Origin of the sequence: Methylobacterium sp. yr668, from assembly GCF_900116245.1 — a bacterium.
GTDB lineage: Bacteria > Pseudomonadota > Alphaproteobacteria > Rhizobiales > Beijerinckiaceae > Methylobacterium.
The window spans coordinates 1-55541 of the sequence record NZ_FOZY01000006.1 but is presented as its reverse complement, the minus strand read 5'-3'; the positions used below and the strand labels follow the sequence as shown (position 1 = coordinate 55541).

At 73.2% G+C, this 55541-nt stretch carries 48 protein-coding genes, 1 tRNA gene, 2 rRNA genes, 1 pseudogene and 2 riboswitches (1 of these 54 running past the window's edge); of the genes and pseudogenes, 24 read left to right on the top strand and 28 right to left on the bottom strand.

All coding sequences use genetic code 11. The features are described from left to right. Window positions 1-517 carry the end of an MFS transporter gene (locus tag BM419_RS09590; protein ID WP_091926295.1) on the top strand. Its footprint begins 662 nt before the window's first position, so only the last 517 of its 1179 coding nucleotides appear in the window; the start codon falls outside the window, past its left edge; it ends in the stop codon at window positions 515-517. Between the two features lie 4 nt (window positions 518-521). Here the strand turns inward: BM419_RS09590 and BM419_RS09585 are convergent, their stop codons facing one another. Together BM419_RS09585 and BM419_RS09580 are read right to left on the bottom strand one after the other, a co-directional pair. Continuing rightward, window positions 522-947, bottom strand: coding sequence for a cupin domain-containing protein (locus BM419_RS09585; RefSeq protein ID WP_091677311.1), 426 nt, complete (start codon window positions 945-947; stop codon window positions 522-524). Window positions 948-957: 10 nt separating this feature from the next. After that, window positions 958-1977, bottom strand: coding sequence for a zinc-binding alcohol dehydrogenase family protein (locus BM419_RS09580; protein ID WP_091926294.1), 1020 nt, complete (start codon window positions 1975-1977; stop codon window positions 958-960). Between the two features lie 109 nt (window positions 1978-2086). Here BM419_RS09580 and BM419_RS09575 point away from each other — a divergent pair, with 109 nt between their 5' ends. Together BM419_RS09575 and BM419_RS09570 are read left to right on the top strand one after the other, a co-directional pair. Continuing rightward, window positions 2087-2446: a winged helix-turn-helix transcriptional regulator gene (locus tag BM419_RS09575; RefSeq protein ID WP_020095505.1), complete on the top strand. Its 360-nt coding sequence runs from the start codon at window positions 2087-2089 to the stop codon at window positions 2444-2446. Window positions 2447-2548: 102 nt separating this feature from the next. Next, entirely contained in the window at window positions 2549-4597 is a 2049-nt protein-coding gene (locus BM419_RS09570) for a methyl-accepting chemotaxis protein (RefSeq protein WP_091926293.1), read from the top strand. A 286-nt stretch (window positions 4598-4883) separates the two neighbouring features. Here BM419_RS09570 and BM419_RS09565 read toward each other — a convergent pair whose 3' ends face one another. Then, window positions 4884-5138, bottom strand: coding sequence for a hypothetical protein (locus BM419_RS09565; protein WP_026605300.1), 255 nt, complete (start codon window positions 5136-5138; stop codon window positions 4884-4886). A 198-nt stretch (window positions 5139-5336) separates the two neighbouring features. Beyond that, complete coding sequence (locus BM419_RS09560; protein WP_091926292.1) at window positions 5337-6182, bottom strand: TrmH family RNA methyltransferase; 846 nt, start codon at window positions 6180-6182, stop codon at window positions 5337-5339. Between the two features lie 890 nt (window positions 6183-7072). Here BM419_RS09560 and BM419_RS09555 point away from each other — a divergent pair. The 3 genes from BM419_RS09555 to BM419_RS09545 all read left to right on the top strand — a co-directional run bounded on the left by BM419_RS09555 (window position 7073) and on the right by BM419_RS09545 (window position 9364). Beyond that, complete coding sequence (locus tag BM419_RS09555) at window positions 7073-8167, top strand: replication protein RepA (RefSeq protein WP_091677303.1); 1095 nt, start codon at window positions 7073-7075, stop codon at window positions 8165-8167. Window positions 8168-8289: 122 nt separating this feature from the next. Then, window positions 8290-8973, top strand: a complete 684-nt coding sequence (locus BM419_RS09550; protein ID WP_091926291.1) for a hypothetical protein — start codon at window positions 8290-8292, stop codon at window positions 8971-8973. A gap of 175 nt (window positions 8974-9148) precedes the next feature. Further along, a complete protein-coding gene (locus BM419_RS09545; RefSeq protein ID WP_091677296.1) occupies window positions 9149-9364 on the top strand; it encodes a hypothetical protein in 216 nt (71 codons plus the stop codon). A gap of 28 nt (window positions 9365-9392) precedes the next feature. Here BM419_RS09545 and BM419_RS09540 read toward each other — a convergent pair whose 3' ends face one another. The 7 genes from BM419_RS09540 to BM419_RS09510 form a co-directional block, all read right to left on the bottom strand. Further along, window positions 9393-9767 carry a hypothetical protein gene (locus tag BM419_RS09540; protein WP_091926290.1) on the bottom strand — a complete coding sequence of 125 codons (375 nt, stop codon included), beginning with the start codon at window positions 9765-9767 and terminating at the stop codon, window positions 9393-9395. 353 nt (window positions 9768-10120) lie between these two features. After that, window positions 10121-11701 (bottom strand): SulP family inorganic anion transporter, encoded by a 1581-nt coding sequence (locus tag BM419_RS09535; protein WP_244540736.1) that lies wholly within the window; start codon window positions 11699-11701, stop codon window positions 10121-10123. A 2-nt stretch (window positions 11702-11703) separates the two neighbouring features. Continuing rightward, entirely contained in the window at window positions 11704-12381 is a 678-nt protein-coding gene (locus BM419_RS09530; protein ID WP_020095513.1) for a carbonic anhydrase, read from the bottom strand. Window positions 12382-12549: 168 nt separating this feature from the next. After that, entirely contained in the window at window positions 12550-12903 is a 354-nt protein-coding gene (locus BM419_RS09525; RefSeq protein ID WP_244540735.1) for a hypothetical protein, read from the bottom strand. Between the two features lie 350 nt (window positions 12904-13253). Continuing rightward, a complete protein-coding gene (locus BM419_RS09520; protein WP_091926289.1) occupies window positions 13254-15179 on the bottom strand; it encodes a sensor histidine kinase in 1926 nt (641 codons plus the stop codon). A 189-nt stretch (window positions 15180-15368) separates the two neighbouring features. Then, window positions 15369-16235, bottom strand: coding sequence for an alpha/beta hydrolase (locus BM419_RS09515; protein WP_020095516.1), 867 nt, complete (start codon window positions 16233-16235; stop codon window positions 15369-15371). 67 nt (window positions 16236-16302) lie between these two features. Then, window positions 16303-16623, bottom strand: coding sequence for a hypothetical protein (locus BM419_RS09510; RefSeq protein WP_091926288.1), 321 nt, complete (start codon window positions 16621-16623; stop codon window positions 16303-16305). A gap of 273 nt (window positions 16624-16896) precedes the next feature. On the opposite strand from BM419_RS09510, the gene argE reads away from it, so the two are divergent. Then, window positions 16897-18129 carry an acetylornithine deacetylase gene (gene argE, locus BM419_RS09505; protein ID WP_091926287.1) on the top strand — a complete coding sequence of 411 codons (1233 nt, stop codon included), beginning with the start codon at window positions 16897-16899 and terminating at the stop codon, window positions 18127-18129. A gap of 77 nt (window positions 18130-18206) precedes the next feature. Here argE and BM419_RS09500 read toward each other — a convergent pair whose 3' ends face one another. Then, entirely contained in the window at window positions 18207-19004 is a 798-nt protein-coding gene (locus tag BM419_RS09500) for a glycosyltransferase family 2 protein (RefSeq protein ID WP_042673316.1), read from the bottom strand. A 471-nt stretch (window positions 19005-19475) separates the two neighbouring features. Here BM419_RS09500 and BM419_RS09495 point away from each other — a divergent pair, with 471 nt between their 5' ends. Beyond that, a complete protein-coding gene (locus BM419_RS09495) occupies window positions 19476-19949 on the top strand; it encodes a DoxX family membrane protein (protein ID WP_042673314.1) in 474 nt (157 codons plus the stop codon). A gap of 130 nt (window positions 19950-20079) precedes the next feature. On the opposite strand, the gene BM419_RS09490 is transcribed toward BM419_RS09495, so the two are convergent. The 3 genes from BM419_RS09490 to BM419_RS09480 all read right to left on the bottom strand — a co-directional run bounded on the left by BM419_RS09490 (window position 20080) and on the right by BM419_RS09480 (window position 21564). After that, window positions 20080-20685, bottom strand: coding sequence for a glutathione S-transferase (locus tag BM419_RS09490; RefSeq protein ID WP_091926286.1), 606 nt, complete (start codon window positions 20683-20685; stop codon window positions 20080-20082). Window positions 20686-20782: 97 nt separating this feature from the next. After that, window positions 20783-21040 (bottom strand): hypothetical protein, encoded by a 258-nt coding sequence (locus tag BM419_RS09485; RefSeq protein WP_026605306.1) that lies wholly within the window; start codon window positions 21038-21040, stop codon window positions 20783-20785. A gap of 188 nt (window positions 21041-21228) precedes the next feature. After that, entirely contained in the window at window positions 21229-21564 is a 336-nt protein-coding gene (locus tag BM419_RS09480) for a hypothetical protein (RefSeq protein WP_056529955.1), read from the bottom strand. A gap of 196 nt (window positions 21565-21760) precedes the next feature. Next, a riboswitch (glycine riboswitch) is annotated at window positions 21761-21863 on the top strand. 3 nt (window positions 21864-21866) lie between these two features. Further along, window positions 21867-21976, top strand: a riboswitch (glycine riboswitch). A gap of 62 nt (window positions 21977-22038) precedes the next feature. Here BM419_RS09480 and BM419_RS09475 point away from each other — a divergent pair. The 6 genes and pseudogenes from BM419_RS09475 to BM419_RS09450 all read left to right on the top strand — a co-directional run. Further along, window positions 22039-23304, top strand: a pseudogene (locus BM419_RS09475) (D-amino acid dehydrogenase); the annotation flags it as partial. Window positions 23305-23458: 154 nt separating this feature from the next. Beyond that, complete coding sequence (locus BM419_RS09470; RefSeq protein WP_091677280.1) at window positions 23459-24598, top strand: pyridoxal-phosphate dependent enzyme; 1140 nt, start codon at window positions 23459-23461, stop codon at window positions 24596-24598. A gap of 43 nt (window positions 24599-24641) precedes the next feature. Then, complete coding sequence (locus tag BM419_RS09465) at window positions 24642-25763, top strand: DSD1 family PLP-dependent enzyme (protein WP_056529946.1); 1122 nt, start codon at window positions 24642-24644, stop codon at window positions 25761-25763. A 125-nt stretch (window positions 25764-25888) separates the two neighbouring features. Then, window positions 25889-26827 carry an ornithine cyclodeaminase family protein gene (locus BM419_RS09460; RefSeq protein ID WP_091926284.1) on the top strand — a complete coding sequence of 313 codons (939 nt, stop codon included), beginning with the start codon at window positions 25889-25891 and terminating at the stop codon, window positions 26825-26827. A 43-nt stretch (window positions 26828-26870) separates the two neighbouring features. Continuing rightward, window positions 26871-27659 (top strand): precorrin-6A synthase (deacetylating), encoded by a 789-nt coding sequence (gene cobF, locus BM419_RS09455; protein WP_091926283.1) that lies wholly within the window; start codon window positions 26871-26873, stop codon window positions 27657-27659. 9 nt (window positions 27660-27668) lie between these two features. Continuing rightward, window positions 27669-29393: a DEAD/DEAH box helicase gene (locus BM419_RS09450; protein WP_091926282.1), complete on the top strand. Its 1725-nt coding sequence runs from the start codon at window positions 27669-27671 to the stop codon at window positions 29391-29393. Window positions 29394-30181: 788 nt separating this feature from the next. Here BM419_RS09450 and BM419_RS09445 read toward each other — a convergent pair. The 3 genes from BM419_RS09445 to BM419_RS09435 form a co-directional block, all read right to left on the bottom strand. After that, entirely contained in the window at window positions 30182-31126 is a 945-nt protein-coding gene (locus BM419_RS09445; RefSeq protein ID WP_020095530.1) for an alpha/beta hydrolase, read from the bottom strand. A gap of 89 nt (window positions 31127-31215) precedes the next feature. Continuing rightward, on the bottom strand, window positions 31216-32349 hold the full coding sequence (locus tag BM419_RS09440; protein ID WP_020095531.1) for a hypothetical protein: 1134 nt from the start codon (window positions 32347-32349) through the stop codon (window positions 31216-31218). A gap of 97 nt (window positions 32350-32446) precedes the next feature. Then, entirely contained in the window at window positions 32447-33703 is a 1257-nt protein-coding gene (locus BM419_RS09435) for a sensor histidine kinase (protein ID WP_026605307.1), read from the bottom strand. A gap of 219 nt (window positions 33704-33922) precedes the next feature. Here BM419_RS09435 and BM419_RS09430 point away from each other — a divergent pair, with 219 nt between their 5' ends. From BM419_RS09430 to BM419_RS09405, 6 genes are all read left to right on the top strand, one after another. Beyond that, complete coding sequence (locus BM419_RS09430) at window positions 33923-34186, top strand: hypothetical protein (RefSeq protein WP_020095533.1); 264 nt, start codon at window positions 33923-33925, stop codon at window positions 34184-34186. A 103-nt stretch (window positions 34187-34289) separates the two neighbouring features. Beyond that, window positions 34290-34520, top strand: a complete 231-nt coding sequence (locus BM419_RS09425) for a hypervirulence associated TUDOR domain-containing protein (RefSeq protein WP_020095534.1) — start codon at window positions 34290-34292, stop codon at window positions 34518-34520. A 116-nt stretch (window positions 34521-34636) separates the two neighbouring features. After that, window positions 34637-35131: a (2Fe-2S)-binding protein gene (locus BM419_RS09420; protein ID WP_020095535.1), complete on the top strand. Its 495-nt coding sequence runs from the start codon at window positions 34637-34639 to the stop codon at window positions 35129-35131. Next, entirely contained in the window at window positions 35128-36171 is a 1044-nt protein-coding gene (locus BM419_RS09415) for an FAD binding domain-containing protein (protein ID WP_020095536.1), read from the top strand. Before BM419_RS09420 ends, BM419_RS09415 begins: the two co-directional genes overlap by 4 nt. Before the next feature lie 172 nt (window positions 36172-36343). Then, window positions 36344-38608: a xanthine dehydrogenase family protein molybdopterin-binding subunit gene (locus tag BM419_RS09410; RefSeq protein ID WP_020095537.1), complete on the top strand. Its 2265-nt coding sequence runs from the start codon at window positions 36344-36346 to the stop codon at window positions 38606-38608. 115 nt (window positions 38609-38723) lie between these two features. Beyond that, complete coding sequence (locus BM419_RS09405) at window positions 38724-39659, top strand: dihydrodipicolinate synthase family protein (RefSeq protein WP_020095538.1); 936 nt, start codon at window positions 38724-38726, stop codon at window positions 39657-39659. 90 nt (window positions 39660-39749) lie between these two features. Here the strand turns inward: BM419_RS09405 and BM419_RS09400 are convergent, their stop codons facing one another. Together BM419_RS09400 and BM419_RS09395 are read right to left on the bottom strand one after the other, a co-directional pair. Beyond that, window positions 39750-42179 carry a membrane-bound PQQ-dependent dehydrogenase, glucose/quinate/shikimate family gene (locus tag BM419_RS09400; RefSeq protein ID WP_020095539.1) on the bottom strand — a complete coding sequence of 810 codons (2430 nt, stop codon included), beginning with the start codon at window positions 42177-42179 and terminating at the stop codon, window positions 39750-39752. A gap of 147 nt (window positions 42180-42326) precedes the next feature. Continuing rightward, the gene (locus BM419_RS09395; RefSeq protein WP_020095540.1) at window positions 42327-43595 is read right to left on the bottom strand and encodes an efflux RND transporter periplasmic adaptor subunit; all 1269 of its coding nucleotides are present in this window, start codon (window positions 43593-43595) and stop codon (window positions 42327-42329) included. A 205-nt stretch (window positions 43596-43800) separates the two neighbouring features. Here BM419_RS09395 and BM419_RS09390 point away from each other — a divergent pair, with 205 nt between their 5' ends. From BM419_RS09390 to purD, 3 genes are all read left to right on the top strand, one after another. Next, complete coding sequence (locus BM419_RS09390) at window positions 43801-45027, top strand: oxalate decarboxylase family bicupin (protein ID WP_020095541.1); 1227 nt, start codon at window positions 43801-43803, stop codon at window positions 45025-45027. 85 nt (window positions 45028-45112) lie between these two features. After that, window positions 45113-45439 carry a hypothetical protein gene (locus BM419_RS09385; RefSeq protein WP_020095542.1) on the top strand — a complete coding sequence of 109 codons (327 nt, stop codon included), beginning with the start codon at window positions 45113-45115 and terminating at the stop codon, window positions 45437-45439. 109 nt (window positions 45440-45548) lie between these two features. Continuing rightward, window positions 45549-46823, top strand: a complete 1275-nt coding sequence (gene purD / locus BM419_RS09380) for a phosphoribosylamine--glycine ligase (RefSeq protein WP_020095543.1) — start codon at window positions 45549-45551, stop codon at window positions 46821-46823. A 107-nt stretch (window positions 46824-46930) separates the two neighbouring features. Here purD and ggt read toward each other — a convergent pair whose 3' ends face one another. Both ggt and BM419_RS09370 read right to left on the bottom strand, forming a co-directional pair. Beyond that, on the bottom strand, window positions 46931-48700 hold the full coding sequence (gene ggt, locus BM419_RS09375; RefSeq protein ID WP_020095544.1) for a gamma-glutamyltransferase: 1770 nt from the start codon (window positions 48698-48700) through the stop codon (window positions 46931-46933). A gap of 382 nt (window positions 48701-49082) precedes the next feature. Continuing rightward, window positions 49083-50093 carry a 1-aminocyclopropane-1-carboxylate deaminase gene (locus BM419_RS09370; RefSeq protein WP_020095545.1) on the bottom strand — a complete coding sequence of 337 codons (1011 nt, stop codon included), beginning with the start codon at window positions 50091-50093 and terminating at the stop codon, window positions 49083-49085. A 249-nt stretch (window positions 50094-50342) separates the two neighbouring features. Here BM419_RS09370 and BM419_RS09365 point away from each other — a divergent pair, with 249 nt between their 5' ends. After that, window positions 50343-50807 (top strand): Lrp/AsnC family transcriptional regulator, encoded by a 465-nt coding sequence (locus tag BM419_RS09365; protein WP_020095546.1) that lies wholly within the window; start codon window positions 50343-50345, stop codon window positions 50805-50807. Window positions 50808-50814: 7 nt separating this feature from the next. On the opposite strand, the gene BM419_RS09360 is transcribed toward BM419_RS09365, so the two are convergent. The 6 genes from BM419_RS09360 to BM419_RS09335 all read right to left on the bottom strand — a co-directional run. Then, window positions 50815-52158, bottom strand: coding sequence for a replication-associated recombination protein A (locus tag BM419_RS09360; protein ID WP_020095547.1), 1344 nt, complete (start codon window positions 52156-52158; stop codon window positions 50815-50817). A gap of 87 nt (window positions 52159-52245) precedes the next feature. Beyond that, entirely contained in the window at window positions 52246-53703 is a 1458-nt protein-coding gene (locus BM419_RS09355; RefSeq protein ID WP_020095548.1) for a Do family serine endopeptidase, read from the bottom strand. Window positions 53704-53834: 131 nt separating this feature from the next. Further along, window positions 53835-54314 (bottom strand): Ros/MucR family transcriptional regulator, encoded by a 480-nt coding sequence (locus BM419_RS09350; RefSeq protein WP_020095549.1) that lies wholly within the window; start codon window positions 54312-54314, stop codon window positions 53835-53837. Between the two features lie 514 nt (window positions 54315-54828). Then, window positions 54829-54905, bottom strand: a tRNA-Met gene (locus BM419_RS09345). 113 nt (window positions 54906-55018) lie between these two features. Then, window positions 55019-55134: ribosomal RNA gene (gene rrf / locus BM419_RS09340) — 5S ribosomal RNA — on the bottom strand. Between the two features lie 170 nt (window positions 55135-55304). After that, window positions 55305-55541, bottom strand: a 23S ribosomal RNA gene (locus BM419_RS09335); the annotation flags it as partial.

The following is a 55541-nucleotide window of genomic DNA, read 5'->3' as shown; positions in this document are numbered from 1 at the left end:
GGGCCTGCTCTGCTTCGTGGTGTTCCTGACCGAGGGCTCGGCCCTCGACTGGAGCGCGGTGTTCCTGATCCAGCAGCGCGGGCTCGATCCGGCCTGGGCGGCGCTCGGCTACGCTTCCTTCTCGATCACCATGACGGCCGGCCGGCTCGGCGGGGATGCGATCGTGGCCCGCCTCGGCCGGCGGCCCGTGGTGATCCTCGGCGGCCTGCTGGCGGCGGCCGGCCTCGCGCTCTCGGTCGTCATCCCGGCCTGGGAGGCGGCGCTCGCCGGCTACGCCCTGGTCGGGGCGGGCTGCGCCAACATCGTCCCGGTCCTGTTCACGGCGGCGGGGCGCCAGACCGCGATGCCCGCGCGCGTGGCGGTGCCCGCGGTGACGACGCTGGGCTATGCCGGGGTGCTGGCGGGGCCCGCGCTGATCGGCTTCGCCGCGCAGGCGCTCGGCCTGCCCGCGTCCCTGCTGATCGTGGCGGCGCTGCTCCTCGGCGTGGCGGCGGCCGGCCGGTCCCTGCGGGTGTGACCCCTCACGCCTCGGCGTTGCGCGCCATGAAGGTGGCGGGCGTCCCGTCCTCCGGGTTCACGAAGACGATGTCGGTCGGCGCCCGCCGGGGCGTGTCGATCGACAGGAATACCACCGGGTCCCCGGGCTCGAGCGCCGGCATCGCGTGGACCGTGCCCTTCTCGAAGAACAGGAGCTGGCCCGGGCCGAACGCCGTCTCGGCGGCCGGATCGCCCAGCCAGACCCGGCCCCGGCCCGAGAGGCAGTAGAGGTACTCGTCGCAGGTGGCGTGATAGTGCGGCGGGGTCGGCCGGTAGACCCGGAACACCCGGGCGCTCGCCGCCTCCCGGTCGGTCAGGTAGGTGTCGACCAGGAGGGTCTCGGCGCTGTCGGGCAGACCCGCCGCCAGCGCCGTCACGTCGAAGAGGCCGGTCCCCGCCGCGTCCGCCATCACGTCCTCCTCAATCGGAAAACCCTTCGAGCACGATCTTCCCCCTGGCGCGCCCGCTCTCGACCAGCGCGTGGGCGCGCCGCAGGTTCGCGGCGTCGATCCGCCCGTAATGCTCCCCCAGGGTGGTGCGCAGGCGCCCGGAATCAACGAGGCGGGATATCTCGTCGAGGAGCGCCCCCTGGGCGGCGATGTCGGCGGTGGCGAACATCGAGCGGGTGAACATGAACTCCCAGTGCAGCGACAGGCTCTTGCGCTTGAGGAGCCCGACGTCGAGGCGCTCCGGATCGTCGATCAGGGCGAGGCGGCCCTGCGGGGCGATCAGCTCCACGATCGCGGCGAGGTGGGCGTCGGTGTTGGTCGTGGAGAAGACGAGGCCCGGCGCGCCGATCCCCAGGGCCGCCACCTCCGCCGCCAGGGATCTGGAATGGTCGACCACGTGGTGGGCGCCGAGGTCCCGGCACCAGGCCGCCGTCTCAGGCCGCGACGCGGTGGCGATCACGGTGAGGTCGGTGAGTTCCCGGGCGAGCTGGATCGCCACCGAGCCGACGCCCCCCGCGCCGCCGACGATCAGGATCGCCGGGGCCGCGCCCGGCACCGGCTTGTCCACGTCGAGCCGGTCGAACAGGGTCTCCCAGGCGGTGATCGCGGTGAGCGGCAGGGCGGCGGCCTGCGCCCAGTCGAGGCTCTCCGGCTTGTGCCCAACGATGCGGGCATCGACGCAATGGTATTCGGCGTTCGTCCCCGGCCGGGTGAGGTCGCCCGCGTAGAACACCGCGTCGCCCGCGGCGAAACCCTGGACCTCCGCGCCGGCGGCGACGACGGTGCCGGCCGCGTCCCAGCCGAGCACCTTAGTGCCGCCTTCCTCCGGCTCGGCCCGCCGCCGGACCTTGGTGTCGACCGGGTTCACCGAGACCGCCTCGACCTTCACCAGCAGGTCGCGCGGGCCGGGCTCGGGCTGGGGCAGGTCGAGGTCGACCAGGGCCTCGGGATCGGTGATCGGCAGGGACTTGCGGTAGCCGACGGCGCGCATGGTGATCTCCTCGGAGTGTCGCCGCAGGAGATGCCGCCCGCCTTCACGGGCCGCAAGTACGCACATAAAACGCCACTAGTGCCGGAAATGATACCGTCGGAGACAGCCCATGCCCCGCACCCGCCGCCACACGGGCGCCTGCAGCCCCGGCTGCGCCGTCGAGGCGACGCTCCGGCTCATCGACGGCAAGTGGAAGGGCGTGATCCTCTACCACCTGCTGGAGGGGACCCTGCGCTTCAACGAGATCCGGCGGCGCCTCGCCAGCGTGACCCAGCGCATGCTCACCAACCAGCTGCGCGAAATGGAAGCCGACGGCCTGATCACCCGGACGGTCTACGCCGAGGTTCCCCCGAAGGTGGAATACAGCCTGACCGAGCGGGGGCGGTCCCTCGACCCGGTCATCCGCGCGCTGAAGACCTGGGGTGATCTGCACGCAGAATTGGCAGATACGACTCAAAACGCCGCCTGATTGGGCAAACCGGTGCCGAATATGGGCGCGACCACATAACCGGATCTTTATGACTTGGCCGGAAGGTGGCGCATCTCCCGCCGGACTGTTCCAGAACTTCCGATGCCGATCCTCGCCTCGCTCCGCGCCCGCATCCTGGCGGTGGCGCTCGCCCCGTGCCTCGCCTTCGCGGGGGCGGCGGGCGTCGCCGTGTCGGACCAGTGGGCGCGCCGCGCCGAGATGGGCCGGGTGGAGGGCCTGGTCGGCCTCGCCTCCCGGATCAGCGCCTTCGTGCACGAGGCCCAGCGGGAGCGCGGCGCCTCGAGCCTGTTCCTGGGCGCGAAGGGCGCGCAGTTCGGCCCGGAACTGGCGACCCAGCGCGAACGCACCGACGCGGCCCTCGCCGGGCTTCCCGAGGCCATGAAGGCCGCGACGGGCTTCGGGCCGGTCTTCCAGGCGCGCGGTGAGGGCTTCGCGCGGGCGCTCACCGGGCTGGCCGCGCAGCGCCGGGCGGTCGATGCCCTGACGGCGGCCCCGCCGCAGGCCGTGGCCTACTACACGGGCCTGATCGGGGAGGGGCTCGGCCTGGTGCGGGCCATGGGCGGCGCGATCGACGAGGCCGGCCTCGCCGCCCGGGCGAACGCCTACGCGGCCTTCCTGGCGCTGAAGGAGGCCGCCGGCCAGGAGCGGGCCGCCGCCTCGGCGGTCTTCGCCTCCGGCACCCTCGACCTCGCGGCCGCCCGCCGCCTCGCGACCCTCGCGGCCGACCAGGCGACCTATGCCGGCCTGTTCCGGGCCGGCGCCGAAGCGGGGCAGGCGAACCTGCTCGACGCCGCGGAGGCGACCGAGCCGTCCCGCGCGGTCGCCCGCCTGCGCGCGGGCGTGCAGGAGACGATGCCGGGGACGCCCCCGGCCTTCCGCGACGCGCCGGGGTGGTTCCGCCTCGCCACGCAGCGGATCGACGCCCTCAAGGGCGTGGAGGATGGGCTCACCGCCGACCTGGTGGCGGCCGCGGGGGCGGCGCACGCCCGCGCCGAGCGGATGCTGGCCCTCTGGGCCGCCGGCGGGCTCGCCCTGTTCGCCCTCTCGGCCGGCCTCGCGGTCTGGCTCGGCACGGCCATCGCCCGGCCGCTCTCCCGGATGGCCGGGGTGCTGACCGCGATCGGCCGGGACGCGGGCACGGCCGACCTGACCATCCCGAGCGGCGGGCCGCGCGAGGTCCGGGCGATCGCCGCGGCCGCCCTGGCGTTCCGCGACAGCGTCGCCGAGCGCCGGGCGGCCCGGGCCGCGCAGGAGCGGCTCGCCGCCGAGACCGCGGCGGCCCAGCGCGCGGCCGCCCTCGGCCTCGCCGACAGCTTCGAGCGCCAGGTCGGCGGGATCGTCGAGGCCGTCTCGGCGGCGGCGGCCCAGCTGGAGGCCTCCGCGCACGGGATGGCGCGGGCCGCCCAGGACACGACCGATCTGAGTCGGGCGGTGGCGGTGTCGGCCGATTCGGCCGCCCGCTCGGCCGACACGGTGGCGGCGGCCACCGAGGAGCTCACCGCCTCGGTCCGGGAGATCGGCGTGCAGGTCGGGTCCTCGGCGGACCTCGCGGCGAACGCCACGCGGAGCGCCGACGGCATGGCCGGGGAAGTCCACCGCCTCGCCCAGGCGGCCGGCAGCATCGGGGAGATCGTCGCGATCATCTCGCAGATCGCCGGCCAGACCAACCTGCTGGCGCTCAACGCCACCATCGAGGCGGCCCGCGCCGGGGAGGCCGGCCGCGGCTTCGCGGTGGTGGCCGCCGAGGTCAAGACGCTCGCGGAGCAGACCGCCAGGGCCACCGAGGAGATCGCCGGCAAGGTCGCGGAGATCACCGGATCGACCGAGGCCTCGGTCCGGTCGATCGGCGGCATCACGGCGGTGATCCGCGACCTCGCGCGGATCGGCGCCGAGATCGCCGCCATGGTCGAGCAGCAGGGGGCGGCCACCGCGGAGATCGCCCGGACCACCGCGCAGACCTCGCAGGACACACGCGGCGTCTCGGGCCACATGGCGGGTGTCGGCGCGGCGGCCGGCACGGCGAGCCAGGGCTCCGCCCAGGTGCTGCGGGCGGCCGCCGACCTGTCCCGGCAGGCGGGCGACCTGCGCGGCGCCGTCGAAGGCTTCCTGGCCCGGGTCCGCGCGGCCTGAAGAGAGGCTTCCGGCGGGTCGAGCCCCCTGGCGGTGTCGGGAACCGTCTCGGCGCCAGGCGGCCCGGGAATCCGATGACGGGCTTGCGGCCGCCACGACACGCCGCGCTCCCTGGGCGGCACGGCGATCCAGGGCTTCGAGGCCGAACGCGCCGACCGCCACGAAGGCTCCGCGCCGGCCGCGAGAGGGCACGGGGACGGTGCACGCCCGGAACCCCGGGGCTTCAGCGCGGGATCCGGGCCCGATCGCCTCCCGGTTTCCGGCTCGGTCGGGAATCAGTCGGGAATCAGTCGGGAATCGCGAAGCCGATCGACAGACACAGGGCCGCGACGGCCGTCAGGGCCATGGCGGCCTGACGGACCTGACGCCAGCGCGCGCTGCGCGCGCGCTCCTCCGGGCTGGCGCCGAGCTGGAGCTCGTCGTCGAAGCCCGTCACGAAGGATTCGAAGCTCGGGAAGGCGCGCCGCGCGAGCCAGATCCACACGCCGACGGCGATCAGGCCGAGGACCCAGCCGCCGTAGGTAAACGCATCGTCCAACATCCGGCGCAGCCCTCGAGACGACGCCCCCCTCGCGACTTATTCTACGGGAAGTTGCGAAGATTGCCTAGGCGGAAGAAGGGCTTCCGGTGGCGGTTCCGTGTTTCCGAACGTGTCTCGCCGGGACCGATCGGGTGCCGGTCCGGCCGCGTCCCCGTCGCGCGTCCGTCACGGCCCCGTCGGGTTCCTGTCGCTCCCCTGTCAGTCTCTCTCGCGGCCGAGGGCGTAGAGGGTGATGGCGGCGGCGTTCGAGACGTTGAGGCTGCGGATCGCGCCCGAGAAGGGGATCCGGGCCAGGACGTCGCAGCAGCCCCGGGTCCGCTCGCGCAGGCCCTTGCCCTCGGCACCCAGCACGATCACCAGCGGCCGCGCGATCGTCAGCGCGTCGAGGCTCTCGGGCGCGTCCGAATCGAGGCCGACCCGGGTGAAGCCGCGCTCGCCCAGGGCGATCAGGGCCTCGGCGAGGTTCCGGACGGTCACGAAGGGCACGTGCTCCAGGCCGCCGGAGGCGGATTTCGCCAGGACTCCGGTGGCGCCCGGCGCGTGGCGCGCCGTGGTGACGATCCCGGCGACCCCGAAGGCCGCGGCGGTGCGCACGATCGCCCCGACATTGTGCGGGTCCGTGATCTGGTCGAGCGCCAGCAGCAGCGCGTCGGCGGGCAGGTCGTCGAGGCCGGGCGCGGGCAGGGGCTCGGCCTCCAGGTACAGGCCCTGGTGGACGGCGTCCGGCCCGAGCAGGCGGCCGATGTCGCTCGGCCGCACCAGCTCCGGGGTGATCCGCACGGCGCCGCCGAACTCGGCCTCCAGCCGCGCGGCCGCGTTCTCGGTGGCGAGCAGCCGGTGCAGGCCGCGCTGGGTGTTGCCCAGGGCCTGCACGACGGGATGCCAGCCGTAGAGCACGGTCGGCCCGTCGCCGCCCTCCTCCCACGGGCGGGACGCCCCGCCCGGGCGACCTCCGGACCGGGGGGCGGGGCGCCGGGGCCCGTGCGGGCGGGGCCGGGCGGGGCGTCCGCCGGGCGGCCGGCCGTCGTCGCGGCGATCCGTCATCGGGCCGCGATCGGCGAAGGGGCCCTGGATCGGGCGAGGCTGGGTCGGGCGAGGCTGGGCCAGACGAATTCGGGCAAGGGGGGCATCGGCGCGCTCTTCTCTGAGGGCCCTGTCGGAAGGAGCCGAGAAACCGGGCGGCATCGCGCGCGTCAAGCCGGCATCACACCGGGAACTGCCGGCAGCCCTCGGGGATCCAGGGCCAGGACGATTGACGGAGCGCGCCGGCACGGCACCGGATTCCGTCGCCGACCCGTCAAGTCGGGACGGTCCTCCCGCGTAGGAATGTGGAAAACCAACTCATATTCCCTTTGTGACCTGTGCATGTGCGGGCGCGACACGGTCGTTCGTCAGAACGAACGGGCTGGTCCGCAGTAGGAAGATTATCTGGGAGAATCTCTCAGAGAGTCAGTTCAGCAAGTTATATGGGGTTGCGAATTCCGCATCTGTGCCAGGGCATTGGCCTGCATTCGCGCATTCGACTCTGCGCCGGCCCGCATCGGACTCTGCGTCGCGGCGTATCCGATTCTGCGCCCGGACGGCCGGTCGGCGTATCGGAATCTGCGCGGCGGCGTATCCGATTCGGCGCGAATCCGGGCCCGGAGCGGTGAATAACGGGGACGGACACCGAGCGGTCCCGCGTATCGGACTCTGCGTGGGATCGCCGGGGGAGCGGGGCCCGTATCGAACTCTGCGCGTGCCGGCCCGGGAGCCGGCCGTGAAGGGAGCAGTGTCGGCCCGCTTTCGGTCGCGTCCCCGCGACCGGGGAAGCGTGGATAGCCGGGACAAGGCCGATCGGACGGGGGCCGCGGCGGGCGAATCGTGGCATGGCAGGATCGGGCCGTCCGTCCGCCTGGCGGATCGACGGCCCGTGTACCGCGGGCCGAGGGGCGATGAGCATCGAGGAGAAGATCGCCGGGATCCACGACCCGGACCTGCGGGCCGAGATCGAGGCGGCGCGCGGCGGCTTCCTGTTCGCGCAGATCGTCGAGCACGTGCTGCACCGTCAGCGCGAGCGCGACGCACAGGCCGCCCTCCTGGGGGAGGAGGAGAGCCGCCGGGCCGGGCTGTCCCGCGACCAGCGCCGCCGCGACGCGGTGCGCCTCGTGATCGAGAACGAGCCGGCCGTCCCGTCGAGCCTCCAGCACATCCACTCGGTCCTGGCGCTGTGCGGCCTGCCCTACCGGGACCCCGGGCCGGTGCGGGAATTCTCCCGCAGCTACGGCCGCAACTCGCTCAACCTGATCGCCGGCCGGATCAAGGACCCGGAGACCGGCGCCTTCGAGCCCCAGGGGCTGCCCTACGGCCCGAAGGCCCGGCTGGTGCTGCTGCACCTCTGCACCGAGGCCGTGCGCCAGCGCAGCCCCACCGTGAAGGTGGCCGAGACCCTGTCGGGCTTCATGCGGGAGATGGGCTTCGCGGTCACGGGGGGCGAGCGGGGCACCATCCGCCAGTTCAAGGAGCAGCTGAACCGGCTGGCCGCCTGCTCCATGCAGATCGGCCTCTGGGACGGGCGCGACAGCGCGACCACCCTCAACGTCCCGCCGTTCCGCAGCCTGGAACTGTGGCGCCCCCGCGCCGGGGAGGGGGACGACGAGGCCGGCCGCACGGTGCGCTTCGATCCCGAATTCTACGAGACCCTGATCCGGCACGCCCTGCCGGTGGACCTGCGGGCGGCCCGGGCCTTCTCGGGCTCGGCGCGCAAGCTCGACCTGCTGTTCTGGACCGGCTACCGCCTGCGGTCCCTGCAGCGGCCGCTCCGCCTGACCTGGGCCAACCTCCACGCGCAGTTCGGGGCCGAGAACGCCTCGATCCGCAGCTTCCGCCAGGCGTTCAAGGCCGATCTCGCGCATCTGCGCGAGGTGTTTCCGCGGCTGCCGCTGGTGCTCGACGACGGCGGGCTGACCCTGCACCCGGCCGATCCCAGCACGCTGCTCGTGCCGCCTCGCCCTGCGGCTAAGGGAATACGAAAACGCCTCAAGGAATAGAACAGGGATCGCTGCCTCTCATTCCCTTAGGGAATGGATGACTGGTGGAATATGTGACGGTGGCTATTCCCTTAATGGCGCGGAATGAGATATGTGTTCCGTCCGCCTGGAAGGAACATCACGTGGCCCTGTCGGATTCCGAGATCGCGGCGCGGCTCGCAGCGCTGCGACGCCAGCGCGAGGCGCTCGATCGGGAGATCGCCGATCTCGTCCTCTACCAGGAGCTCGGCCGCCGGTTGGCGGCCGGCGGAGCGGACGCGCGGCCGGACCCGGCCCCGAAGCCCGAACCGCCGGCAGGGCCACGCCGAGACCCGGCCGACGAGCCGCCGCGGGGGCGGGACGTACGGGACGTCCTAGAGGCCCGGTCCGGATCGCTTGCCGACGCGGCGGGCGCGGCCCCCGGGCACTGGGGCGCGCGGGCCGGTCCGGCGGCGCGGTCCGCGGGGGCGCCCGGTCCCGTCGGCGCCGCCGGACCGATCCCGCCGGCGATCGCCTTCACGGAGGACGCCGCCGGCGCCCGCCGCTACGGCCGGGCCGTGGTGCAGGCGGCCTGCGCGGCGATCGCGCGGGCGGGCCGGCCGCTGCACGCGGCCGAGATCCTGGAGGTGCTCGCCGGGCAGGGCTTCACCCTTCCCGGCCGGGATCCGGTGGCGGCCCTGAACACGCGCCTGTGGAAGCGGTCCGGGCCGGGCGGCCCCCTGAACCGGGTCGCCGAGGCCACCTACGCCCTGGTATCGACCCCCGCATCCACTCCGGGATCCACTCCGGGATCCACTCCGGACTGGCCGGGGCCGGGCCCCGCCTGAGGGGCGTCGGTCACGAAGCGTGTGGCCGGACCCCGCCGCCGTCTCCCCCATATCGGGCGCGCGCGGTGCCCGCCGATCCGCGCGGCTGCGCGCCGGCGGGCCGTGAGACGGCGTCCCGGCCGGGGAGGGCGTGCATGGACAGGACCGGACGTGATCGGATGATCGGGCGGGCGCGATGACGGCGGCGCTCGCCGCGCCGGTCACGCAGGTCTGCGCCTTCGTGCTCGGATGCGCGCTGATCCACGCCGCCCGCGCCCACGCCGATCGGATCACGCGGCTCCTCGCCGTCACGGCGGTCGGCGCGGCCGTGCTGGTGCTTCTCGTCGCGTCCCTCGACGACGCGCCCGAGGGCGGAACCTTCGACGAGGTCACGGTCTACGCGGCCTCCTGATCCCGTCGCCTGGCCCCGCAGGGGCCGCTCAGTTGACCAGGCAGAAGCCCTGACCGGTGCCGATCCGGCGCTCCTGCGCGCACCAGGGCTTGGACGCGCCGGGGCCGGTCGCCGGAACCTTCAGGCTGGCGGTCGTCTGCGCGGGGTCGGCGGCGGTGCCGCGGAGGGTGAGGCTGCCGACGGGCACCCGGCCGGGCGCGGGCCGGAGCGCGACCGGATCGGGGCCGGCCTCCGCTCGCGATCCCGGCGCGACCGCGCCGTCCGGTGCCGGGAGCGCGGGGCTCGCCGCCACCGGTTGCACCGGGTCGGGCGGGCTCAGGGTCGCGAGGCCGGGCATGTCCTGCGCCGCCGCGGCGCCGCACAGGACCAGGCAGGCGGCCGAGGCCGCGAGGAACCTGATCATCGACGAAGCTCCTGACGAGAACCATTCCGCCGGCCGGTCCCGCGGGCCGGACCTGCCGTGAGGCTGAGTCTGGCCTGCCGCTCGTTAAAGGGGCGCGAAGATTCAGGATTAACCGGTTTTGAAGATCGCCGTCTCCCCGGTGGCGGACAGCCTTGACGGCCCGCGCGGCGGGCCGCCGTCGTCCGGGAATGGAGGCCCGGCGACCGGGTGCGGACGCGGCGCGGAGCCGCTCCCGATCGCGCCGGGAACGGCTCCGCGCCGTCGTTTCGGGCCGTGTCGCCGCGAACCGCCCCGGGTGGGCGGCGCGCCCTCCGCCCGACGGGTCTCGCCGCCGGCGGAGGGCGCCAGGGTCCTCAGTGCGCCGGGGCCGCCACCGCGGCGGCGAGCCGGTCGTGCGGGACACCCGACCCGCCCACCACCGCGATCCGGCTGCCGCCGGCGCTGCGCCGGCTCGCCCAGTCGCCGATCATCTCCAGGCAGGTGTGGTCGATGGCCGCGAGGTTGTCGGTGGCGAGGCGGACCTCGCCGCCCGCGGGGGTCCGCTCCAGGGCCGCCGTGAGGCTCGGCAGCTGCAGGAAGGTCGCCGCTCCCGACAGGCGCAGCTCCGGCACGCCGGGCACTTCGGGGGCCGCCGCGTGCTCGATCCGGAGCCGTCCCTTGCGCAGGCTCGGCAGGGCCTGGATCAGGCTCAGGGCGAGGCCGGTGAGCACCCCGGTGAGCAGGTCCACCGCCACCACGGTGGCCATCGTGGCGAGCCAGATCGCCGCGGTCAGCCAGCCGTAGCGGGCCTGCAGGTGCAGGGCGTGGGCCGGGCTCGCCAGCCGCCAGCCGGTGACCACCAGGATGCCGGCGAGGCTCGCGGTCGGCACCAGGGCCAGCAGCCAGGGCAGCGCGAGCAGGAAGGCCAGGATCCAGGTCCCGTGCATCACCGTGGCGGCGCGGCTCACGGCGCCCGCCTGGACGTTGGCCGAGGAGCGCACGATCACCCCGGTCATCGGCAGCGCGCCGGCGAGCCCGCAGATCAGGTTGCCGATGCCCTGCGCGCCGAGTTCGCGGTTGAACTGGGTGCGGGGGCCGTCGTGCATCCGGTCGACGGCGGCCGCCGAGAGCAGGCTCTCGGCGCTGGCGATCACCGCGATCACCAGGGCCATGACCAGGATCTCGGCCTCGGCGAGGCGCGCCCAGGATTCGGCCGCCGGCAGGGCGAGGCCGGAGAACAGGGCCTCCGGCACCGCCACGCGCTTGACGGCGAGATCCCCGAATCCCGCCACGAGGCTGCCCGCCAGCACGCCGACGAGCGCCCCGGGCAGGAGCCGGAGCCGCGCCGGGCGCAGCCGCTCCCAGGCGATCATCGCCGCGATGGTGATCCCGCCGACGATCACGGCCCCGGTGCGGTCGCCCGTGCCGCTGACGAAGTTGAAGAACGCGGCCGGGATCGCCACGAGGTTGTCGAGGCCGCTCGCCCGGGGGAGGGCGTCGGTCAGGACGTGGATCTGGGCCAGCACGATCAGGATCCCGATGCCGGCCAGCATGCCGTGCACCACGGCCGGCGAGATCGCCCGGAACCAGCCGCCGACCCGCAGGGCGCCGGCGACGAGCTGGACGAGGCCCGCCACCACCAGGACGGGACCCAGGGCGTCGAGACCGTGCGCCTGCACGAACCCGTAGACGATCACGGCGAGCCCGGCGGCGGGCCCGCTGACCTGGAGCGGCGAGCCGGCGAGGAGGCCGACCACGATGCCGCCGACGATGCCGGTGATGAGGCCGCGCTCCGGCGGCACGCCGGACGCGATGGCGATGCCCATGCACAGGGGCAGCGCCACCAGGAAGACCACCACGGAGGCGGGCAGGTCCCGGGCGAGGCTCGCCCGGACGGCGCCGTCCGGGGCGAGGGCGGTCTGCAGGCTCGTGGTCAGGCGGCCGGAGGGGCGCATGGTCAGGCCGCCTGCAGGCGGCTGCTGGCGGAGGAATCCTGCGCCACGGGCATGTCGGCCCCGGCGATCGGCCGGAATTGCCCGCTCGCGCCGTCGTAGGCCAGGAGGGCACCGGTCTCGATCTCGAAGAACCAGCCGTGCAGCCGCAGGGAGCCCTTGGCCAGGGCGGCGGCGACGCTCGGATGGGTGCGCAGGTTGGCGAGCTGGACCACCACGTTCTCCAGGGCCAGGGCGTGGTGGCGGGCCTGGGCGTCCATCCCCTCGGGATAGGCCTCGCAGACGATCCGCTCGGCGGCCTCGGCGTGGCGCAGCCAGGCCGCGACGCTGGGCATCCGCTTGAGCAGGTCCCGGTTCATCAGCCCCTTCATGGCGCCGCAATCCGAGTGGCCGCAGACCACGATGTCGCGCACGCCGAGGGCCACCACGGCGTACTCGATCGCCGAGGAGACGCCGCCGACCACGTCGGAGGCCGGGGGCACGATGTTGCCGGCGTTGCGGCAGACGAACAGGTCTCCGGGTCCCGCCTGGGTGATGTGCTCGGGCGAGACCCTGGAATCCGCGCAGGCGATGATCAGCGCGCTCGGGTGCTGACCGTCGCGCACCAGCTGCTGGTACATCTGCCGCTGGCCGGGGAAGACGCTGCCCTGGAAGCTGGCGATGCCCTGGATGAGGTTGTTCATGAAGGGTCCCTGAGGCCGGGAGAACCGGAAGGCGAGAGCGGGGAAGGGCGATGCGCCGGAGCGCGCAGCGGTGTTCGGTCGGCTCCGCCCGGCCGGAGGGGCCGGGCGGCGGGTCTCGGTGTCGGGTGACGTGTCGGGTGTCGCGTCGGAGGCCCGGCCTCCGAAGTCTCAGCGACGGACCCGGCGGCGCTCCGCGGTTCCGGAGGCCCAGTGCGGGTCGACGACCTGGCCGCGCGCCACGGTGGCCCCGGCCCTGTCGTGAACCATCGGCGCCCCGAGGAGCTGCCCGGACCCGGAGCGCTGCGAGTGCAGCGAGCGCGGGTCGTGGTGGGGGTCGTTGATGTAGGAGCTCATGTGGCCGCCGCCGGCGGCCTGCCGGCTCCCGCCGCCGCCTTCGCCCGCCTGCGCCGCCAGGGGCGCTCCGAGGATTCCGACCACGAGGCCGAGGGCGAGGCCGAGGGCGGGACCGGCCGCGTGGCCGCGAACCGGGAGATGTCGAGACTGGGTGCGGGACTGGATCATGACGTTTCCTCGCTGTTCGACTTGTGGCGAGGGACACCGCATCCCTGCCGATAAGTCGACCCTAGTCTACATTTTCGGAATAGCGTGTGCGCATCGGCACATTGTATCGACGAAAGCTTTAATCCGTGGCGTAAGTACTATCGTGTGCGTCCGCGCACGTCTTTGTCCATCTTGAGAGAGGGGCCGGGATTAAGGACAGATCTGGCGCCGACGGCGCGGAGCGTGTCCTTCCGGCGCGTGTCCTTCCGGCGCGGGTCCGCGGCGCGCAGGGCCGCGCGGCCGCCCTCGCACCGCGGACGCGCGCGCTGTCGGGTGCGGTCGGGACGACGGCCGCCCGGGCCGGAGCGGGGTCAGGCCCGTCCGGTGTGGAGACGCGTCACGGGCAGGGGATTGGCCGCCACGTAGACGAGGCCGCCGGCCTCGTAGGTGAGGCTGGCCGTCCTGCCTCCGGCGAGGCCCCGCTCGAGCAGGCGGGTGCCGAACCCCCTCCGCGACGGCGAGACGACCGGCGGGCCGCCGCACTCGCGCCAGGTCAGCCGCAGGGTCTCGGTGTCCGGACCCGCCTCCACCGTCCAGGCCAGCGCGGCCCGCCCGCCCGGAACCGACAGGGCGCCGTGCTTGACCGCGTTGGTGCACAATTCGTGCAGGATCATCGTGAGCGCGAGGGCGCCCTCGGGCGGCAGCCGCAGGTCGGGGCCGTCCAGGGTGATGCGCGGCGTGTTCGCACCCGGAGCGTCCCGGTCCGCAGGGTCACGATCCGAAGTCTCCCGACCGGAGGAATCCCAGTTCGACGGATCGCCGCCCGCGGGGTCCGGACCCAGGAAGGGCCGCACCGCCTGGGCGGCGATGCCGCGCAGATCCGCGCTCGCCCAGCTCTCGCGGGTCAGGATGTCGTGGGCGCGCGACAGGGCGAGGAGCCGCGCCTCGAAGGCGTCGCGCCCGGCCGCCGCGCCGGCGCCCAGATTCTTCAGGCTCTGCGCCGCCATCGCCTGCACGGTGGCGAGGGTATTCTTCACCCGGTGATTGAGTTCGTCGATCAGCAGCCGGTGGGTCTCGGCGCGCCGGGCCCGCTCGTCCGCCGCCGCCGCGAGGGCGTCGGCGATCGTCGCGCCCTCGCGCACGAGGGAGCGGGGCAGCGTCGGCAGGGGCTGGTCGCGGCCCAGGGTCTCGGCGGCGGCCGCCAGATCCAGCAGGGGGCGGGCGATCAGGCCGGCGAGCAGCCACGCGAGCAGCGCCGCCGCGAGGGCCACCGCGCTGCCCGCCGCCAGGATGCCCCCGCGCAGGGCCGCCACCGAGGTGAGGGCCCGGTCGGCCGTCTGCCGCACCACCACCTGCCAGCCGAGGCCCGGATAGTCGCGGTGGCCGGCCGTGGACGCGCGGGCGCTGAGATACGCGGCGCCGTCCGGCCAGGGGCCGACCCGGCTCGTGCCCTCCGGATCGAGGGGCCGGCCGCCCGCCAGGACCGAGCGGGGCAGGGGGGCGCCCTGCAGGGCGGGCGGCCCGAGGAGCACGGTGCCGTCGCGGGACAGGATCAGGATCTCGGCGCCCTGGCGGTGGCCCCGGAGGCCAGCCTCGAGGATGCGGGCCATGTCGCGCGCCCAGGTCCAGTCGAGATGGGCGGCCAGCACCCCGAGGACGCGGCCGTTCGGCGCCCGCACCGGCGCCGCGACGTCGAGGAGCCGCAGGGGCTCGCGCGACGCCGCGCGCGCGGCGGCCTCGTCCGGGGGCATCAGCGCCTCGAGGAGCTTGGCCGGGTGCACGTCGCCCACGTAGGGGCCCGCGCGGCCGCCGCGGAAATAGTCGCGGCCGGAGACGTCGGCGCCCTCCAGGGCGCCGGTGCTGGTGACGGAGAAGCGCCCGTCGGCGTCGATCAGCCCGATGATCGAGTAGGCCGGGTAGGTCGCCTGGAGCCGCTCCATCACGGCGCGCTTGGCGGCCGTTCCGGTCCCGGGATCGCGCAGACTGTCCGAGGCGGCGGCGATCTGGATGTCGCGCCAGCGCTCGAACATCCCGATATCGAGGCCCCGGGCCATCTGACCGGCGATCTCGGCGAGCTGGCCGCCGACCTCCGCCTCGAGCCGTCGGGTCGCCTCGCGGCTCACCAGGGCGGCGAGCGTCAGGGTCGTCAGGAAGCCGAGCGTGCCGAAACCCAGGGCCAGCACGACGCGCAGCCGCGGCGCGCGCCACCGGTCACGCCATCCGCCGCGGCGGCCGGTCCTGTCCGCGGGGCCGGCGCAGGGCGCCGCAAGGGATTCCGATCGCGCGACCGCTTGCATCCGATCTCCCTGGGATCGGCCGGCTCCCGGTGGAGGGAGATCGTGCCCGCGATCCCGTCTCAGCACGCGGGGCAGGCCTCAGCAAGGCGGAAACGGGCCTCGGCGATGCAGAATTTCTATCGGGAGTTGCAAATCTGCACCCCGTCGTCCCCCGGCGTCTGGGTGCGGTCCGGGCTGCCGGCCGGGGCCTCAGTCCTCGAGAAGGGCGTGGGCCGCCCGGACCAGGAGCCCGCCCGGCCGGCGCAGGGCGTCGAGCACCGAGAAGTGCTCGGCCCCGGGGACCGGCAGAAGGGAGCCGGGGGCGTGGGCCGCCGCCCGCAGGGCGTGCAGGTTGCGGGCGTCGTGGATCAGCGCCGGCAGTTCGCGGGAGCCGTAGGCGATGCAGAGCGGCTTCGCGATCACCGGGAGCCGCAGGGGCGACAGGGTCTCGATCTCGCCGTCGGTGAGGCTCAGCTTGGCGTCCAGGGAGGTCTGGCGGATCGGCGCGAGGTCGTAGACGCCGGAGATCGCCAGACCCGCCGCCACCGCCGGATGGCCGAGCTGCATCGCGGTGAGCAGCCCGCCCGCCGACCAGCCCGACAGGATCAGGGGACCGCGGATCCCGCGCGCGGCCCCGTGGGCGGCCAGCCAGTCGAGGGCCGCGCCGATCTCCGCCACGATCCGGGAAAGGCTCGCCTCCGGCGCCAGGGTGTAGCCGACCATCGCCACCGACCAGCCGGCGGCGTTCGGGCCCTCCGCGAAGCAGGCGAACAGCTCCCGGGCGCCCCGCTGCCAGTAGCCCCCGTGGATGAAGACCAGGCAGGGCGCCGCCGCGTCCCGCGCCGGGTAGAGGTCGAGGGCGTTGCGGGCGCCGGGGCCGTAGGGCACGTCGAGGCCGGCCGGATGCGCCGCCCGATAGGCGGCCGAGGCCGCGTCCCGGGCGGCCACCTGGGCGGCGCTGTCGGCCACCGCGCGGGTGTTGTCGTAGCAGGCGTCCCGCGCCTCCTGCGCGAGGGTGTCCCAGCGGCGGCGCGGATCCGCGGGGGTCGGATCGTCCAGGCGGAACTCCAGCACCATCGTGTCCGTCTCGGGCCGCTGCGGTCGCCCGCACCATGGCAGGCGGCCGGGCCCGGGTCGAGGCGGTTCAGAAGCCGGGCGCGGCACCCGGGACGGTGCCGCCGTAGCCCCAGCCCGTGAGCGGCGGCGCCGCGACCCGCTCGCGCGTCGCCGGGGCGACCGTGCGGGCGAGGGGCCGGGGCCGCTGCCAGACCCGCCAGAGCGGACGGTCGCGCGCCGCCATGCGGGCGAGGGTCAGGTCCATGTCGGAGGCCGCGCGGTGATGCGGTCGCCCGGCGGGGGGCGCGGCCTGCCGGCGGGCCTCGGCCGGGGCGGCCAGCAGCAGGGCCGTCGACAAGAGGAGCGTCGACAGGAGGACGGCGAGGATCGGGGCGGGACCGGGACGCATGGTCGGGGCTCCGGGACGAGCGGGCCGAAGGGGCCCTACCCGGCGGCTACGCCCGAACGTCGTCCCGGTTCCGGGTCTGCGCCGCCGGGCGCCGGGCATTGCCCTGGATCCCCGGAAGGCCGAGAACTCCGGCGGACGCCGCGCCCCTCCGAACCCGATTCGGGAGGGGCGGTGTGCCGGCCGCGGCCCGGCCAAGACCTGGCCAAGACCCAGCCAAGACCCAGCCAAGACCCAGCCAAGACCTCCCCACGGCCTCCCCACGACATGGGATCCATGACAGAATCCGCACAGACCGCCACGCCGCGCCCCGGCACGCCCGATCCGGCGGCGCTGCTCGCCGCGCTCGTCGCCTTCGACACGGTGAGCGCCCGCTCGAACCTGCCTCTGATCGACTGGGCGGAGGCCTATTGCCGCGACCTCGGCGCCGCGGTCGAGCGGGTGCCGGATCCGACGGGCCGGAAGGCGGCGCTGCTGGTCAGCGTCGGGCCGTTCGAGACGCGCCCCGGCTACGTGCTCTCCGGCCACAGCGACGTGGTGCCGACCGACGGCCAGCCCTGGTCGTCGGACCCGTTCGTCCTGCGGGAGGAGGGCGGGCGGCTCTACGGGCGCGGCACCTCCGACATGAAGGGGTTCCTCGCGGTCTGCCTCGCGCTCCTGCCCGAGATGGTCGCGGCGGAGCTCGCCACCCCGATCCACATCGCGATCTCGTACGACGAGGAGATCGGGTGCCTCGGCGTGCGCCCGCTGATCGCCCGGATGCTCGAGCGCGTGCCGCGGCCGCTCGGCTGCTTCGTGGGCGAGCCGACCGGGATGGACGTGGTGGTCGGCCACAAGGGCAAATCGGCCGCCCGCCTCACCTTCCGCGGCAAGGCCAGCCACTCGGCCCTGGCGCCCCAGGGGGTCAACGCGGTCGAGTACGCCGCCCGCTTCATCGAGCATGTCCGCCTGTCGGCGGAGGCCATTGCCCGAGACGGCGCCCGCGACGCGCTCTACGACGTGCCCCACACCACCGGCCTGTCGAGCGTGGTCCGGGGCGGATCGGCGCTCAACATCGTGCCCGACAGCTGCAGCGTCGAGTTCGAGTACCGGGCGATCGGCGCGGACGATGCCGCCGCGCTGGCGGCGTCCGCGATCGCCTACGCCACCGGGACGCTGGCGCCGCTGATGCGGGCCGGCGATCCGGCCTGCGGCGTCGCGGTCGAGCCGCTGATCGATTATCCGGGCCTCGACACCGATCCGGAGGCGGCGATCGTGACCCTGGCCAAGCGCCTCGCGGGCCGCAACGGCCACGCCAAGGTCTCGTACGGCACGGAGGGCGGGCTGTTCGAGCGGCTCGGCGGCGTGCCGGCCGTGGTGATCGGGCCGGGCTCGATCGCGCGCGCCCACCGGGCGGACGAGTACGTCACCCGGGACGAACTCGCGGCCTGCGCGGGCTTCGTGCGGCGGCTGATCGGCGCCTGCGTGACCGGCTTCGCGGCGGCGTCCCAGGGTGCGCTCCCGGGCTGAACCGGCCTCCGCGCCGGTCGGGCGCGCCGCCGGTCCGCGGAGCCTCCGCCGCGCGGCGCGATCTCACCAGGGCGATCTCACCAGGGGATGCGACCGAAGCGGTCGACCAGCCGCCGGTACTCGGCCTCGCTCTCGGCCCTCGACGTCCCGCCCTGGCCGACATCCGAGCTTCCGGAGCCCGGATGCACGAGGCGGCACACCAGCGGCAGGACGAAGCCGTGGCGCGCGAGCTGCACGTTGGGGCCGCCGAGCTGGAGGACGTTGGCGAGCCACGGGCGGACCAGGGAAGCGTGCTGCAGCGTGACGGGCGCCGTCGCCTCGACGAGGTGGGCGCGGCGCAGGCCGGTCTCGGCGAGGCGGCCGAGCCACTCGTTGTCGTAGTGCCACTTCGCGGCCGGGCTGATCGCGCCGACCTGCGCGAAGGTCGTCCGCCGCATCAGCCAGCCCGACGGCGTCGCGAAGTCGTTGATCCGCACCACCTCGCCGGCCTCGTCGGTCTCGAGCTGGGTCGAGGAGACGAAATCGAAGCGGTCCAGGGCGCGGACGGCGACGCCCAGATAGGGCGGCAGCCAGCGATCGTCGTCCTCGAGGAAGCCGACGAGGTCCCAGCTGTCGTCGACGGCGGCGATGGCGGCGTTCAGCGCGGGGATCTGGCCCTTGCGCGCGCCGCGCGCGAAGGTGACCTGCGGGTGCGCGGCGAGCCGTGCCGGGATCTCGGTCCCGGGATCGGTCCCGACGAAGAAGTGGATCGTCGCCGGCCGGTCGAGCTCCTGGGCGTTGGCGCTCGCGATCGCGTGCTCCAGGAAGTACGGGCCGGCCTCTCCAGCCAGGGTCGAGGGTTTGAGCCGCGACGGCGTGATGATCGCGATTCGCATGGTCAAGGCTCGACGGTTCTGCGGATACGGTTTGCGGTCCGGTTCCCCCGATCTGCGCGCCGTCACGCGTGATCACCGCGCGTCGACCGAGAGAGACTTGCAGAACTGGAGCCGAGACGGGACCGTGCCTGTCAAGTCTCGGACGATCGGTTCGGGTTGAGTTCAATAATGGTCGAAAAGATTCCGAGCTACTGTATACATCGCGATCGATCGGTCGGCCGAGAATCGATCCGAAATTCTGAAAATTTCCGGTGTTCCATTATTTTCGCGAAACGGCTTGAATCATTGTTGCCGCGATGCCACCCTTCGCTCGAAGAAGCGCGGCATGCCGGGCGGCGGAGCCCCTCCCGGCCGGCACCGGCCCGTCGCCGAGGAAACCTTCGCGCCGCTCGCGGCTTGGATCAGCGCCTTGGATCACCGCCTTGGATCAGCGGTCCGCACCGGGCCGGGTTGAGGGAGACCCTTCAGTGCATGGCCAGCCTCAGCGTCGCGATCGCGTTCGGCGTCCGCCTGCTCCTCGTGCTGCTGTTCCTGCCGTTCAGCGCCCTCGACAAGATCCTGAACTTCAGGGGCGCGGTCGGGCAGGCGCGGCAGGCCGTGCACGCCACCGCGCCCGCGGCGGCGCTGATCCTGATCGGGCTCTGCGTCGAGATCGGGATGTCGCTGTGCATCCTGACCGGGACCGCCGACCGGGCCGCCGCCTTCGTGCTCGCCGGCTATTGCGGGGTGACGGCGCTGCTGTGGAAGCAGTTCTGGGTGCCGGGGGATTTCTGGGCCGGGGGCAGGGGCCGCGAGCTGTTCTGGGACTTCCTGAAGAACTTCGCGCTGGCGGGCGGCTTCCTGCTCATCACCTTCGGCACCGGCGCCGGGACGGTCCAGGACTTCCTCGCCGATCCGCTCGGATCGACCCATCCCTACGCGATCGCCGACCGGGCCCGGCCGTAGCGGGGCGCGGTCTGCGGGGCTTGGCGCGGCGGGGCTTGGCGCGGCGGGGCTTGGCGCGGCGGGGCTTGGCGCGGCGGGGCTTGGCGCGGCGGGGCTTGGCGCGGCGGGGCCCTCAGCCCCTCAGAGCCCCTCAGCCCTTCGGCACGGTGGCTTCCATGGACGGGCGGCGCTCGAACTCCGCGTACCAGGCGGCGACCGCCGGGCGGCCCTCCCGCCACGCGAGATCGGGGAAGCGCAGGTCCAGGTAGCCGAGCGCGCAGCCCAGCGCGACCGTGCCGATATCCAGCGCCGGCATCCCGCCGACCAGGCTCTCGAACCGGTCCAGCGCCGCGCGGATCTTGCCGACCTGACCGGCTTCCCAGGCGTCCCAGCGCCGGGGCTCGGGACGCAGCACCCGCTCGTAGCGGGTGAGCAGCGCCGCATCGAGCAGGCCGTCGGCGAGCGCCTGCCGGGTCAGCGCGTCCCAGCGGGCGGCGCCCTCGGGGAACAGGCGCGGGCCGGCGGAGAGGTTGTCGAGATACTCGCAGATCACCCGGCTGTCGTAGAGGGCTGTGCCGTCCTCCAGCACCAGGGCGGGGATCTTGCCCAGCGGATTGTGGGCGGCGACCTCCGCGGAGGGGCCGGTCGGCGAGGCCCCCGCGACGGTGACGGCGATCCGGTCGATCAGTCCCGTCTCGTGGGCGAGGACCAGCACCTTGCGGGCGTAGGGAGAGGCGGGGGAGTAGAGGAGCTTCATCGGACCGTCCCGGTTTGGTCTCAGGCGCCGTGATCGCGGCGCCGGGACCTTGCACCGATACCGCGGGGAATCCAGTCCCCGGCGCCCCGCCGGAGGCTCAGACCTTCCGGGTCACCCTGGAGCCGGCATGGACCACCCGGCTGCGGCTCCGGCCCGAACTCGGGCGTCGCACCCGCACCCGCTGGCGCCAGACGAGGATGGCGCTCGCCACCCGATCGAGGACGAGCATGCACAGGCTGCCGACGATGGCGAGCACGCAGGCGGCCCCGATCAGGACGCCCCAGATCCCGGGGGCCGGGATGATCATCAGGCACAGGAGACCGAAGACGGCCGCGCCAGGTATCCACTTCGCCATCGCGCCGTCCGCCTGAACCAAGGGTGTCGCTCGGGCACAAGCTGCACCGAGACCCTTAAGAGGGTTGGTTCGACTGGTGTGTAGGCGAATAGTTTTGTCTCTAGAAGATATGAATCTGTCAGTCTCGGTTTATGTACGGTAAATACGGCGGTGAATATGGTCGGTCATCGGCGTCCCGGGACCTGATCTCAATCCACCAGCGACAAGGTCCGTCCGGCGCTGACCAGATGGTAGAAGCGGCCGTCGAACATCTGCATCACCGCCTCGGTGGCGGCGTGCGATTCCGGGCGGATCGACGAGGCGAGGCAGGCGTCCAGGGCCGCCTGGTCGGGGAAGTCCATCTCCAGGATCATGGCGATCGGCCGCGCGTCGTCGTCCTTGGATACGAGGCGCTGGACCCGCACGGCGGTGACGCCCGGGAACCGCCGCCAGAACGGCTCCAGCTCGTCCCGGACCCGGCGGAAGAACTCCTCCTCCCGCCCGTCTCGCACCGTGCCCTCGTAGATCGCGGTCCTGGTCAGCATCGGCCGTCCCCCGGAAGTCCCCGTCAAACCCCCGGGTCAACCGCCGGCGGCGGGGATCGCTCCCCGCGATGATCCGGCAGCGCTCCGGCAGCGCTCCGGCGGTGACAACGCGCACCGGCTGTCGGCGGAATCGGCCGCCGGCGGGACGGACGGGCTTCTCCCCCGCGGCCGGTCGGCGTATTCAGGGACAGCCCATCGTGACGATGCGGGAGAGACCGGGATCTTCCCAGCAGAGGGGACCCGGCGCCGACGGAGCAACCGCCCCGGAAACTCTCAGGCACCGGAACCGTGTCGTCAGGGCGATCTGGAGAGTGGTGCAGCGGGCTGAAACCGTGGGCACCCGCCGAAGGGGACGTCCGTGCCTCGCCTCGCCAGGGCGGGTCGGATCAAGCTCTCAGGCACCGGGACAGATGGGGCGCGCAACCGGCCGACCGCTCGAGGGCGGCCTCCACGCGTCCAGTCCCGGAGTCCAAGCTCATGACCCACATCGCCGTGATCGGCGCCGGCATCACCGGCGTGACGACCGCCTACGCGCTCGCCAAGCGCGGCTACCGCGTCACCGTCCTCGACCGGCAGCGCTACGCCGCCATGGAGACCTCCTTCGCCAATGGCGGCCAGCTCTCGGCCTGCAACGCCGAGGTCTGGAACAAGCTCTCCACGGTGATGCAGGGCCTGCGCTGGATGCTGCGCCGGGACGCGCCGCTGCTGATGAATCCCAAGCCCTCCTGGCACAAGCTGTCGTGGATGGCCGAGTTCGTCCGCGAGATCGCCCATTACCGGGAGAACACCGTGGAGACGGTGCGGCTGGCGCTGAAGGCCCGGGAGGCCCTGTTCGCCATGGCCGAGGCCGAGGGGATCGACTTCGACCTGAAGACCCGCGGCATCCTGCATTTCTACCGGGACCGGGCGAGCTTCGAGAAGGCCACCGCCGTCAACGCCCTGCTGCGGGAGGGCGGCCTGGAGCGCTACGCCGTGACCCCCGAGGAGATCCGGGCGATCGAGCCGACGCTGGCCGGGCGCTACCACGGCGGCTTCTTCACGCCCTCGGACGCCACCGGCGACATCCACAAATTCACCCGCGGCCTCGCGGCCGCCTGCGCGCGCAAGGGCGTCCGCTTCGTCCAGGACGCCAGCGTCGAGACGATCGCGCCCGGGGAGAGGGGCTACGCCGTCGGCTGGCGCGAAGCGGGCCGGCCGGCCGGCGACGCGCGGGTCCTGCGGGCCGACGCGGTGGTGATCTGCGCGGGCTGCGCCAGCCGGCACTTCGCGGCGATGCTCGGCGACCGGGTCAACGTCTACCCGGTGAAGGGCTACTCGATCACCGTGAACCTGCTGACCCCGGAGGCGCAGGCGGCGGCCCCGGAGGTGAGCATCCTCGACGAGGCGGCCAAGATCGTCACCAGCCGCCTCGGCGACGAGCGCCTGCGGGTCGCCGGCACCGCCGAGTTCAACGGCTTCAACCGCGACATCCGCCACGACCGGATCGAGCCGCTGGTCGACTGGACCCGCGAGCAGTTCCCGCGCGTCGACACCGACCGGGTGGTGGCCTGGAGCGGGCTGCGACCGATGCTGCCGACCATGCTGCCCAAGGTCGGCCGCGGCCGACTGCCCGGAATCTTCTACAACACCGGGCACGGCCATCTCGGATGGACCCTCTCGGGCGCCACCGCCGCGCTCGTCGCCGGGGCAGTCGCCGCCGAGCACGCCCCGGAGCCGACGATCCTGCCGCTCGCGGCCTGACCCGGGTCTCCGAAGGGCCCGAGGCCCTTCGGCAGGTTGTCAGGGCGGAGCCCTGACGCGCAGCGCGGCGCGCCGTCCCATCCTCGAACAGGGGGCGCGCCGTCGAAGATTATTTTGTATTCTCTTTCCGAACCACCCCGGAACCCGAGCCGCGATGCCCTCGTCTCCCGCCTATCTCGACCCCGCGACCGGGGCGACCTACCCGATCGAGACGCCGCGCTGGCGCTCCGAGACGGGCGGTCCGCTGATGATCACCGACCTGCCGGGAATCGGGCGGGCGGAGATCGACACGGGCCGGCGCTCCCTCTGGCGCTACGCCGCCGCCCTGCCGGTGGCAGTGGCCGACCCGGTCACGCTGGGCGAGGGCTGCACCCCGCTGGTGCGCCGGCCCTGGCGGGGCGGCCACGCCCATTTCAAGCTCGAGTGGTTCGCGCCCTCCGGCAGCTTCAAGGACCGGGGCGCCGCCGTGATGCTGTCGATCCTGCGCCAGCAGGGGATCGACGCGGTGCTGGAGGATTCCTCCGGGAACGGCGGCGCCGCGGTGGCGACCTACGCGGCGGCCGCCGGGATGCGGGCCAAGATCCTGGTCCCGGCCTCGACCTCGCCGGCCAAGACCGTCCAGATGCGGGCCGCCGGCGCCGAGGTCGAGCTGGTGCCCGGCACCCGCCAGGACACCGCCGACGCGGCCGTCGCCCAAGCGGAGTCGATCTTCTACGCCAGCCACAACTGGCAGGCCCATTTCCTCCAGGGCACCAAGACGCTGGCCTACGAGCTGTGGGAGGATCTGGGCTTCACCGCGCCCGACGCCGTGATCATCCCGTGCGGGGCCGGCAGCAACATCCTCGGCTGCGATATCGGCTTCTCGGAGCTGCTGCGCCGGGGGGCGATCGCCCGCCTGCCGCGGCTCTACGCGGTCCAGCCGGCCCATTGCGCCCCCCTGCACGCAGGTTTCGAGGCCGGCGCCGCGGATTTCGTGCCGGTCACCCCGCGCCCGACGCTGGCCGAGGGCGCCTCGATCGCCCAGCCGGTCCGCGGCCGGGAGGTGCTGGCGGCGCTCCGCCGGTCCGGCGGCGGCACCGTGGCGGTCTCCGAGGAGGCCATCGAGGCCGCCCTGATGGAGCTCGCCCGCTCGGGCCTCTACGTCGAGCCGACCTGCGCCATGGCGGCGGCGGCGCTCACCGACCTCACCGCGCGCGGCGCGATCCGGCCCGGGGAGACCACCGTGGTGGTGCTCACCGGCACCGGCATCAAGGCGACGCCGCGCATCGCCGAGCTTCTGGGCCTCGCCCCGTAATCCCGGCCCCCACGAGATCCGCACGCGTTCAGGAGGACACACCATGCGCAACAACATCCCCGCCACCGTCGGGATGCCGGTCGAGGAGGTGGACACCCCCTGCCTGCTGGTCGACCTCGACGCCCTCGAGCGCAACGTCGACACGCTCGGACGCTTCATGAAGGCGCACGGCCTGCGCCACCGGGCGCACGCCAAGACCCACAAGTCGTCCGACATCACGGTCCTGCAGATGGAGCGGGGCGGCGCCTGCGGCGTCTGCTGCCAGAAGGTCAGCGAGGCCGAGGCGCTGGTGAGCGCCGGCATCCGCGACGTGCTGGTCTCCAACCAGGTGGTGGCGCCGAAGAAGATCGAGCGCCTCGCGGCGCTCGCCACCCGCGCGCGGGTGCTGGTCTGCGTCGACGACCTCGGCAATGTCGACGACCTCTCGGCGGCGGCGGTCCGGTACGGCGTCACCCTCGAGTGCCTCGTGGAGATCGACGTCGGCGCCGGCCGCTGCGGCGTCGCGCCGGGCGAGCCCGCCGTGGCGATCGCGAAGAAGATCGCGGCGGCGCCGGGCCTGCGCTTCGCGGGCCTGCAGGCCTACCAGGGCAAGGCCCAGCACGTGCGCGATTTCGGCGAGCGGAAGGCCCTGATCCAGACGGCGATCGACGAGACGAAGCGCACCGTCGACCTGCTCAAGGCCGAAGGGCTCGACTGCGCCATCGTGGCGGGGGCCGGCACCGGCAGCTTCGCCATGGAGGGCGGCAGCGGCGTCTACAACGAGCTGCAATGCGGTTCCTACGTCTTCATGGACGCCGACTACCAGCGGGTGAAGGACGCGGACGGGCGGCCGATCGCGGAGTTCGAGAACAGCCTGTTCATCTACACGGCGATCATGAGCAAGGCGAAGGCGGACGTCGCGATCTGCGATGCCGGCCTGAAGGCGCAGAGCATCGACAGCGGCCTGCCGGTGGTCTTCGGCCGGGACGACGTCGAGTACGTCAAGTGCTCGGACGAGCACGGGGTGATCAGCGATCCCGGCAACGTGCTGAAGCTCAACGAGCGCTTGAAGCTGATCCCCGGCCATTGCGACCCGACGGTCAACGTCTACGACTGGTACGTGGGCGTGCGGAACGGCCGCGTCGAGGCGATCTGGCCGGTCACCGCCCGCGGCATGACGTTGTAACGGGATTCCGAAGGGCCGAGGCCCTTCGGCGGGGCGTCGGGGCGGCGCCCCGACATCGGGCTCCGCCCGATACCCGCGAAAGGTCTCGACCTTTCGAAACCATGACTCGGGAGGTCCCTGAATCCATGCGCTTCATCTCCGAGGAGGACTCCGCCGCCCTGGTCGATCACGCCATGGCGTTCGACGCGGCCCGCGCGGCGCTGATCGCCGCGGTGGCGCCAGGGACCACCCTGTTCCCGGCGGTGCTCGGCCACGGCTCGGAGCCGGCCAACCGGTTCTCGATCAAGTCGGGCTCCACGGCGGACTATGCCGGCCTGAAGGTCGGCTCGTTCTGGCCCGGCAACCCGGACCGGGGCCTGCCCCGGCACAATTCGGTGATCCTGCTGTTCGACCAGGCCGTCGGCCGGGTCGACACGGTGATCGAGGCCGGGCGAGTGAACGCCTACCGGACCGCCGCCGCCGACGCGGTGGCGGCGAGCGTCCTGGCGCGGCCGGACTCGGCGGTGCTGGCGGTGTTCGGGGCCGGCAACCAGGCCGAGTTCGAGTGCGCGGCGCTCGCCCGGGTCCTGCCGATCCGGACGGTGCTGGTCGTCGCCCGGGACGCCGCCAAGGTCGCGGGCTTTGCCGAGCGCCTGGCGGGGCAGGGGGCGTCCGGGCTCGACGTGCGGGCGGCCGCGCCCCGGGAGGCCTGCGCGGCGGCCGACGTGATCGTCACGGCGACGCCGGCCCGCGCGCCGCTGTTCGAGGCCGACTGGGTCCGCCCCGGCACGCACGTCGCCGCCATGGGGGCGGACGCGAAGGGCAAGCAGGAGCTGCCCCCCGCCCTGCTGGAGCGGGCGGCCCTGTTCTGCGACCTGCCGGAGCAGTCGCGCACCATCGGCGAGTTCCAGCACGCCTCCGCGGACGCCCAGGCCGGAATGCGGGCGCTCGGCGACGTGCTCCGGAGCGGGGAGGGGGGCCGGACGGATCCGGAGGCGATCACCGTGTTCGATTCCTCCGGCATCGCCCTGCAGGACCTGACCATCGCCCGGGCGATCCTCGCCAAAGCCGACGCGCGCCTGTAGGGGGAGGCCGGCGCCGGCCCTCCCCGCCCCGGCGGAGGACGGCATGCAGGACAGGCAGATCCGGGTCATCGGCATCGGCACGGGCGATCCCGAGCACCTGACCCTCCAGGCGGTGCGGGCGCTCGCCGACGTCGACGCGGTGTTCGTCCTCAACAAGCGCGCCGAGACCGCCGACCTCGTCGAGATCCGCCGCCGGATCTGCGCGGCCCATATCGCCAAGCCACACCGGTTCGTCACCGTCGAGGACCCGCCCCGGGAGCGCCGCCCGGCCGATTACGGGCGCACGGTCGAGGCCTGGCACGCGGCCCGGGCCGAGCGGCTGGAGGCGGCCTTCGCGGCCCATCTCGGGGCCGGGGAGGTGGGGGCGATCCTGGCCTGGGGGGACCCGGCCCTCTACGACAGCGTCCTGCGCATCCTCGACCACATCCTCGCCCGCGGGCGCGTGCCGTTCCGGCGGCTCGTCGTGCCCGGGCTGTCCAGCGTGCAGGTCCTCGCCGCCCGCCACGGCGTCCCGCTGAACGGCATCGGCGGGTCGGTGCTGATCACCACCGGCCGGCGCCTCGCCGCGGGGTGGCCGGCGGAGGCGGAGAGCGTCGTGGTGATGCTCGACGGCGACCCGGCCTTCGCGCATCTCGACCCGGACCTGACGATCCACTGGGGCGCCTATCTCGGCAGCCCGGACGAGATCCTGGTCTCGGGCCGGCTGGGCGACGCGGGCGAGGAGATCCGCCGGGTCCGCGCCGAGGCCCGGGCCCGGCACGGCTGGATCATGGACATCTACCTGCTGCGCCGTGACCGCGCCGCCACGGACAGGGCCGGCGCGGCCGGCTAGACCGCCGCCATGCTGCGCCTGCGGGACTACCAGCGCGCCAGCCTCGACGCGCTCTCGGCCGCCTGGGCGCGGGGAGGGGCGGACGACGCGGCGCCCGGCCACCTGATCGTGCTGCCCACCGGGGCGGGCAAGGCGCTCGTGATCGGGGCGCTGGCCCGGGAAACCCTTGAGGAGAACCCCCTCGCCCGGGTGGCGATCGTCACCCACAGCCGCGAGCTGGTCGCCCAGAATTTCTCCGAGCTGACCCGGTCCTGGCCGGGGGCGCCGGCCGGGATCTTCTCGGCCGGGCTCCGGCGGCGGGAGGCCGAGGCGCAGGTGCTGGTCTGCGGCATCCAGTCGGTGGCCGACCGGCTCGACACGGTGGGCCCGCGCGACCTCGTGATCGTCGACGAGGCCCACCTGATCCCCCGCGCCGCCGATACCCGCTACGGCCGCTTCCTGGCTGGCCTGCGCGCGCGGACCCCCGGGCTGCGGGTGGCGGGCTTCACGGCCACGCCCTACCGGCTCGATTCGGGCCGGCTCGACGAAGGCGAGCACCGGCTGTTCTCCGGCATCGCCTACGAGGCCGACACGTTCACGCTGATCCGGCGCGGCTTCCTGGCGCCCCTCGTCTCCAAGGCGACCCTCACCCAGCTCGACGTCTCGGGCGTCGGCCGGCGTGGGGGCGACTACATCCCGGGCGAGCTGGAAGCGGCGGTCAACCGCGACTGGATCACCCGGGCGGCGGTCGCGGAGCTCGCGGAGTACGGGCGTGCCCGCCGGGCCTGGCTCGCCTTCTGCGCCGGCCTCGCCCACGCGGACGCCGTGCGCGACGCGGTGCGGGCGGAGGGGTATTCCTGCGAGAGCGTCTCGGGCGAGACACCCCGCCGGGAGCGCGACCGGATCGTGGCGGCGTTCCGGGCGGGAAAAATCCGCTGCCTGACCTCGGTGGGCGTGCTCGGGACCGGTTTCAACGTGCCCGAGGTCGATCTCGTGGCGCTGCTGCGCCCGACCCGCAGCACCGGCCTCTACGTGCAGCAGGTCGGCCGGGCGCTGCGCTGCGCGCCCGGCAAGGCCGACGCGCTGATCCTCGATTACGCCGGTCTGGTGCGGATGCACGGGCCCGTGGACGCCGTGACGGTCCGGAGCGCCACCCAGGGACTGGGCGGGGCAGGGGCCCCGCGCGCCAAGCCCTGCCCCGGCTGCGGCGCCCTGATCGCGCTGAACGCCTCCACCTGCGAGGCGTGCTGGACCGAGCCGGAGGCGGACCCGGACGCCGAGGCCCCGCACGAGGCCGCCGCCGACGACGAGCTGGCGATCCTCTCGGCGGATCCCGGGCTGCCCGGTCCCGAGCCGGCGGGCCCTGCCCCGGTGGCGGAGGCCGGCGGGCAGGAGGCTGCTCGGCAGGAGGCCGCCTGGCATCCGGTCACGGCCCTGAAGCTCGAGGCCGCACCCGACGGGCTCGACCTCGTCCTCGGCTGGCGGGACGGCCCCGCCGAGGCGGCGTGGCGCGTCCGCCTGCGGCCCGAACGCAGCGGCTACGAGCGGGAGAAGGCGGTGTCCTGGTGGCGCGGCCTCGGCGGCGGCCGGGACGCGCCGATGAGCGCCGCGGAATTCCTGGAGCGCGCCGCGCTCCTGGCCCGGCCGGCCTCGATCCGGATCCGGCCGGGCCGGCTGTCGGAGCATATCGACTGTCGGACCCGGGATGGCCGGATCCTCGGCGACGTGCGCCGCCTGGGCGGGCGCGCCGCGTGAGGCGGCGCGAGTCGCGGCGGGGAGGGGGCTCGGACCGCCCTCGCCCGATCCAGATGCCGCCGAGCCGAGCGGGCCTCGACGCCGGGCCGCACCGCCCGGATCCGGAGGCGGCCGGAGACGAGCTCCCATCCGGGCTCGCAGCCGGCCACTCACAGCGGCTCAGCCGGCGGACCACCCCTCACCCAGCCCGATTTTCTGCCTGCATTCCATAATATATCTTATGCGAACAAGGCAGCAGCTGTGGGGGCTGGGTTGTCGGGTGCTGGGCGCCTCGACCTGGAGGCCGCGCGGTTGGATCAGGGCTGCTGATCGGACGTCAGGTCGAGGCCGCAGGGTTGAAAGGCCGTGCGCCGCCGCCGGGCATGTTCGGCTCCGACCCGGGCCGCGACGTGCCCGTCGTCGCGCGCGACGCGGCGTGATCGCCACGGCGGGCGCGGGGACGAAGGGGCCGACGGGCGCCGAAGTCCGACGCTCCCGGGCAGGGCGGTCGGGTCAGGGGCCGGAGGCCCCTCCCCGCGGCGGACGGACTGGAACGACGCACGGCCGAGCGCTGCCGCGGCGCTCCGGCTAGCTCAGCGTCGCGCGCGGTGGCTGCCCGGCTCTTCGGGCCTGGCCGCCCGCGAACCCGGCGGCGATCTCCGACGCGCCCGGCGCGGTCCTGTCCGCGCGGGCGAGGGCACCTGCGCGTCCGGCCGGGCTCACCGGTCCCCTGCCCTACCGGTCTGACGGCTCCCGAGCCGGATGGCCAACCCGGCGGGGCCATCCAGGCCGGCGGTGCGCGCACCGCGTCAGCGCATCACCGACACGCTGGTCAGCCAGAGCCGGCAGAGCCGCGGCCAGAGGGCGACCGGCGCCTCCGACCGGCCGATCCCGAAACCGTGGCCGCCGACCGCGAAGCGGTGGTACTCGACCGGTACGCCCGCTTCGCGGCAGGCCGCGTCCAGGATGCGGCTGTGCTCCGGGCTGATGACCGCGTCGTCGTCCGCCTGCACGAGGAACAGTGTCGGGCAACCGGACCGGATATGGGTCTGGAGCGACCAGTCCCGGCTCGCCGCCGGGCTCGGGGTCTCGCCGACGAGGGACCGCCGGGTGGTCGTGCGGTCGTAGGGCGGCTCCAGGCTCACCACGGGGTAGATCAGCGTCGCGAAGTCGGGCCGCGCCGACAGGTCGTCGGCCGCGTCGACGGGGTCGTAGGCCCGGAACGCGGAGCGCGCGGCGATGAGGCCGCCGAGGTGCCCGCCGGCGGAGAAGCCGAGCACGCCGACGCGGGCCGGGTCGATCCGGAAGCGCGCGGCCGCGGCGCGGATCAGGCGCAGGGCCCGCTGCCCGTCCTGGAGCGGCGCCAGGGGGCCCGCCGCCCAGCCCTCGCCCGGTAGGCGGTAGGTGAGCACGAAGGCCGTGATACCCTGCGCGGCGAGCCAGAGCGCGGCGGGGAGCGCCTCCTTGACCATCCCGATCCGGGCGTAGCCGCCACCGCCGGCGACGAGGACCGCCACGCCGGTCGGCGTCTCCGGGGCGTACACCTCCAGGACCGGCACGGCGACGTTCTTCACGGCGCCGCTGTCGTCGCGGACCGGCGGACCCTGAGGACCGCCGCCGCCCGGCGGCTCCCCCGGCCAGAGCGGGATCCGCTCCGGTGCCCCGACGGCGTCGGCCCCCCGCGCGGACAGGACGGCCGAACCCGCGGCCAGGGTGAGGAGCAGAGAGCGGCGGTCGGGCACGAAACCGGGCATGGGCCCCCTCGCGACGGGCGCGGTCCCGTGCGGCCCGGTAGGCAAGACCGCCGTGCCGGATCGGTTCCCGGTGGGGCGCCGGTCCGGGTCTACAGGACCCGCGGCAGCAGCCGGCCGAGGAGATCCCGCCCCGGGAACCGGACCGGCGGCATCCGCAGGTCCGGCGCCGGCTCATCGCCGGGGATCGGCCCCTCGGCGAAGCGGGCCCCGGCGGACCAGAACCCGTCCCGCCGCGTGCCGATCATGCCGAGCCCGACGGGTTCCCGCGCCGCGTCGGGGCGCAGCCGTCCCGCCGCCCAGACGCGCTGCCAGCACCGGCGCCGCGACAGGTCGGCGTCCCGCCAGCCCAGCCGCGCGTAGCCGGCCGCCGCGAAGACCCGGTCCCCGGCGAAGTCCTCCGGAATCCAAACCCAGCTCGAGAACACGTGGACCGTGTCGGCGCGGAAGCCGGCCGGGTTCACCGCCCGCGTGTAGGCGCTCAGAGCCTTCGCCCGGTGCCGGCCGACATGCCGGCGCAGGCGCCCCGGGAGCGCCAGCGCCTCCGGGAAGGCGGCGGCGTCGAGGCGGGTCGGTGCCGCGCCGCGCTCCAGCGCGTAGACGCTGTCCACGAGGTGCATCCAGGGTTCGAGATCGACCTCCCAGGCCTGCTCCACCGGCGCGAACCGGCGGACCCGTCCCGCGATCAGCCGGTCGGCGACGCGCCGGGCGGGCTCGGGAACCCAGTCCGGCCCGGCCTCGGTCACGCGGAGCAGCGTCGCGGGCCCGTGCGCACGGACCGCCTCGGCCAGGCGGGCGAAATCGGCCTCGGGCTCGTCGCGGCCGACCTTGCGCACCAGGATCTTCGACCCGTCGGCGAGCTCGTCCAGCAGCTTGCGCTTGAGATGGGCCAGCCGGCCGTACTCCCGCTCCAGCAGCACCTCCGGCTCGATCGAGCCGGCCGGGTGCCCAGTATTCGCCCAGATGTTGTAGGCGACGCTGTGGCAGTAATAGGTGCCGCCGGAACTCACGGAGAGCCGCAGGTCGCCCGGCACGCCGAAATCCGCGAAGCCGCAGCGCAGGCCGCGGATCAGGTCCTCCATCGGCGTGTAGGAGAAGCGCAGCAGGCCGGAAGGCTCGACCCCGCCGTAGCGCTGCACGAACCCGAACTCGCAATTGTCGCCGAGGCTCCGAAAGGCGTGGAGCCGTTCGGCGAGGAGCGCCGCCGTCGTCCTGTTCTCGGTCACTGCATCCGCTCTGTCTCGCCGCGCCCGTCGCACCTCGATCGCGGCGGGGTAGGGCCATTGTCCAGTCCCCGCCCCGTCGTCGGGGCGCGCCCCACGCTCAGCCGGCCGGGGGCGCCTCCGGGGTTACCTCCAGGGGCACTTCCAGGCGGAAGCAGGCGCCCTTCTCTCGGGCCGGGATCGTCAGGCTGCCGCCGAGCTGGCGCGTGAGGCTGCCGACCACCCGCATGCCCAGGCTCTTCGAGCTGCGCCCGATCTCGAACCCCGCCGGAAGGCCGATCCCGTCGTCGGCAACCTCGACCACGAGCCCCTCCGGCCGCCGCTCGGCGCGGACCCGGATCTCGCCGCCCGCCGGGTGCGTCTCGGTCGGGTAGGCGTATTTCAGCGCGTTGGTGACGAGTTCGTTGACCAGGAGGCCGATGGGAATCGCCCGGTCGGCCGAGATCCGCTGCGGGCAGGCCGTGCAGGTAAGCCGCTGACCCGGCACGCCGCTGGCGAGGTTGGCCACCAGCTTCTCCAGGAAGGGCGCGAGGTCGAGCTCGCCCGGCACCCCCTCCCCTTCACCCTCTACCTTGTCACCTTGCCGCCAGAGCTGGTCGTGCACGCCCGCGATCGCCTCGACGCGGCTGCGCGCGTCCGACAGAGCCGCCTGAACGGCGGGTTCCTCGGCGGCCCGGGCCTGCAGGGCCAGGAGGCTCGCCACGATGGCGAGGCTGTTCTTGACCCGGTGGCTCATCTCGCGGGCGAGCAGGTCCTGCCGGGCGAGGGCGGCCCGCAGCAGGCTCTCGGTGCGCTGGCGCTCGATGGCGCCGCCGAGCAGGTTGGCGAAGCCCTGCATGAAGGCGATGTCGGCCTCCGCGAACATGCCCTCGCGGGTGTCGTCCACCTCCAGCACCCCGAAGGCGCCGTCTCGGTTCTCGATCAGCACGTTGATCGCCCGGCGGATGCCGTGCTCGGCCATGAGCTGCGGCGTGCGGAACCGGGTCTCGTCGGCGAGGTGGTTGGAGATCACAGGCCGGCCGGTCTTGAGGGCGAATCCGGCCGGGGAGGCGAGATCGGCCCCGATCCGGGCCTTGCCGATCACGTCGGGCCCCCAGCCGACACCGGCCCGGACCAGCAGGGTGTCGGCGCCGCGCCGATATTCCAGGGCCTTGCAGAACTCGGCGCCCATGCCCTGCGCGCACAGTTCCGCGGCCCGCTGCAGCAGGTGGTCGACGTCGGTGCCGCGCAAGGCCTCGACACCGAACTCCGACAGGATCGCCTGCTGGCGCAGGCGATAGTCGAGATCGGGCGGCGCGGGCGCGCGGCGCGGCTCGGGGCTCGGTTCCACTTCGGTCTGGTCGGTCTGCGGAGTCATGGAGGGCGGCAGGGTAGCAGGAAGGTGGCCCCGGCGCGAAGCGTCGTCGCCCGGAGGAGCGCACGCGTCCTCGCACCCGTCGCCGCGAGTGTCGTCGTACGTGTCGTCGCACGTGTCGTCGCACCCCGGCGGCCGCCCGGACCCCCCGGCCCCGTACGGCGTTCGTCCGTCGAGCACGCTTCGACGAATGCGTGGAGAAACGCGCGGAGGAACGCACGCATGGCCGACGACCTGAACGGACTCTCCGACAAGGCCCTCTCGATCCTCGCCTTCGCGGCCTATCACCGGCTCGTCAGCGGCGAGACGGTCACCTCGGTGATCCGCCGTGACGGCGCCGGCCACGAGGCCGACCCGGAGGGCGTGAAGGAGCTGGAGGGGCGCGGCCTCGTCACCGCCGGCGAGAGCGCCATCGACCTCGGCGAGACCGCGCAGGCGGCGGTCGAGACGATGGTCACCGCCCTGCGCCGGGAGGTCGGCCGCTGAGTGCGGCATCCCGGCCGTGGAAACCCGGGAACGCGCCCGCCGCCGGGCGCCTTTCCCCGCATCCACGCCCTCATTCACGCTCATATCCACGATGGAGACGCGCATGACCGCCAAGTCGAAGGTGAAGACCGGGGACGACGTCACCTACAAATGGGGCAAGGGCACCGTCTCGGGTGAGGTGACCAAGGTCCACACGCGGGACGTGGAGAAGACCATCAAGGGCAACACGGTGAAGCGCGAAGCCTCAAAGGCCGAGCCCGCCCTCGAGATCAAGACCGCCAAGGGCAAGACCGTGCTGAAATCGGCCTCTGAGGTCCGGGTCAAGTCGGCGTAAGCGCGCAACCTTCGCGTGCCGTGATCTTGCGCACATCGCTTTCTGCTTAAGGTCTCGCCGGAAGCGGGGCGGCGGCTATCTGTAACGGTTCCAGCCTTGGAAGCCGGGACCCCCGCATGACCATTCCCCTCAGGCTCACCCTGAACGGGCAGCCGCGCGAGATCGCCCTCGACGATCCGCGCGTCACCCTCCTCGATCTCCTGCGCGAGCGCCTCGGTCTGACGGGCGCCAAGAAGGGCTGCGACCGCGGCCAGTGCGGCGCCTGCACGGTCCTGGTGGACGGGCGCCGGATCAACAGCTGCCTGACCCTCGCCGCGAGCCTCGACGGCGCCGAGGTGCTGACCATCGAGGGGCTCGCCGAGGGCGACCGGCTGCACCCGGTCCAGGCGGCCTTCATCGCCCATGACGGCTTCCAGTGCGGCTTCTGCACGCCGGGCCAGATCATGAGCGCGGTCGGCCTGATCCGCGAGGGCCAGGCCGGGACCGATCCGGAGCGCATCCGCGAGGGCATGAGCGGCAATCTCTGCCGCTGCGGCGCCTACGCGGGGATCCTGGACGCCGTGCAGGACGCGGCCGCCCGGACCTCGGAGCAGCGGGAGGACGCGGCGTGAGGACCTTCGACTACATCCGCCCCGCGAGCGTGCCCGAGGCCGTGGCGGCCGGCCAGCAGCCGGGCACCGCCTTCCTCGCCGCCGGCACCAACCTCGTCGACCTGATGAAGGGCGGTGTCGCCACCCCGGAGCGGGTCGTCGACATCACCCGCCTCCCCGGCCTCTCGGCCATCGAGCGGCTGCCGGACGGCACCGCCCGGGTCGGGGCCCTGGTCCGCAACAGCGACCTCGCCCACGACCCGGCCTTCGCCAAGGCCTACCCGATGGTGGCCGAGGCCCTGCTGGCCGGCGCCTCGGCGCAGCTGCGCAACGCCGCCACGGTCGGCGGCAACCTGATGCAGCGCACCCGCTGCCAGTACTTCACCGACGCGGTCTCGCCCTGCAACAAGCGCGCGCCCGGCTCCGGCTGCGCGGCCCTGGGGCACGCCACCCGCATCCACGCGGTCCAGGGCTGGAGCGAGCACTGCATCGCCACCCACCCGTCCGACTTCTGCGTGCCGCTCGCCGCCCTCGACGCGGTGGTCGAGATCGCCGGGCCGGACGGTGCCCGGGAGGTGCCGCTCACCGCGTTCCACCACCTTCCCGGCGACCACCCGGAGCGGGAGACCGAGCTGCGGGCCGGCGAGCTGATCACCGCCCTGCGCCTGCCCCCCGAGGCGGCCGCGTTCCGGGGCAATGCCCGCTACCTCAAGGTCCGCGATCGCACCTCCTACGCCTTCGCGGTGGTCTCGGCGGCGGCCGCCCTCACCCTGGAGGCCGGAGGCCGGATCGGCCAGGCCCGGCTCGCCCTGGGAGGGCTGGCGCTCAAGCCCTGGCGGGTGGCGGAGGCTGAAGCCGCGCTCGCCGGGCAGGCACCCTCCCCCGAGGCTTTCGCGAAGGCCGCCGAGGCCGCGCTCGCCGGCGCCAAGCCCACCGGTGAGGCCAACGCCTTCAAGGTCGAGCTCGCCCGCCGGGTGGCGATCCGCGCGCTGACCCAGGCCGCCGCGGGCACGCCCGCACGGATCCCGGCCCTCCCCGCCTCCCCGTTCGGCATCGTCTGACCCTGCCCCCGGTCGGCGGCTCCAGGGCCGTCTTTGCGAGCGGAGCGAAGCAACCCAGGCGGCGCCACGATGCCCGGTGTCGCGCTGCCCTGGGTCACTTCGCTGCGCTCGTGATGACGGAGCGGGTCACCGCAACCGAAGGCTTCAACCGGAACCCTTTGAGGAGACCCGCATGACCGCGACCTCCACGCCCGCCTCGAATCTCCCCGCCGGCGCGATCCGGCACGGCTCCAGCATCGGCCAGCCGCTGACCCGGCGCGACGGCCCGCTCAAGGTGACGGGCCAGGCCCGCTTCTCCGCCGACAACCTGCCGCCCGGAACCCTCCACGCGGCGCTCTGCGTCGCCCGGATCGCCCGCGGACGCGTCACCGGCCTCGACGTGGCCGCCGCGGAGGCGCATCCCGGCGTCGTCGCGGTGATGCGGCCGGGGCACGCCCCGACGCTCGCCAAGGACCCGGACGCCAAGGACGGGCCGTTCACGTTCCGCCTCGACCTCCTGCAGAACGACCGCGTCCGCTACGCCAACCAGCCCATCGCCGTGGTGATCGCCGAGACCCTGGAGGCGGCCACCGAGGGCGCCCGGCTGCTCGCCCCGACCTACGCGGCCGAGACGCCGCGGATCGGGCTCGATTCCGGCGAGGCCTTCACACCGGATTCGGTCGGCGTCGGCGCGCCGCCCGTCGAGACGGACGGCGACGTCGAGGCCGGACTCGCGGCCGCGTCCAAGACGATCGCCGCCACCTACGAGACGCCGGCCCAGTATCACAACGCCATGGAGCCCCACGCGGCGGTGGCGAGCTGGGACGGGGACCGGCTGACGCTGTTCATGCCGACCCAGGCGCTCGCCATGTCGCAGGCAAGGCTCGCCGGGCTGTTCGGCATCGGCCCCGACGACATCCACATCGAGAGCCCCTATCTCGGCGGCGGCTTCGGCTCGAAGGGCGTCCCCGCCGGGCCGCAGGTGCTCGCCTGCATGGCGGCGAAGCTCGTCGGCCGGCCGGTGAAACTCGTCCCGACCCGGACCCAGATGTACGGCCCGATGGGCCATCGCGGACCGACCCGGCAGACCCTCCGGCTCGGCGCCGACGCCTCCGGCAAGCTGACGGCCCTCGACCACCACATCCGCACCGCCTCGTCGAGCTTCGACGACTTCTTCGAGCCGGCGGGCCGGGCGACCAGCACCCTGTACGCGAGCCCGGCCATCGCCATCCGGCACGAGGCCGTGCGCCTCGACACCGGCACGCCGCTGTTCATGCGCGCGCCCGGCGAGGCGTCCGGCAGCGTCGCCCTGGAGAGCGCGCTGGACGAGATGGCCCACGAACTCGGCATGGACCCGCTGGAGTTCCGGCTCGCCAACTACGCCGAGGTCGAGCCGATCACCGGCAAGCCGTTCTCCTCGAAGGCCCTGCGGGACTGCTACCGGCGCGGCGCCGAGGCCTTCGGCTGGGTCGGTCGCCCGCTGCAGCCCCGCCAGACCCGCGACCGGGACGGGTTCCTGGTCGGCACCGGCATGGGCACCGCTACCTTCCCGGCGCTGATCTTCGAGGGGATGGCCCGGGCCGAGATCCGCGCCGACGGCACCGGCACGGTGGAGCTCGGGGCGATCGACATGGGCCAGGGCTCGTGGACGGCGCTCGCCCAGATCGCCGCCGACGGCCTCGGGATCGGGATGGACGCCCTCACCTTCCGGATGGGCTCGTCAGACCTGCCGAATGCCGGCATCGCGGGCGGCTCGGGCCACACCGCCACGGCGGGCGGCGCGGTCCACGCGGCGGCCGGCGACGTGATCCGGCAGCTCGCGGAGCTCGCCACCAACGACCCCGCCTCCCCGCTCTACGGCGCCGGCAATGCCGGCGTGACCGCCGCGGGCGGGCGTCTGACCCGGCGCGACGACCCGGGCCGGAGCGAGTCCTTCACCGACATCCTCCGGCGGGCCGGCCGGTCGCGCATCGAGGGCCAGGGCAAGGCCGGCGCCGACCCGGCCGCGCAGGCCTCCTACGCCATGCACGCCCACGGCGCGGTCTTCGCCGAGGTGAAGGTCGATCCCGATCTCGGCCAGATCCGCGTGAGCCGCCTCGTCGGCGCCTTCGCGGCGGGCCGGGTGATCAACCCGCGCCTCGTTCAGAGCCAGTATTACGGCGGGATGATCTGGGGCCTGTCCTTCGCCCTGCACGAGCGGGCCGAGATGGACCCGCGCACCGGCCGCTTCCTCAACGACAACCTCGCCGAGTACCACGTGCCGGTGAACGCCGACGTGCCCGCCATGGAGGCGATCCTGGTCCACGAGGACGACGCGGTGGTGAACAACCTGGGCGTGAAGGGGGTCGGCGAGATCGGCATCACCGGCACGGTGGGCGCCATCGCCAACGCGGTCTGGCACGCCACCGGCGTGCGGGTCCGCGAGATGCCGATCACCCTCGACAAGCTGCTGGGCTGATCCAGCGCTCCGGTCGCGTGGAACCGGTCCCGGGCGCGTCGCGCCGCCCGGGTTTTTTTAGTATGGGGCATGCCACCCGGCGGCCGGCGGCCGCCGCAGCAGCGCGGAGACCGGCATGCCCCTCACCAGCGACATCGGCGGCGTCGTCCCGATCGCGCCGACCCCGTTCCATCCGGACGGCCGGATCGACGAGGTCTCCCTCGACCGGATGACCGACTTCTTCGGGGCGGCCGGCGTCGACGGCCTGACGATCCTCGGCCAGCTCGGCGAGGCCGGCAAGCTCGACCACGCGGAGGGAATCGCCGTGGCGCGGCGCGTCCTCGGGCGCACACGGCTGCCGGTGATCGTCGGGGTCACGGCGCCGGGCTTCGCGGCCATGCGGTCGCTCGCCCGGGAGGTGATGGAGCTGGGCGCGGCCGGGGTGATGATCGCGCCGCCCAACACGCTCCGCACCGACGACCAAGTGGTCGGCTATTTTCGGAATGCCGCCGAGGCCGTGGGCCCGGACGTGCCCTTCGTGCTTCAGGACTATCCCCTCACCTTCTCGGTCCAGATGACCCCCGGCGTGATCCGCCGGATCGTGTCGGAGAACCCCTCCTGCGTGATGCTCAAGCACGAGGACTGGCCGGGACTAGAGAAGATCTCGACGCTGCGCGGCTTCGAGGCGGACGGCTCGATGCGCCACATCTCCATCCTGGTCGGCAACGGCGGCCTGTTCCTCGATTTCGAGACCGAGCGCGGCGCCGACGGGGCCAATACCGGCTACGCCTTCCCGGAGATGCTGGTCGACGTGGTCCGCCTCGGCCGGGCCGGCGAGCGTGATGCCGCCCACGACCTGTTCGACGCCCACCTCCCCTATCTCCGCTACGAGCAGCAGCAGGGCCCGCTGGGGCTCGCGGTCCGCAAATACGTGTTCATGCGCCGGGGGATCTTCTCGTCCGACGCGCAGCGCAAGCCGTCGCAGGCGCTGACCGCGCAGGCGAAGGCCGAGGTCGAGTACCTGCTGGCCCGCCTCGCCCGCACCGACGCGCGGGCCCGGCTCGCGGCCTAGACCGCCCCCGCCGCGCCCTGCCCCGGCCGGAAGGCCGGGGCCCTCGCTCAACCCGCCGCGGCTGCCGGGTTGCGTCCGGCGCGCGACGGCTCACTCGAGCCTGTAGGCGATGACCGAATCGCCCGGCGTGGTTCCGAGCGAGCCGTGCCCGCCCGCTGCGATCACCACGTACTGCCGGCCGTCCCGGCCGCGATAGGTCATCGGGGTGGCCTGGCCGCCGGCCGGCAATGTCGTGGTCCACAGGACCTCGCCGGTCTGCATGTCGTAGCCGCGGATGCGGTCGTCGAGCGTGGCGGCCGTGAACGCGACGCCGCCCGCCGTGGTCAGGGTGCCGCCGTGGGCCAGCATGCCCATCTCCAGGGGAAGCGGGACGGCCAGACCGCCGACCTTCTGCCCCGCGACCGTGCCGTTGCGGCGCTTCCAGGCGACGGTGCCGTCGGCGAGATTCACGCCGACGCGCACGCCCCAGGGCGGCGCGCTGCAGGGGATGCCGAGGGCGGAGCGCATGTGCGCGATCGAGATCGCGTAGCGGCCGCCGAGATTCTCGTTGACCGGGCTCGCCTCGGGATCGGCACCGAGGAGGCGCCTCTCCGGCTCGCCCGGGGGGCGCGGGAGCAGGCGGTAGATGTAGGGCAGGTATTGCGGCGTCGCGATCATCCAGTGATGGACCGGATCGACCGCCACCGACCCCCAGTTGAACACCCCGATATTGCCGGGCCAGACGATCGCGCCCTCCGACGCCTGGGGCGGCGTGAACGGGTTGCCGTCGTAGCGATTCGACCGGAAGGCGAGGCGGCACTGGATCTGGTCGAAGGGCGTGACGCCCCACATGCCGGCCTCCGTCAGCGGCGCCGGCGTGAAGCGGAGGGACGACATCGGCTGGACCGGGGACGGCGTCTCCCCCGGGATGTCGGTCCGGGTCGAGACCGGAACCTCGGAGACCGGTCGGACCGGGGCGCCGGTGCGGCGGTCGAGGACCCAGACGTTGCCGACCTTGGTGGGGATCAGGATCGCCGGCACCGTCCCCTCGCCCTGCGGCAGGGTGAGGAGGACCGGCTGGGACGGGTTATCGCGGTCCCACAGGTCGTGATACGCGGTCCGGAACGCCCAGCGCAGCGCGCCCGTCTCCAGATCCAGCGCCGCCAGGGCGTCGATGAGGGCCTCGTCCGCCTTCGACCGGGCCACGCCCACCTGATCGGGCGCCCGGTTGCCGAACGGCACGTAGACGAGCCCCAGCGCCTCGTCGGCCGAGAACTGCGTCCAGGCCACCGCCGAGTTGGGCTCGTACGACTCGCCGGGCCGCAGCGGCGCGGTCGCGTCGGGCTTGCCGGCGTCGAACTTCCAGACGATCGCGCCGGTGCGTACGTCGAAGGCGCGGATCACGCCCGAGGGGTTGTCCGCGTAGTAGTTGTCGGCGATCGCGCTGCCGAGGACGATGAGGTTCCGGGTCACCAGCGGCGCCGAGGTCTGCTGATAGGCGGCGCGCCGGAGGTTCGGCATCTGCGCCTTCAGGTCGACGAACCCGTCCGCCCCGAAGGTCCTGCACGGGGCGCCGGTCTCGGCGTTCAGCGCGTAGAGGCGGGCGTCGACCGAGGCCGCGATGATCCGGCGCGGGCACTCGGCGATCGCGGCCGCGACGGCGGCGGCCCGGTCGGCGTCGGTCTCGGCGGGTGGCGCGTAGCCGGCCGAGTCGTTGTAGGACACGCCGCGGCAGGTCTGGTGCTGGTACTGGCCGTCCCGCGCCATCTTCGGGTCGAAGGCCCAGACCAGCCGGCCGGTCTCGGGCTCCAGGGCCTGGACGATGTTGTGCGGCGTGCAGAGGTAGAGCAGCCCGTTCACCTTGATCGGCGTGGCCTCGAAGGTGAATTCCTTCGGATCCGCCCGGCTGTCGCCGCGCAGGTCGCCGGTATGGTGCTCCCAGGCCACGGCGAGGCCCCGGACATTGGCGGTGCCGATATCCGCCAGAGCCGAGTAGCGCTGGCCGAGATTGGTGCCGCCATAGGCGACCCAGTCGTCGGCCGGATAGGGAACGCCGCTCGGATCGACGGCGGCCGGCCCCGCCCCCGCGACCTTCGGCAGGCTGCCCCGCGTCTCGACCGGGTCGACGAACCAGGACGCGGCGCCCGAGGCCGCGATCAGCAGGACGACGACCCGGAGGGCGAGCGGACCGTTCCCGAGGCCGGGCGTCCAGGGCCGTTCGGGCGCGTCGCACAGGCGCCGCACCACGGAGGGCAGGCAGAGCACGAGCCCGACGAGGAGGAGCAGGCCCCCGCGCGGGATCCATTGCCACTTGTCGAATCCGACCTCGCCGAGCGTCCACACGAAGGCCGCCGCCAGCACCAGGGCGTAGATCCGGAGGCCGTTCTGGCGTCGCCGGACCAGCTCGACGCCGGAGACCAGCACGCCCAAGCCCAGGGCGACGTAGAACCAGGACCCGCCCGCGAGGGCCAGTGTCAGACCGAAGCTCGCGAGGGCGAGGCCAAGCAGCGCGATCGACAGCGCTATCGTTCCGAGTGCCACGGCGGTGGTATCCGCTTCCTGAGCCGGCCGGTCACGGCGGCGCCGGAAGCTGAGCCCCCACGGTGCCGCCGCATGCCCGACGGCTTATCGCCGCCGTAGCTGTCCCAAGGCTGGACAAGGCTGGACAAGGCTGCCGGGCGCCGCCGCTCACGCTCCGGCCCGGTCCTCCGGACGCAGGGTGACCCGGTCGCCGTCGCGCAGCGAGGCCGGCGGGCCCACGACGACGCGCTCGCCGCCGTTCAGACCGTCGCGCAGCTCCAGGAGCGTGCGGGTCTGGCGGAAGATCGTGACGGGGCGCATCCGCACCACGCCGCCCCCGTCCCCGGCCGCCTCGACCACGGCCACGCGGGTCCCGTGCTGGTCGAAGATCAGCGCGTCGTTCGGCACCGTCACGGCGGGCGAGACCCGCGGGATCTCCAGCGTGATCGTGATGTAGAGTCCCGGCCGCAGCGCCCCGTCGGGGTTGGGGATGTCGACCTGCGTGACCAGCGTGCGCGCGGCCGAGAGCAGCGTCGTCGACGAGCGCGAGACCGTGCCGGGGAAGATCCGGCCCGGGATCTGCGCCACCTCGACCGTGGCGGCCAGCCCGTCGCGGACGCCGTCGGCGGCGTAGAGCGGCACGTTCACCGCCATGCGCAGCACGTCGTCCCGGTTCAGCGTGAGGAGCGGCGCCCCCGTATTCGTGTCCGCCGTGACCGCGTCGCCGACGTCGTTGTTGCGGGCCGTCACCACCCCGTCGAAGGGCGCGCGGATCTCCTCGAAGCCGGTCAGGACCTTGAGCCGGGCGACCTGCGCCTCCTGGGCGGCGATGTTGGCCTCCGCGACCTTCACGGCGGCCCTGGCGGCGTCGACGTTGGCGGTCTGCGCCAGCACCCCGGCCTGGGAGGTGTCGGCGTTCTGCCGGGTCTCGACCCCGGTGCCGGCGAGCGTCGAGGTCCGCCGGTTGGTCACGTCGGCGAGGTGGCGGTTGGCCTCGGCCTGATCCACCATCGCCCGCGCCTGGATCAGTGCCGCCTGGAGCTGCAGCACCTGCGACTGGGCCTGGACCAGCTGCTGGTCGAGGTCGGGCGCGCTGATCCGGAACAGCAGGTCGCCCGCCTTCACGTGCGAGCCGATATCGACCTTGCGCTCGACGATGTAGCCGGTCGCCCGCGGGTAGAGGTTCGCGATGTCGAACGCCTGGGTGGTGCCCGTCTGGGTCAGGCTCAGGGTGTCGGAGGCCCGGGCCGCGGCGGCGACCCGCACGGTCGGCGGCTTCGCCTCGGCGGCGGGCGGACTCGCTGCGCGCGACGCGTCCGGCCACAGGCGGTATCCGAGGACGCCGAGGCCCGCCAGCGCCAGCAGGGCGAGCCACCGGCGGCCGCCGCGGGCGGGCGGGACGGTTCCGTCCGTGGCTGAACTGTCCCGGTCCGCCATCCTCGCCCTCGGGTCGCGCCGCGCCTGAACCGCCGCCTCGGCGCCCGGCCGGGACGCGTGCGGTGCCGTATTCAATGCGCCGTCTTCAATGCATAGACCGCGCGCGGGCTCCGGGCGAGATGCCGCAGCGCACAGCCCGGCCCGCCCGCGGATCCTCCGAGCACGCGACCGGTTTCCCTGCCACCGACTCAGGGACCGATCCACGATGACCGAGATCTCCAGGCGCGCCGTCATCGCAGCCGCCGGCGGCGCGATGGCGGCATCCTCCGCCGCGGCGCAATCCGCCGGGCCGGCCGCGCCCCGCCCCGAGCGCGGCGGCAAGGGCGCCGACATCCTGGGCCCGCAGAACCGGCCCCGCGCCGCCGAGGAGCCGTTCACCCTGGCGCCGCCCGCCACCGACCACGGCACCATGCCGAACCTGAAATGGTCCTTCGCGGACAGCCACATGCGGCTGGAGGAGGGCGGCTGGGCGCGCCAGACCACGATCCGCGAGCTGCCGGTCTCCAAGGCCATGGCCGGGGTCAACATGCGGCTCAAGGCCGGCGCGGTCCGCGAGATGCACTGGCACAAGGAATCCGAGTGGGCCTACATGATCAAGGGCAAGGCCCGGATCACCGCGGTCGACCAGGACGGGCGCACCTTCGCGGACGATGTCGGCGCGGGCGACCTCTGGTACTTCCCGGGCGGCATCCCGCACGCCATCCAGGGACTCGCCGCCGACGGGATCGACGGGTGCGAGTTCCTGCTCGTCTTCGACGACGGCGGTTTCTCGGAGGATTCCACCTTCCTGCTCACCGACTGGCTGGCCCACACGCCCCGGGACGTGCTCGCCAAGAATTTCGGCCTGCCCGAGAGCGCCTTCGCCAGGATCCCCGAGAAGGAGCTCTACATCTTCCCCGGCCCGAAACCCGGCCCGCTCGCGGCCGACAGGATGGGCGGCTCCGGGCCGGTGCCGAAGACCTTCAGCCACCGTATGCTGGCACAGGAGCCGGTCCGCACCCGGGGCGGCAGCGTGCGCATCACCGATTCCACGGTGTTCCCGGCGTCCGTGACGATCGCGGCGGCCCTGGTCGAGGTCGAGCCCGGGGGGCTGCGCGAGCTGCACTGGCACCCGAACAGCGACGAGTGGCAGTACTACCTCTCCGGCCAGGGCCGGATGACGGTGTTCGGCTCGGAATCGAAGGCCCGCACCTTCGACTACCGGGCCGGCGACGTCGGCTACGTGCCCTTCGCCATGGGGCACTACATCGAGAATACCGGCGACACGACCCTGACATTCCTGGAGATGTTCAAGAGCTCGCGCTACGCCGACATCTCCCTGACGCAGTGGCTGGCCCTGACTCCGCACCCCCTGGTTCAGGCCCATACCGGGCTGGATCCCGAGCGCCTTGAGGCCCTGCCGGAGACGAAGTCCCCCGTTGTGCCGGGTTGACGCGCCCGGGAACCCGGACCGATCCTGGCGCGTCGACTCGCACAAGCGTTTCCGAAACCCGCTCGACTCTCGCACGGAGGGACCCATGCGTGCCGCGTCCCGCGCGCTCCTCGCCCTGGCGCTCGCCCTCCCGGCGGGCTCCGCCTCGGCGCAGGTGCAGCAGAACGACCCGAATGCCGCCAACGCCTCATTCGCCCTGCAGGGCCAGATCCGGTCGCTCAACCAGCAACGGGTCTCGGACTTCAACACGCTGAACCAGACGTTCCAGCGCAACGTCCAGGCCGATTCCTTCGGGCCCTACCTGCCCTATCGGGGTGTCCGCGGGGATGTGTACCGGGGCCGCCATATCGGTCGCAACGGGATCGTGCGGCGGGGCGGCGGCCTCAACACGAGCGTCTGCACCGGCTGCTGACATCGGCCTCCGCGCCGCCGGGATATCCGCGCAGAGCGGGGAAAGCCCGAAAAAAACCTTTTCCCGCGGGCACGCTTCCCCCAGAAGCTGGGCCCATGGTGGCGTGCGCATGAATATCCTGCTGATCGGCTCCGGCGGCCGCGAGCACGCCCTGGCCTGGCGACTGGCCCAGAGCCCGCTCTGCACCCGCCTGTTCACGGCGCCGGGCAATCCCGGCACGGCCCGCCACGGGACCAACCGGCCGGACCTCAAGGTCACGGACCACGCGGCCGTCGCCGCCTTCTGCGCGGCGGAGGCGATCGGCCTCGTGGTGGTCGGGCCCGAGGCGCCCCTCGTCGCCGGCCTGGTGGACGACCTGAAGGCCGCCGGGATCCGCGCCTTCGGGCCGACCCGCGACGCCGCCCGGCTCGAGGGCTCGAAGGGGTTCACCAAGGATCTCTGCGCCGCCTGCAACATCCCGACCGCCGCCTTCGCGCGCTTCTCCGACCTGGAGCCGGCGCTGGCCTATGTCCGCCAGCAGGGCGCCCCGATCGTCGTGAAGGCCGACGGCCTCGCCGCCGGCAAGGGCGTCACCGTGGCCGAGACCGTCGACCAGGCCGAGGACGCGCTGACCGGCCTCTTCGCCGAGCCCGGCGCCGAGGTCGTGGTCGAGGAGTGCCTGTTCGGCGAGGAGGCGAGTTTCTTCGCCCTGTGCGACGGCACGCGGGCGATCTCCCTCGGCACCGCCCAGGACCATAAGCGGGTCTTCGACGGGGACCGGGGGCCCAATACCGGCGGCATGGGCGCCTATTCCCCGGCCCGGGTGGTCACCCCGGAGATCGAGGCCCGGGTCATGGCCGAGATCATCGCGCCGACGCTTGCCGGCATGCGGGCCCGCGGCTGCCCGTTCACCGGCATCCTGTACGCCGGCCTGATGCTCACCGCCGACGGCCCCAAGCTGATCGAGTACAACACCCGCTTCGGCGACCCCGAGGCGCAGGTGCTGATGCCGCGCCTCGCCTCCGACCTCGTGCCGGCGCTGCTCTCGGCCTGCGAGGGCGACCTCTCCGGCGTGAGCCTGGAATTCGATCCGCACCGGGCGGCCCTCACCGTGGTGATGGCGGCGGCCGGCTATCCGGGCGCCGTGGTCCGGGGCTCGGTGATCCGGGGCGTCGACGCCGCCGAGGGCGACGGGGTTCACGTGTTCCAGGCCGGCACCCGCGCCGAGGGCGGGCAGCTGCTCGCCGATGGCGGCCGGGTCCTGGCGGTGACGGCCCTCGGCGACAGCGTCACGGACGCCAAGGCCCGCGCCTACGCGGCGGTGGCCCGGATCGACTGGCCGGAGGGTTTCTGCCGGCGCGACATCGGGTTCCGCGCGGTGGCGCGGGAGGCGGGAGAGGGCTGAACCCCCGGTCTCGCTCGTGGCGGGTGCCTCCGGGCCCCACCCTGCCCTCCCGGACGAGGCCGGCGTGCCCGGAATGACGGGGTTGTCCGCGTCAAGCCGCCCGCCCCCTACTCCCCTACCGCCGCGCCGGCCGGCCGGCGGTTGTCGTTGGCACCGTAGAGCAGACCTGGCCGCATCCGCTCCGTGCGCGAGGCGTCGTTGCCCGACGACGCGGCCTCCGGCAGGGCGGGCGCCGCGGCCCGGACCGCGATGAGCTCCTGCGCCCCCCAGGGCCTCTGCTCGACGATCGTGTGGCCCATGCCCCTGAGGATGGCCTGGGTGTCCGCCGAGAGCGCGAAGGGCTCGGCGTAGACCGTGTCGGGCAGCCACTGGTGATGGATGCGCGGAGCGTCCACCGCCTCCTGCGGCTCCATGCCGAAATCGAGCACGTTGATCAGCGTCTGCGCGTTGATCGTGATGATCCGCGAGCCCCCCGGCGAGCCCGCCACCAGCGCGACCTTGCCGTCGCGCAGCACGATCGTGGGCGCCATGGAGGAGAGCGGGCGCTTGCCCGGCTGGATCGCGTTCTTCGTCCCCTGCACGAGCCCGAACAGGTTCGGCACCCCGGTCTTGACCGTGAAGTCGTCCATCTCGTCGTTGAGGAAGAACCCCGTGTCGCCGGCGATCACCCCGGCGCCGAAATAGCCGTTGATCGTGTAGGTCAGCGCGACCGCGTTGCCGGCCTTGTCCATCACCGAGATGTGTGTGGTCTCGGGCCGTTCCCGCGGCTCCGGGCCGGGGTCCGGGCGGATCTCCGCCGACGGGGTCGCCCGGTCCGGGCGGATCGAGGCCCGGAGCGTCTCCGCGTAGGCCGGCGACAGCAGCCGGTCGACCGGGTTCTCCACGAAGGCCGGATCGCCGAGCAGCAGGTTGCGGTCCGCGTAGGCGCGCCGCATCGCCTCGACCATCAGGTGTACGGTCCGGGCCGAGTTGAACCCGGCGGCCCGCAGGTCGTAGCCGTCGAGGATGCTGAGGATCTCGCAGAGCGTGGTGCCGCCGGACGAGGGCGGGGGCGCCGACAGGATCGTGGCGCCCCGGTAGCGGCAGGTGAGCGGCTCGGACTGCGTCACCGTGTAGGCGGCGAAGTCGGCCGCCGTCAGCAGGCCGCCGCCCGCCCGGGAGGCCGCCTCCACGGCCTCCGGGATCGCGCCCCTGTAGAACGCGTCCGCACCGCGCTCCGCGATGGCCTGGAGGGTGCGGGCGAGGTCGGCCTGGACCAGCCGGTCCCCGGGCTGCCAGGGGCTGCCGTCCGGGCGCAGGAAGATCCGGGCGACGTTCGCTTGGCCCGCGAACAGCTTCGTGCCGGATTCGAGGATGTCGGTGTCGCCCCGGGTCAGCACGAACCCGTCCCGGGCGAGCGCGATCGCCGGCGCCATCACCCGCGCCAGCGGCAGGGTCCCGTACGCGGTGAGGGCGGTGTTGAGGCCGAGCACCGTCCCGGGCACGCCGGCCGCCTTCCAGCCGCGCAGGCTCGCGCCCTTCACGACGTTGCCGGCAGCGTCGAGATACATGTCCCGGGTGGCGGCCGCCGGGGCGGTCTCGCGGAAATTGATGAAGCGGCTGCGCCCGTCGGCGCTGTGGAGCACCAGGAAGCCGCCGCCGCCGATGTTGCCGCAGCAGGGGTTCACCACCGCCTCGGCGTAAGCGACTGCCACCGCGGCGTCGACGGCGTTGCCGCCGGCCCTCAGGATGTCGGCGCCCACCTGCGAGGCGAGGCGCTGGGACGAGACCACCATCCCGTTCTCGGCCTCGACGGCCGGTCCCGAGGCGGAGCGCGCGGCGGGCGCGCCCAGGGCGAGCAGGGCCGTGAGGAGCAGCGCGCGTGCCGGTGCGATCATCCCTGCCCTCTCCGGTGCGGGTCCTGCGCCGTCATATAGGGGACCGTGCGCTGGAGTCGCTGGACCCGTCCGATCACCGCATCCCGAGGGGCGGCGAAGCCGCCGCGAAGGAGCCTCCGAGGGCTCGCGAGACTTCCGGAGCCCCTCCGAGCCCCTCCGAGCCCCTCCGAGCCCGCTGCACAGCACCGCAGGATGAGAGGGGCGAAGGGCGGTGAGGGATCGGGCCGATCCGCCTCACTCGGTTTCGCTGGAACGGTTCGGTTGAGGTGCCCCTCTCCGTCATCACGAGCGCAGCGAAGTGACCCAGGGTCGCGCCACGTCAGGAAGCGTGGCGCTGCTGGATTGCTTCGCTCCGCTCGCAAGGACGGCGCCGCCGAAGGCCTCAGCCGTTGCGGAACGTGTAGCTGTAGCCGTTCAGCGCCGGCGCGCCGCCGAGATGGGCGTAGAGCACCTTCGAGCCCTTCGGGAAGAAGCCCTTCTTCACGAGGTCGATCATGCCCTGCATCGACTTCCCCTCGTAGACCGGGTCGGTGATCATCCCCTCGAGCCGGGCCGAGAGGCGGATCGCCTCCACGGTCTCCTTGGAGGGCACGCCGTAGACCGGGTAGGCGTAATCCTCGTTGAGAACCACATCGTCGGCCACGATGTCGCCCGCGCCGACCAGGGCGGCGGTGTTCTGGGCGATGTCGAGGACCTGGGCCTTGGTCTGGGCCGGGGTGCAGGAAGCGTCGATGCCGATGACGTTGCGGGCGCGCCCGTCGGCCGAGAAGCCCACCAGCATGCCGGCATGGGTCGAGCCCGTCACCGTGCAGACCACCACGTAGTCGAAGCGCAGGCCCATCTCGGCCTCCTGCTTGCGCACCTCCTCCGCGAAGCCGACGTAGCCGAGCCCGCCGTACTTGTGCACCGAGGCACCGGCCGGGATCGCGTAGGGCTTGCCGCCCTCGGCCTCGACCTCGGCGAGCGCGCGCTTCCACGAATCGCGGATGCCGATGTCGAACCCGTCATCCACGAGCTGCGTCTGCGCGCCCATGATCCGCGACAGGAGGATGTTGCCGACCCGGTCGTAGACGGCGTCCTCGTGGGGCACCCAGGCCTCCTGGATCAGCCGGCACTTCATCCCGATCTTGGCGGCTACCGCCGCGACCATGCGGGTGTGATTCGACTGCACGCCGCCGATCGACACAAGCGTGTCGGCGCCGCTCTTGATCGCGTCCGGCACGATGTACTCGAGCTTGCGCAGCTTGTTCCCGCCGTAGGCGAGCCCGGAATTGCAATCCTCGCGCTTGGCGTACAACTCGACCTCGCCGCCGAGATGGGCCGTCAGGCGCTTGAGCGGCTCGATCGGCGTCGGGCCGAAGGTCAGGGGATAGCGCTCGAACTTGTCCAGCATCGGGTCTCTCCGGGTCTCGGGGCGCCCCCGGGGCAGCAGCGGTCTCGGTCCGCCCGGGCGCGTCGAAGCGAGGCCTCGGCGACGGCCCGCGCGAGGCCCGGCTCCGTCTTCGAGGCGCGGGGAGAAACTACCCGATCCGGGATGAAAGGTGCTCTCGATCTTCGAGTATGAACAGACCTTGACTTGCGCTGCTGACCGGGCTGGCTACGGAGTATTCCGGATTTCGTGCCGCATCCGAAAGAATCATCCATGTCCGCAGGGCTCGATCGGATCGACCAGAAGATCCTCCGCCTCCTCCAGACGGACGGGCGCATGGCGAATGCCGAGATCGCCGAGCGGGTCGGCACTAGCGCGGCCACCTGCCATCGCCGGATCCAGCGCCTGTTCGCGGACGGGTTCGTGCGGGCGGTCCGGGCGCTGATCGATCCGATGCGGGTCGGGCGCGGCACCCTGGTCTTCGTCGGCGTCGTGCTCGACCGCTCGACGCCCGAGAGTTTCTCGGAGTTCGAGGCCGCCGTGCGCGCGATCCCCGCGCTCCTCGACTGCCACCTCGTGGCCGGAGACTTCGACTACATGCTGAAGATCCGGGTCTCCGACATGGCCGACTTCAACCGCCTCCACAGCGCCACGCTGATCGGCCTGCCGGGGGTGCGCCAGACCCGGACCTTCTTCGTGATGAAGGAGGTGATCGACAACGCGCCGCTCGATCTGTGAGGGCCCCCTACCCCTCCCCGCGCCGCGCCTTGCGCAGCGCCTCCCACCGGTCGAGGCGCTCGGCGAGCCGGGTCTCGTAGCCCCGCTCGGTCGGCTGGTAGAGGTGCTGGCGCCCGAGCGCGTCGGGCCAGTAATCCTGGCCCGAGAAGGCGTCGGGCTCGTCGTGGTCGTAGCGGTAGCCCTCGCCGTAGCCGATCCGCTTCATCAGCTTGGTCGGCGCGTTGAGGATGGTCCGCGGCGGCGGCAGGGAGCCCGCCTCCTTGGCCAGCCGCGTCGCGGCCTTGTAGGCCTCGTAGACGGCGTTCGATTTCGGCGCGCAGGCGAGGTAGATCGCCGCCTGGGCGAGGGCCAACTCGCCCTCGGGGCTGCCGAGGAAGTCGAACGCGTCCTTGGCGGCGTTGGCCACCACCAGCGCCTGCGGGTCGGCGAGCCCGATATCCTCCACCGCCATGCGCACGAGCCGGCGGGCGATGAACAGCCGGTCCTCCCCGGCATCGAGCATCCGGCAGAGATAGTAGAGCGCCGCGTCCGGATCCGAGCCGCGCACGGTCTTGTGGAGCGCCGAGATCAGGTTGTAGTGGCCCTCCTGCGCCTTGTCGTAGATGGGCGCGCGCCGCTGCACGATCGCTTGCAGCGCCTCGGCGTCGAGGGTCTCGCCGGGGCGGGCCGAGCGCCAGACCTCTTCCGCCAGGGTCAGGGCCGCGCGGCCGTCGCCGTCGGCCATGCGGACCAGAACGCCGCGCGCCTCCTCGGTAAGCGGCAGGGCTTGGCCCGTCAGCGCCTCGGCCCGGACCAGCAGGCGCGCGACGGCGCCCGGATCGAGGGCCCGGAACAGCAGCACCCGGGCGCGGGATAGGAGCGCGGCGTTCAGCTCGAAGGACGGGTTCTCCGTCGTCGCGCCCACCAGCGTGACGGTCCCGTCCTCCATCACCGGCAGGAAGGCGTCGAGCTGGGCCCGGTTGAACCGGTGGATCTCGTCGACGAACAGCAGGGTCCCCTGCCCGGTCGCCCGCCGCTTGCGCGCCGCCTCGAACACCTTCCGCAGGTCGGGCACGCCGGAGAAGATCGCCGAGATCTGCTCGAAATGCAGGTCGGTGCCCTGGGCGAGCAGCCGCGCAACCGTGGTCTTGCCGGTGCCGGGCGGCCCCCAGAAGATCAGCGAGCCGAGCGTCCGTCCCCGCAGCAGGCGCGTGAGCGCCCCGCCCTCCCCGGTCAGGTGTTCCTGGCCGACGACCTCGGCGAGGGTCTGCGGGCGCAGCCGGTCCGCCAGCGGGCGGGCGGCCTCGGCGCCGGGGGCGCGGCCGGGATCCGGCGCGGCGGGTGTCTCCGCGGAGGCGAACAGGTCGGACATCCGCGCATCAACACCGGGCGCGGCCGGGGGCGCAAGCCGGGAGCCGGGGCTTGCCCACGGCCACGGGCTCGGCGCCCCGCGACGGGATCAGCCGCCGAACACCGAGGTCAGGATCTCGCCGTTGCGGTTGATCGCGACCTCCCAGGAATTGAGGCTGTTGCGGGTGACCCGGTCGAGGTCCTTGGTGGTCGCCATTGGCACGCCGTTGACCGCCACGATCACGTCGCCCTTCTGTAGCCCGACCCGGGCCGCGATGGAGTTCTCGTCCACCGCCTGCACGGCCACGCCCTCGGCCGGGAAGTCCACCTGCATCTCCTCGGCCACCGCCGGCGAGGTGTTGACGAGGGTCGCGCCGACGAACGGCGAGCGGGTCTTCACCTTGAGCGCGTCCCGGGGACGCGTCTCGGGAGCCGGGGCGAGCTTGACCGGGACCGTCTGACGGGTCGTGCCGCGGAGGATCCCGAACCGGGCGTGGCCCTGCACGCCCTTCAGGGCGAAGCGGTAGCCGAAGGCCTCCGGATCGGCGACCTCCTGGCCGTCGACCGTGAGGATCAGGTCGCCGCGCTTCAGGCCCGCCTCCTCGGCCGGGCTCTTGGGCTGGAGGCTCGCCACCAGCACGCCGGTCGGGTGGTCGAGGCCCATGCTGTCGGCGATGTCGGGCGTCACGCTCTGGATGCGCGCCCCGAGCCAGGGCCGGCGCACGACGTTCGCCCCGTCCCGGGCGGCGTCGACCACCGCCTTGACCATGCCCACCGGGATCGCGAAGCCGATGCCGTGGCTCCCGCCAGACTGCGAGTAGATCGCGGTGTTGATGCCGACCAGTTGGCCGCGCAGGTCCACCAGCGCGCCGCCGGAATTGCCCGGGTTGATCGCCGCGTCGGTCTGGATGAAGTACTGGTAGTCCGCGGAGCCGACCTGCGTGCGCGCCAGCGCCGAGACGATGCCCTGCGTCACCGTCTGGCCGACGCCGAACGGGTTGCCGATCGCCATCACGAAGTCGCCGACCTCCAGGGCGTCGGCATCGCCGAACGGCATCGGCACGAGGCCCTTCGGCGGTTCCTTGATCTTGAGCACCGCGAGGTCGGTGCGGGTGTCGCGCATCACGATCGTGGCCTCGAACTCGCGGCGATCCGCCAGGGCGATCCGCACCTCGTTCATGTTGTCGATGACGTGGTTGTTCGTGATCACGAGCCCGTCGGCATCGACCAGCACGCCCGAGCCCAGGGAGCGCTGCGCCCGGTCACCCCGGGGGCCGCGGCCGCCCTCCGGCTCGCCGAAGAAGCGGCGCATGAACTCCTCCATGGCGCTGGTGCGCGCGCTGGAGCGCTTGTCCACGTGGGAGGCGTAGACGTTCACCACCGAGGGCGCGGCCCGCTTCACCACGGGGGCGAAGGAGAGCTGCACGTCGGCCTTGCTGAGCGGCACGACCTTCGCGGTGCCGTCCTTCGCGGGCTCCCGGGTCTCCGTCCGCGCCATCTGCGCCGCGGCCGGGCTGGCGGCCAGCAGGGCTGCGACGAGGGCGGGCAGGGTGAGGCGGGTCAGCATGCAGGGCTCCGGCGTCTGGGCGGGCGCGCCGTCCAGGCCGAGACAAGGCAGGCGCACCGTGCGGCCCCACGCTATCGAGGCCGATTGCGGCAGGTCGACGACACCTTCGCCGCAGGCGGGGCGTGTCGCCGTCAGACGGCTTCCTTGCTGCGCGCCCGCCGCTTCCCGGCGGGCTGCGGCGCGGGCTCGGCTTCGGGTTCCGGCGCCGCGGCGCGCGGCTGCCCGAGGCCCAGGGAGCGGGCGAGCTGCGAGCGCTGCTCGGAATAGCTCTGGGCCGTCATCGGGTAGTCCGAGGCGAGGCCCCACTTGGCGCGGTAGGCCTCCGGCGTCAGGCCGCGCAGGGTGAGGTGCCGGCGCAGCGTCTTGTAGGGCTTCCCGTCCTCGAACGAGATCAGGAAGTCCGGATTGATCGAGCGCCGGATCTCCTGCGCGGTCGCCTTGGCGATCGGCGGGCTCTGGCCGGCGTCGCAGACCCCCCGAATCGCCGCGTGCACCTCGTTGAGGAGGCCGGGCAGATCCGCGCTCTGCACGTGATTGTGGCTCACATAGGCCGAGACGATCTCGGAAGCGAGCGTGACGAGGCGGAGAGAGCCGCCGTTCGACTGGGCCATGTCTCGTGCGTTGCCTTCTCGTGATGACGAAACTCGCCAGAACGCAAGCACTGCGTCGCGATTCGGACGCTTGATACAATCGCATTCGCAAGAAGCGTCAAGTCTTAAATTCGGAACTGGGGTATACGGTCCCAAATAGCGTAATAAGAGCGATCTTGATCGCTCAACCTCAAGGAGTAATGCCTGTCAGGGTCTCGCTTGTGCGCAATCGATATTGCCGATTTATCCCTGCGACCTGACGCGGCCTGCACTCTACAGCCGAAGGTGCGATGCGGTGCCGGCTATAGAGCTTACGAGGCCGTTTCTGCCCATCGATTGTGCATTCGCAGAGCGTCGCTGGCCGATACCTCAAAGCCGATAGGACAACCTCAGCGACGCTTTGTGGCGGTCGCACCTCGGCGGTGAGCGACGGAGGGTCTGGAAGCGGACCGACGGTGCGCCAGTGGCGCAACCTGATCGCGAAAACGCAGAACCCGCCGCGCTGTTGAGCGCGGCGGGTTCTGTGTGTCGGATTTGGTTGCGGGGACAGGATTTGAACCTGTGACCTTCAGGTTATGAGCCTGACGAGCTACCGGGCTGCTCCACCCCGCGCCAAGTCTGTACGGCTGGTCCGGGTCGACGCCGGCTCAGTGTGAGCGTGCGCCGTGTCCGGGGGCCGGATCGGTGTTCGTGTCGAGGGAAGGTGTGTGTATTGCGATGGGCAGGTCTGGCGGCGACCGACTCTCCCGTGTCTTGAGACACAGTACCATAGGCGCTGGCGTGTTTAACGGCCGAGTTCGAGATGGGATCGGGTTCTGGGCACGCCGCTCAGGCCACCAGACCGGCGCATCGCAATTGTTTTCGGACTTGGCCGTCGCGGGTTGCGAGGCGCGTGTGTCCGGTTCGGCAAGCATGTTGGTGGCAGCGTCTGCTGCTGGTCTGTTTATGACCGTGTCTCTGGCTTCGCCAGCCTTTGCGGCTGCCGAACCAGTTCGGACACGGATCACGAGAGCGATCAAGCCAATCGGGCGATTAGTACCGGTCGGCTCAACGCGTCGCCGCGCTTGCACCCCCGGCCTATCGACGTGGTCGTCTTCCACGGCCCTCAAGGGAGGTCTCGTTTTAAGGGGGGTTTCCCGCTTAGATGCCTTCAGCGGTTATCCCGTCCGTACATAGCTATGCTGCACTGCCGCTGGCGCGACAACAGCTCCACCAGAGGTACGTTCATCCCGGTCCTCTCGTACTAGG

What these genes read in the sequence shown, in the direction of transcription:
- BM419_RS09585 (WP_091677311.1), bottom strand. Translation starts at nt 947, where the DNA reads ATGGCGGACGCGGCGGGGACCGGCCTCTTCGACGTGACGGCGCTGGCG.
- BM419_RS09580 (WP_091926294.1), bottom strand. Translation starts at nt 1,977, where the DNA reads ATGCGCGCCGTCGGCTACCGCAAGTCCCTGCCGATCACCGATCCCGAG.
- BM419_RS09575 (WP_020095505.1), top strand. Translation starts at nt 2,087, where the DNA reads ATGCCCCGCACCCGCCGCCACACGGGCGCCTGCAGCCCCGGCTGCGCC.
- BM419_RS09570 (WP_091926293.1), top strand. Translation starts at nt 2,549, where the DNA reads ATGCCGATCCTCGCCTCGCTCCGCGCCCGCATCCTGGCGGTGGCGCTC.
- BM419_RS09565 (WP_026605300.1), bottom strand. Translation starts at nt 5,138, where the DNA reads ATGTTGGACGATGCGTTTACCTACGGCGGCTGGGTCCTCGGCCTGATC.
- BM419_RS09560 (WP_091926292.1), bottom strand. Translation starts at nt 6,182, where the DNA reads ATGACGGATCGCCGCGACGACGGCCGGCCGCCCGGCGGACGCCCCGCC.
- BM419_RS09555 (WP_091677303.1), top strand. Translation starts at nt 7,073, where the DNA reads ATGAGCATCGAGGAGAAGATCGCCGGGATCCACGACCCGGACCTGCGG.
- BM419_RS09545 (WP_091677296.1), top strand. Translation starts at nt 9,149, where the DNA reads ATGACGGCGGCGCTCGCCGCGCCGGTCACGCAGGTCTGCGCCTTCGTG.
- BM419_RS09540 (WP_091926290.1), bottom strand. Translation starts at nt 9,767, where the DNA reads ATGATCAGGTTCCTCGCGGCCTCGGCCGCCTGCCTGGTCCTGTGCGGC.
- BM419_RS09535 (WP_244540736.1), bottom strand. Translation starts at nt 11,701, where the DNA reads ATGCGCCCCTCCGGCCGCCTGACCACGAGCCTGCAGACCGCCCTCGCC.
- BM419_RS09530 (WP_020095513.1), bottom strand. Translation starts at nt 12,381, where the DNA reads ATGAACAACCTCATCCAGGGCATCGCCAGCTTCCAGGGCAGCGTCTTC.
- BM419_RS09525 (WP_244540735.1), bottom strand. Translation starts at nt 12,903, where the DNA reads ATGATCCAGTCCCGCACCCAGTCTCGACATCTCCCGGTTCGCGGCCAC.
- BM419_RS09520 (WP_091926289.1), bottom strand. Translation starts at nt 15,179, where the DNA reads ATGCAAGCGGTCGCGCGATCGGAATCCCTTGCGGCGCCCTGCGCCGGC.
- BM419_RS09515 (WP_020095516.1), bottom strand. Translation starts at nt 16,235, where the DNA reads ATGGTGCTGGAGTTCCGCCTGGACGATCCGACCCCCGCGGATCCGCGC.
- BM419_RS09510 (WP_091926288.1), bottom strand. Translation starts at nt 16,623, where the DNA reads ATGCGTCCCGGTCCCGCCCCGATCCTCGCCGTCCTCCTGTCGACGCTC.
- argE (WP_091926287.1), top strand. Translation starts at nt 16,897, where the DNA reads ATGACAGAATCCGCACAGACCGCCACGCCGCGCCCCGGCACGCCCGAT.
- BM419_RS09500 (WP_042673316.1), bottom strand. Translation starts at nt 19,004, where the DNA reads ATGCGAATCGCGATCATCACGCCGTCGCGGCTCAAACCCTCGACCCTG.
- BM419_RS09495 (WP_042673314.1), top strand. Translation starts at nt 19,476, where the DNA reads ATGGCCAGCCTCAGCGTCGCGATCGCGTTCGGCGTCCGCCTGCTCCTC.
- BM419_RS09490 (WP_091926286.1), bottom strand. Translation starts at nt 20,685, where the DNA reads ATGAAGCTCCTCTACTCCCCCGCCTCTCCCTACGCCCGCAAGGTGCTG.
- BM419_RS09485 (WP_026605306.1), bottom strand. Translation starts at nt 21,040, where the DNA reads ATGGCGAAGTGGATACCTGGCGCGGCCGTCTTCGGTCTCCTGTGCCTG.
- BM419_RS09480 (WP_056529955.1), bottom strand. Translation starts at nt 21,564, where the DNA reads ATGCTGACCAGGACCGCGATCTACGAGGGCACGGTGCGAGACGGGCGG.
- BM419_RS09470 (WP_091677280.1), top strand. Translation starts at nt 23,459, where the DNA reads ATGCCCTCGTCTCCCGCCTATCTCGACCCCGCGACCGGGGCGACCTAC.
- BM419_RS09465 (WP_056529946.1), top strand. Translation starts at nt 24,642, where the DNA reads ATGCGCAACAACATCCCCGCCACCGTCGGGATGCCGGTCGAGGAGGTG.
- BM419_RS09460 (WP_091926284.1), top strand. Translation starts at nt 25,889, where the DNA reads ATGCGCTTCATCTCCGAGGAGGACTCCGCCGCCCTGGTCGATCACGCC.
- cobF (WP_091926283.1), top strand. Translation starts at nt 26,871, where the DNA reads ATGCAGGACAGGCAGATCCGGGTCATCGGCATCGGCACGGGCGATCCC.
- BM419_RS09450 (WP_091926282.1), top strand. Translation starts at nt 27,669, where the DNA reads ATGCTGCGCCTGCGGGACTACCAGCGCGCCAGCCTCGACGCGCTCTCG.
- BM419_RS09445 (WP_020095530.1), bottom strand. Translation starts at nt 31,126, where the DNA reads ATGCCCGGTTTCGTGCCCGACCGCCGCTCTCTGCTCCTCACCCTGGCC.
- BM419_RS09435 (WP_026605307.1), bottom strand. Translation starts at nt 33,703, where the DNA reads ATGACTCCGCAGACCGACCAGACCGAAGTGGAACCGAGCCCCGAGCCG.
- BM419_RS09430 (WP_020095533.1), top strand. Translation starts at nt 33,923, where the DNA reads ATGGCCGACGACCTGAACGGACTCTCCGACAAGGCCCTCTCGATCCTC.
- BM419_RS09425 (WP_020095534.1), top strand. Translation starts at nt 34,290, where the DNA reads ATGACCGCCAAGTCGAAGGTGAAGACCGGGGACGACGTCACCTACAAA.
- BM419_RS09420 (WP_020095535.1), top strand. Translation starts at nt 34,637, where the DNA reads ATGACCATTCCCCTCAGGCTCACCCTGAACGGGCAGCCGCGCGAGATC.
- BM419_RS09410 (WP_020095537.1), top strand. Translation starts at nt 36,344, where the DNA reads ATGACCGCGACCTCCACGCCCGCCTCGAATCTCCCCGCCGGCGCGATC.
- BM419_RS09405 (WP_020095538.1), top strand. Translation starts at nt 38,724, where the DNA reads ATGCCCCTCACCAGCGACATCGGCGGCGTCGTCCCGATCGCGCCGACC.
- BM419_RS09395 (WP_020095540.1), bottom strand. Translation starts at nt 43,595, where the DNA reads ATGGCGGACCGGGACAGTTCAGCCACGGACGGAACCGTCCCGCCCGCC.
- BM419_RS09390 (WP_020095541.1), top strand. Translation starts at nt 43,801, where the DNA reads ATGACCGAGATCTCCAGGCGCGCCGTCATCGCAGCCGCCGGCGGCGCG.
- BM419_RS09385 (WP_020095542.1), top strand. Translation starts at nt 45,113, where the DNA reads ATGCGTGCCGCGTCCCGCGCGCTCCTCGCCCTGGCGCTCGCCCTCCCG.
- purD (WP_020095543.1), top strand. Translation starts at nt 45,549, where the DNA reads ATGAATATCCTGCTGATCGGCTCCGGCGGCCGCGAGCACGCCCTGGCC.
- ggt (WP_020095544.1), bottom strand. Translation starts at nt 48,700, where the DNA reads ATGATCGCACCGGCACGCGCGCTGCTCCTCACGGCCCTGCTCGCCCTG.
- BM419_RS09370 (WP_020095545.1), bottom strand. Translation starts at nt 50,093, where the DNA reads ATGCTGGACAAGTTCGAGCGCTATCCCCTGACCTTCGGCCCGACGCCG.
- BM419_RS09365 (WP_020095546.1), top strand. Translation starts at nt 50,343, where the DNA reads ATGTCCGCAGGGCTCGATCGGATCGACCAGAAGATCCTCCGCCTCCTC.
- BM419_RS09360 (WP_020095547.1), bottom strand. Translation starts at nt 52,158, where the DNA reads ATGTCCGACCTGTTCGCCTCCGCGGAGACACCCGCCGCGCCGGATCCC.
- BM419_RS09355 (WP_020095548.1), bottom strand. Translation starts at nt 53,703, where the DNA reads ATGCTGACCCGCCTCACCCTGCCCGCCCTCGTCGCAGCCCTGCTGGCC.
- BM419_RS09350 (WP_020095549.1), bottom strand. Translation starts at nt 54,314, where the DNA reads ATGGCCCAGTCGAACGGCGGCTCTCTCCGCCTCGTCACGCTCGCTTCC.